This is a genomic window from Klebsiella sp. 141203, assembly GCF_032601985.1.
Taxonomy (GTDB): domain Bacteria; phylum Pseudomonadota; class Gammaproteobacteria; order Enterobacterales; family Enterobacteriaceae; genus Klebsiella; species Klebsiella aerogenes.
The window spans coordinates 284382-341916 of the sequence record NZ_JAQIRL010000003.1 but is presented as its reverse complement, the minus strand read 5'-3'; the positions used below and the strand labels follow the sequence as shown (position 1 = coordinate 341916).

The 57535-nt window shown below is 54.9% G+C and carries 53 protein-coding genes, 1 tRNA gene and 2 pseudogenes; 27 read left to right on the top strand and 29 right to left on the bottom strand.

Features of this window, described 5'->3' with window-relative positions; all coding sequences use genetic code 11:
- The first annotated feature begins 82 nt into the window (after positions 1-82).
- Both PGR29_RS14200 and ruvX read left to right on the top strand, forming a co-directional pair.
- On the top strand, positions 83-646 hold the full coding sequence (locus PGR29_RS14200; RefSeq protein WP_045392076.1) for a YqgE/AlgH family protein: 564 nt from the start codon (positions 83-85) through the stop codon (positions 644-646).
- Complete coding sequence (gene ruvX, locus PGR29_RS14195) at positions 646-1062, top strand: Holliday junction resolvase RuvX (RefSeq protein WP_015369733.1); 417 nt, start codon at positions 646-648, stop codon at positions 1060-1062. Before PGR29_RS14200 ends, ruvX begins: the two co-directional genes overlap by 1 nt.
- Before the next feature lie 247 nt (positions 1063-1309).
- Here the strand turns inward: ruvX and PGR29_RS14190 are convergent, their stop codons facing one another.
- Positions 1310-1963: a LuxR C-terminal-related transcriptional regulator gene (locus PGR29_RS14190; RefSeq protein ID WP_316424731.1), complete on the bottom strand. Its 654-nt coding sequence runs from the start codon at positions 1961-1963 to the stop codon at positions 1310-1312.
- Positions 1964-2304: 341 nt separating this feature from the next.
- Positions 2305-3294 carry a type IV pilus twitching motility protein PilT gene (locus PGR29_RS14185; RefSeq protein WP_316424730.1) on the bottom strand — a complete coding sequence of 330 codons (990 nt, stop codon included), beginning with the start codon at positions 3292-3294 and terminating at the stop codon, positions 2305-2307.
- Between the two features lie 16 nt (positions 3295-3310).
- On the opposite strand from PGR29_RS14185, the gene PGR29_RS14180 reads away from it, so the two are divergent.
- The 8 genes from PGR29_RS14180 to PGR29_RS14145 all read left to right on the top strand — a co-directional run bounded on the left by PGR29_RS14180 (position 3311) and on the right by PGR29_RS14145 (position 10084).
- Positions 3311-4015: a YggS family pyridoxal phosphate-dependent enzyme gene (locus PGR29_RS14180; protein WP_316424729.1), complete on the top strand. Its 705-nt coding sequence runs from the start codon at positions 3311-3313 to the stop codon at positions 4013-4015.
- Between the two features lie 17 nt (positions 4016-4032).
- Entirely contained in the window at positions 4033-4599 is a 567-nt protein-coding gene (locus tag PGR29_RS14175; RefSeq protein ID WP_015369729.1) for a YggT family protein, read from the top strand.
- Positions 4596-4886, top strand: coding sequence for a DUF167 family protein YggU (gene yggU, locus PGR29_RS14170; protein ID WP_087859781.1), 291 nt, complete (start codon positions 4596-4598; stop codon positions 4884-4886). The genes PGR29_RS14175 and yggU overlap by 4 nt, the downstream gene beginning before the upstream one ends.
- Positions 4887-4898: 12 nt before the next feature.
- A complete protein-coding gene (locus PGR29_RS14165) occupies positions 4899-5492 on the top strand; it encodes an XTP/dITP diphosphatase (RefSeq protein ID WP_316424728.1) in 594 nt (197 codons plus the stop codon).
- Positions 5485-6624, top strand: coding sequence for a radical SAM family heme chaperone HemW (hemW, locus tag PGR29_RS14160; protein WP_087859782.1), 1140 nt, complete (start codon positions 5485-5487; stop codon positions 6622-6624). Before PGR29_RS14165 ends, hemW begins: the two co-directional genes overlap by 8 nt.
- Positions 6625-6916: 292 nt before the next feature.
- Entirely contained in the window at positions 6917-7963 is a 1047-nt protein-coding gene (locus PGR29_RS14155) for an ABC transporter substrate-binding protein (RefSeq protein WP_113373042.1), read from the top strand.
- A 59-nt stretch (positions 7964-8022) separates the two neighbouring features.
- Positions 8023-8832, top strand: coding sequence for an ATP-binding cassette domain-containing protein (locus PGR29_RS14150; protein WP_316424727.1), 810 nt, complete (start codon positions 8023-8025; stop codon positions 8830-8832).
- 4 nt (positions 8833-8836) lie between these two features.
- A complete protein-coding gene (locus PGR29_RS14145; RefSeq protein ID WP_316424726.1) occupies positions 8837-10084 on the top strand; it encodes a sugar ABC transporter permease in 1248 nt (415 codons plus the stop codon).
- A gap of 46 nt (positions 10085-10130) precedes the next feature.
- On the opposite strand, the gene PGR29_RS14140 is transcribed toward PGR29_RS14145, so the two are convergent.
- The 3 genes from PGR29_RS14140 to trmB are packed head-to-tail and all read right to left on the bottom strand — an operon-like array spanning position 10131 to position 11946.
- On the bottom strand, positions 10131-10847 hold the full coding sequence (locus tag PGR29_RS14140; RefSeq protein WP_087859784.1) for a DUF2884 domain-containing protein: 717 nt from the start codon (positions 10845-10847) through the stop codon (positions 10131-10133).
- 53 nt (positions 10848-10900) lie between these two features.
- Complete coding sequence (locus tag PGR29_RS14135) at positions 10901-11227, bottom strand: YggL family protein (protein ID WP_015369722.1); 327 nt, start codon at positions 11225-11227, stop codon at positions 10901-10903.
- Positions 11227-11946, bottom strand: a complete 720-nt coding sequence (gene trmB, locus PGR29_RS14130; protein WP_045392086.1) for a tRNA (guanosine(46)-N7)-methyltransferase TrmB — start codon at positions 11944-11946, stop codon at positions 11227-11229. The genes PGR29_RS14135 and trmB overlap by 1 nt, the downstream gene beginning before the upstream one ends.
- A gap of 136 nt (positions 11947-12082) precedes the next feature.
- Here trmB and mutY point away from each other — a divergent pair, with 136 nt between their 5' ends.
- The 4 genes from mutY (at position 12083) to PGR29_RS14110 (ending at position 16016) form a co-directional block, all read left to right on the top strand.
- The gene (gene mutY / locus PGR29_RS14125; RefSeq protein ID WP_020077946.1) at positions 12083-13141 is read left to right on the top strand and encodes an A/G-specific adenine glycosylase; all 1059 of its coding nucleotides are present in this window, start codon (positions 12083-12085) and stop codon (positions 13139-13141) included.
- A gap of 28 nt (positions 13142-13169) precedes the next feature.
- Positions 13170-13445 (top strand): oxidative damage protection protein, encoded by a 276-nt coding sequence (locus tag PGR29_RS14120; RefSeq protein WP_316424725.1) that lies wholly within the window; start codon positions 13170-13172, stop codon positions 13443-13445.
- A gap of 48 nt (positions 13446-13493) precedes the next feature.
- Positions 13494-14576: a membrane-bound lytic murein transglycosylase MltC gene (gene mltC / locus PGR29_RS14115; protein WP_015369719.1), complete on the top strand. Its 1083-nt coding sequence runs from the start codon at positions 13494-13496 to the stop codon at positions 14574-14576.
- Positions 14577-14762: 186 nt separating this feature from the next.
- Positions 14763-16016 carry a nucleoside permease gene (locus PGR29_RS14110; protein WP_087859785.1) on the top strand — a complete coding sequence of 418 codons (1254 nt, stop codon included), beginning with the start codon at positions 14763-14765 and terminating at the stop codon, positions 16014-16016.
- Between the two features lie 223 nt (positions 16017-16239).
- On the opposite strand, the gene PGR29_RS14105 is transcribed toward PGR29_RS14110, so the two are convergent.
- On the bottom strand, positions 16240-18378 hold the full coding sequence (locus PGR29_RS14105) for an ornithine decarboxylase (protein WP_316424724.1): 2139 nt from the start codon (positions 18376-18378) through the stop codon (positions 16240-16242).
- A gap of 419 nt (positions 18379-18797) precedes the next feature.
- On the opposite strand from PGR29_RS14105, the gene PGR29_RS14100 reads away from it, so the two are divergent.
- From PGR29_RS14100 to PGR29_RS14085, 4 genes and pseudogenes are all read left to right on the top strand, one after another.
- Positions 18798-19511, top strand: a complete 714-nt coding sequence (locus PGR29_RS14100; RefSeq protein ID WP_045379610.1) for a DUF554 domain-containing protein — start codon at positions 18798-18800, stop codon at positions 19509-19511.
- A 105-nt stretch (positions 19512-19616) separates the two neighbouring features.
- A tRNA-Phe gene (locus PGR29_RS14095) sits at positions 19617-19692 on the top strand.
- A 235-nt stretch (positions 19693-19927) separates the two neighbouring features.
- Positions 19928-20266: pseudogene (locus PGR29_RS14090) on the top strand (type IV toxin-antitoxin system AbiEi family antitoxin domain-containing protein); the annotation flags it as partial.
- Positions 20253-20684, top strand: a pseudogene (locus PGR29_RS14085) (nucleotidyl transferase AbiEii/AbiGii toxin family protein); the annotation flags it as partial. The pseudogenes PGR29_RS14090 and PGR29_RS14085, both read left to right, overlap by 14 nt.
- A gap of 333 nt (positions 20685-21017) precedes the next feature.
- Here the strand turns inward: PGR29_RS14085 and PGR29_RS14080 are convergent.
- The 10 genes from PGR29_RS14080 to PGR29_RS14035 all read right to left on the bottom strand — a co-directional run bounded on the left by PGR29_RS14080 (position 21018) and on the right by PGR29_RS14035 (position 30077).
- Entirely contained in the window at positions 21018-21773 is a 756-nt protein-coding gene (locus tag PGR29_RS14080) for a DUF4225 domain-containing protein (protein ID WP_045414337.1), read from the bottom strand.
- 529 nt (positions 21774-22302) lie between these two features.
- Entirely contained in the window at positions 22303-23247 is a 945-nt protein-coding gene (locus tag PGR29_RS14075) for a transcriptional regulator (RefSeq protein WP_032709151.1), read from the bottom strand.
- Positions 23248-23267: 20 nt separating this feature from the next.
- A complete protein-coding gene (locus PGR29_RS14070; RefSeq protein WP_015369713.1) occupies positions 23268-23750 on the bottom strand; it encodes an Hcp family type VI secretion system effector in 483 nt (160 codons plus the stop codon).
- A 115-nt stretch (positions 23751-23865) separates the two neighbouring features.
- Positions 23866-24339: an N-acetylneuraminate anomerase gene (gene nanQ / locus PGR29_RS14065; protein WP_316424723.1), complete on the bottom strand. Its 474-nt coding sequence runs from the start codon at positions 24337-24339 to the stop codon at positions 23866-23868.
- A complete protein-coding gene (gene nanK / locus PGR29_RS14060) occupies positions 24336-25211 on the bottom strand; it encodes an N-acetylmannosamine kinase (protein ID WP_045359861.1) in 876 nt (291 codons plus the stop codon). Before nanK ends, nanQ begins: the two co-directional genes overlap by 4 nt.
- Positions 25208-25897: an N-acetylmannosamine-6-phosphate 2-epimerase gene (locus tag PGR29_RS14055; protein ID WP_045414335.1), complete on the bottom strand. Its 690-nt coding sequence runs from the start codon at positions 25895-25897 to the stop codon at positions 25208-25210. The genes nanK and PGR29_RS14055 overlap by 4 nt, the downstream gene beginning before the upstream one ends.
- 45 nt (positions 25898-25942) lie before the next feature.
- Positions 25943-27433: an MFS transporter gene (locus PGR29_RS14050; RefSeq protein ID WP_316424722.1), complete on the bottom strand. Its 1491-nt coding sequence runs from the start codon at positions 27431-27433 to the stop codon at positions 25943-25945.
- Positions 27434-27570: 137 nt separating this feature from the next.
- A complete protein-coding gene (gene nanA / locus PGR29_RS14045; RefSeq protein ID WP_316424721.1) occupies positions 27571-28464 on the bottom strand; it encodes an N-acetylneuraminate lyase in 894 nt (297 codons plus the stop codon).
- A gap of 134 nt (positions 28465-28598) precedes the next feature.
- On the bottom strand, positions 28599-29381 hold the full coding sequence (gene nanR, locus PGR29_RS14040; RefSeq protein ID WP_015369707.1) for a transcriptional regulator NanR: 783 nt from the start codon (positions 29379-29381) through the stop codon (positions 28599-28601).
- A 528-nt stretch (positions 29382-29909) separates the two neighbouring features.
- Positions 29910-30077, bottom strand: a complete 168-nt coding sequence (locus tag PGR29_RS14035) for a hypothetical protein (RefSeq protein WP_015369706.1) — start codon at positions 30075-30077, stop codon at positions 29910-29912.
- A 53-nt stretch (positions 30078-30130) separates the two neighbouring features.
- On the opposite strand from PGR29_RS14035, the gene iroB reads away from it, so the two are divergent.
- From iroB to PGR29_RS14015, 4 genes are all read left to right on the top strand, one after another.
- The gene (gene iroB, locus PGR29_RS14030) at positions 30131-31246 is read left to right on the top strand and encodes a salmochelin biosynthesis C-glycosyltransferase IroB (protein ID WP_113373051.1); all 1116 of its coding nucleotides are present in this window, start codon (positions 30131-30133) and stop codon (positions 31244-31246) included.
- Positions 31247-31292: 46 nt separating this feature from the next.
- On the top strand, positions 31293-34961 hold the full coding sequence (gene iroC / locus PGR29_RS14025) for a salmochelin/enterobactin export ABC transporter IroC (protein ID WP_316424720.1): 3669 nt from the start codon (positions 31293-31295) through the stop codon (positions 34959-34961).
- A gap of 103 nt (positions 34962-35064) precedes the next feature.
- A complete protein-coding gene (locus PGR29_RS14020) occupies positions 35065-36303 on the top strand; it encodes an alpha/beta hydrolase-fold protein (protein ID WP_316424719.1) in 1239 nt (412 codons plus the stop codon).
- An 83-nt stretch (positions 36304-36386) separates the two neighbouring features.
- The gene (locus PGR29_RS14015; protein ID WP_059444233.1) at positions 36387-37319 is read left to right on the top strand and encodes an alpha/beta hydrolase; all 933 of its coding nucleotides are present in this window, start codon (positions 36387-36389) and stop codon (positions 37317-37319) included.
- A 54-nt stretch (positions 37320-37373) separates the two neighbouring features.
- On the opposite strand, the gene iroN is transcribed toward PGR29_RS14015, so the two are convergent.
- Positions 37374-39548, bottom strand: a complete 2175-nt coding sequence (gene iroN, locus PGR29_RS14010; RefSeq protein ID WP_015703473.1) for a siderophore salmochelin receptor IroN — start codon at positions 39546-39548, stop codon at positions 37374-37376.
- A 532-nt stretch (positions 39549-40080) separates the two neighbouring features.
- Between iroN and PGR29_RS14005 the strand changes: the two genes are divergently transcribed.
- Entirely contained in the window at positions 40081-40575 is a 495-nt protein-coding gene (locus PGR29_RS14005) for a M15 family metallopeptidase (protein WP_316424718.1), read from the top strand.
- A 30-nt stretch (positions 40576-40605) separates the two neighbouring features.
- Positions 40606-41388 carry a hypothetical protein gene (locus tag PGR29_RS14000; protein WP_213793586.1) on the top strand — a complete coding sequence of 261 codons (783 nt, stop codon included), beginning with the start codon at positions 40606-40608 and terminating at the stop codon, positions 41386-41388.
- A gap of 107 nt (positions 41389-41495) precedes the next feature.
- Here the strand turns inward: PGR29_RS14000 and PGR29_RS13995 are convergent, their stop codons facing one another.
- The 4 genes from PGR29_RS13995 to PGR29_RS13980 are packed head-to-tail and all read right to left on the bottom strand — an operon-like array spanning position 41496 to position 46395.
- On the bottom strand, positions 41496-42053 hold the full coding sequence (locus PGR29_RS13995) for a DJ-1/PfpI family protein (RefSeq protein WP_015369700.1): 558 nt from the start codon (positions 42051-42053) through the stop codon (positions 41496-41498).
- A gap of 22 nt (positions 42054-42075) precedes the next feature.
- Positions 42076-43266, bottom strand: a complete 1191-nt coding sequence (locus PGR29_RS13990; protein WP_047058886.1) for a glycoside hydrolase family 88 protein — start codon at positions 43264-43266, stop codon at positions 42076-42078.
- A gap of 13 nt (positions 43267-43279) precedes the next feature.
- On the bottom strand, positions 43280-44560 hold the full coding sequence (locus PGR29_RS13985; protein WP_015369698.1) for an oligosaccharide MFS transporter: 1281 nt from the start codon (positions 44558-44560) through the stop codon (positions 43280-43282).
- Positions 44557-46395, bottom strand: coding sequence for a DUF2264 domain-containing protein (locus tag PGR29_RS13980; RefSeq protein ID WP_271032118.1), 1839 nt, complete (start codon positions 46393-46395; stop codon positions 44557-44559). Before PGR29_RS13980 ends, PGR29_RS13985 begins: the two co-directional genes overlap by 4 nt.
- A gap of 229 nt (positions 46396-46624) precedes the next feature.
- Between PGR29_RS13980 and PGR29_RS13975 the strand changes: the two genes are divergently transcribed.
- On the top strand, positions 46625-47479 hold the full coding sequence (locus tag PGR29_RS13975) for an AraC family transcriptional regulator (RefSeq protein ID WP_015369696.1): 855 nt from the start codon (positions 46625-46627) through the stop codon (positions 47477-47479).
- Position 47480: 1 nt separating this feature from the next.
- Here the strand turns inward: PGR29_RS13975 and PGR29_RS13970 are convergent, their stop codons facing one another.
- The 4 genes from PGR29_RS13970 to PGR29_RS13955 form a co-directional block, all read right to left on the bottom strand.
- Positions 47481-48890, bottom strand: coding sequence for a purine-cytosine permease family protein (locus PGR29_RS13970; protein WP_047055790.1), 1410 nt, complete (start codon positions 48888-48890; stop codon positions 47481-47483).
- A gap of 344 nt (positions 48891-49234) precedes the next feature.
- Entirely contained in the window at positions 49235-49660 is a 426-nt protein-coding gene (locus tag PGR29_RS13965) for a YidB family protein (RefSeq protein WP_071647658.1), read from the bottom strand.
- A 14-nt stretch (positions 49661-49674) separates the two neighbouring features.
- The gene (lysM, locus tag PGR29_RS13960; RefSeq protein WP_015369692.1) at positions 49675-50124 is read right to left on the bottom strand and encodes a peptidoglycan-binding protein LysM; all 450 of its coding nucleotides are present in this window, start codon (positions 50122-50124) and stop codon (positions 49675-49677) included.
- A 54-nt stretch (positions 50125-50178) separates the two neighbouring features.
- Complete coding sequence (locus PGR29_RS13955; RefSeq protein ID WP_316424717.1) at positions 50179-51075, bottom strand: LysR family transcriptional regulator; 897 nt, start codon at positions 51073-51075, stop codon at positions 50179-50181.
- Between the two features lie 98 nt (positions 51076-51173).
- On the opposite strand from PGR29_RS13955, the gene PGR29_RS13950 reads away from it, so the two are divergent.
- Both PGR29_RS13950 and PGR29_RS13945 read left to right on the top strand, forming a co-directional pair.
- A complete protein-coding gene (locus PGR29_RS13950; protein WP_316424716.1) occupies positions 51174-51776 on the top strand; it encodes a short chain dehydrogenase in 603 nt (200 codons plus the stop codon).
- Positions 51777-52325: 549 nt separating this feature from the next.
- On the top strand, positions 52326-53729 hold the full coding sequence (locus tag PGR29_RS13945) for a purine-cytosine permease family protein (protein ID WP_308957733.1): 1404 nt from the start codon (positions 52326-52328) through the stop codon (positions 53727-53729).
- 41 nt (positions 53730-53770) lie between these two features.
- Here the strand turns inward: PGR29_RS13945 and argE are convergent, their stop codons facing one another.
- The 4 genes from argE to PGR29_RS13925 are packed head-to-tail and all read right to left on the bottom strand — an operon-like array spanning position 53771 to position 57312.
- Positions 53771-54919: an acetylornithine deacetylase gene (gene argE / locus PGR29_RS13940; protein WP_316424715.1), complete on the bottom strand. Its 1149-nt coding sequence runs from the start codon at positions 54917-54919 to the stop codon at positions 53771-53773.
- Complete coding sequence (locus PGR29_RS13935) at positions 54912-55586, bottom strand: DUF1028 domain-containing protein (protein WP_015703481.1); 675 nt, start codon at positions 55584-55586, stop codon at positions 54912-54914. The genes argE and PGR29_RS13935 overlap by 8 nt, the downstream gene beginning before the upstream one ends.
- A gap of 9 nt (positions 55587-55595) precedes the next feature.
- Complete coding sequence (locus PGR29_RS13930; protein ID WP_015369686.1) at positions 55596-56018, bottom strand: RidA family protein; 423 nt, start codon at positions 56016-56018, stop codon at positions 55596-55598.
- Between the two features lie 28 nt (positions 56019-56046).
- On the bottom strand, positions 56047-57312 hold the full coding sequence (locus tag PGR29_RS13925) for a flavin-containing monooxygenase (protein ID WP_015703482.1): 1266 nt from the start codon (positions 57310-57312) through the stop codon (positions 56047-56049).
- Between the last annotated feature and the right edge of the window lie 223 nt (positions 57313-57535).

Here is a 57535-nt window from a genome sequence, read left to right as displayed (position 1 = left end):
TAAAACAAAGTGCATCGACACGTTTCTACTTTACCCGCATACTGGGTGTTGTTTTTTTAAACCAGGAACAGAACCTCTGACAATGAATTTACAGCATCACTTTCTGATTGCCATGCCTGCGCTACAGGACCCTCTTTTCCGTCGCTCCGTCGTCTATATTTGCGAGTACAACGACGATGGCGCCATGGGCATTATCATCAATAAGCCGCTGGAAAATTTGCAGGTGGAAGGGATCCTGGAAAAACTGAAAATCGCGCCGGTGGCGCGCAACCCGGAAATTCGCCTGGATAAACCGGTGATGGTCGGCGGCCCGCTGGCGGAGGATCGCGGTTTTATCCTGCACACGCCGCCGTCTGATTTTTCCTCCAGCATCCGTATCTCCGACAACACGGTGATCACCACCTCACGCGACGTGCTGGAAACCCTCGGTACCGATAAACAACCGAGCAACGTGTTGGTGGCGTTGGGCTACGCGTCGTGGGAAAAAGGGCAACTGGAGCAGGAAATTCTCGATAACGCCTGGCTTACCGCACCGGCCGATCAGAATATTTTGTTTAAAACGCCGATTGCCGATCGCTGGCGCGAGGCGGCCAAACTTATCGGTATCGATATCGTGACGATGCCTGCCGACGCGGGGCATGCATAATGAGCGGTACCTTTTTGAGTTTTGATTTTGGCACTAAAAGCATTGGCGTCGCCGTTGGGCAGCGCATTACCGGCACGGCGCGTCCGCTCCCGGCGCTGAAGGCGCAGGACGGCAAGCCGGACTGGAACATCATCGAAAAGCTGTTGAAAGAGTGGCAGCCGGAAGCGGTGATTGTCGGTCTGCCGCTGAACATGGACGGCACCGAACAGCCGCTAACCGCGCGCGCACGTAATTTCGCCAATAAAATTCATGGCCGCTTCGGCGTGAAAATCACCCTCCACGACGAGCGTTTAAGCACCGTCGAAGCTCGCGCCGGCCTGTTTGAACACGGTGGTTTTCGTGCGCTCAATAAAGGCAGCGTTGATTCCGCCTCTGCCGTGGTTATCCTCGAAAGCTATTTCGAACAGGGATACTGATCGGTAGCTCTGGGATGAAAGCGAAGCATAGATTCGCTTTTGCGCCGGGTGGCGGCTTCGCCTTACCCGGCCTACAAAACCCCCGCTGGAGTAACCCGTAGGCCCGCGCAAGCGTAGCGCCGCCGGGCAATCATGGCAGCGGACGCGGAGCCGCTTTTGCGCCGGGTGGCGGCTTCGCCTTACCCGGCCTACAAAACCCCCGCTGGCATAACCCGTAGGCCCGCGCAAGCGTAGCGCCGCCGGGCAATCAGTGACGCAGATGTTCATTCGCCCAGCTTACCGCCTGGGTTCGGTTCTTCACGCTCAGCTTGCGGAACACATTGTACAGATGGGTACGTACGGTGTTTTCGCTGATGAATAACGCGCGTGCGATATCCATATTTATTGCGCCGCAGCGCAGCTCGTTGAGGATCTCACATTCACGCTCGGTCAACGGTGAGTTCTCCGTCGGCGCCGTGACCTGATCTGCAGAATACAGCGCCGGGTGCATCACGCTCAATTCAGCCGTCTGTTCACCATTCAATACGGCTTTGACGCCCTCAATTAAGCGCGATTGGTCGTCGTCATGACGGAATACGCCATATAACGCAGGCCATTGCGCCATTTCGTACAACTCATACTTTTGCGCGCTATTGATAATCAACAAACGCGGATTATCTGCCTGTACGCGAATAATATCTCGCCACACGCTATTCAATTTCTTATTGGAAACAGCAATATCAAACAATATTACGGAATCTTTTGCCAGGCGTTGAGTTAGCGGTTTGTTGATATTATGCAGAGTTACGTTTACGGATAGCTTCTCAGTCAACCACGCCGCAAATGCATTACTCTGAATGGATGGATGAGTAATGAAAGTCACCTGACGCGAATGCAGTAAATTCTCCGATAAATTAATCACTTGAAACTCTCCTTAGCAGTACCCCGCCATCTTAGCGGTTAAATTAACTGAAAATTAAACGTTCAATAATGTATTTATATTTTCAAATACAGTTTGGTTATTGAAACATCATTTCATGAGAATCTTCCTATTCCCGTAAACAGCATAAATCGAACCCCGCAAAAGTGTCAAAAGGTAATCCTACTTTTTTCCTTGTGAAGCGAGGTAAATGTAAGCCTGCTGTCATAACATTCATTATTTAGGCTTAGGTCGTACCACTTATTTGTATTATAAAAACATTTATCAAAACATTAATTGAACACTGAATTAACAATTTAATGAATACCAACTTGGTTTCATCTCTACGAGGGCAATAACTCACCTGCCGCTGCACGTTGTTGAAAACTCTGCGCAAAGGTTTGCATTCCTGCCTGCTGACCGGTTTGCATCACGCCGGGTAGCTGATGCGTTTTCCCTTCGCGGATCAAATTTGCCACCGCTGGCGTGTTCACTAAAAGTTCGTATAGCGCAACCCGACTGCCGGAAGCATTTGGCAACAATTTTTGCGCCGCCACAGCGCATAAGCTCCCTGCCAGCTGGCTGCGAACCGGCTCTTTTTCTTCCGCCGGAAACACATCCACCAGCCGCTCGATGGCCTGCGCCGCGCTGCGGGTATGCAGCGTCGCCATCACCAGGTGCCCGGTTTCGGCTGCGGTCAGCGCCAGGCGGATAGTTTCGCTATCGCGCAGCTCGCCTAATAAGATGACGTCCGGGTCCTGACGCAGCGCTACGCGTAGCGCCGCCGCGAAGGAGGAGCAATGGCGGCCGATTTCGCGCTGCTGGATCAGGCAGTTCCTGCTGGCGTGAATAAACTCCACGGGATCCTCAAGGGTTAAAATATGACCATGGCGATGTTGATTGAGGTAGTCCACCATCGCCGCCAGGGTGGTCGACTTGCCGCTACCGGTAGCGCCGGTAACCAGGATCAAACCACTCTCTTCATTTAGCAATTCGCTAAGCGCGGCGGGCGCGCCCAAATCAACCAACTGTGGACATTGCTGCGGCAACAGACGCAAAGCCAGCGACAGGCCACGCGTGTGGGCAAAAGCGCTGGCGCGCAGCCGAGGCCCGTTCGGGAGAGCCAAAGCGAAGTCAACCTGACCATCGGCACGCCACTGCGCCAGCTGTGGGTCGTTAAGCCAGCGAGTGAGGATTTTCTCAACATCCGGCGCAGTAAACGGCGCAGGCTCAAGCGTTCCCATACGACGCCAGCGCGGCGGATACGAGCTGCACAGGTGTAGATCGGAGACGTTATGCTTTACACTAAGGGCCACGATTTCTTCCAGCTCCATAACTGATCCTCGGAATATGAACGATATTGCGCATAACCTGGCACAGGTCCGGGATAAAATCTCAGGCGCTGCCGCCCGCTGCGGCCGCGCTCCAGAAGAAGTTACGTTGCTTGCAGTGAGTAAAACCAAACCTGCGAGCGCTATCGAAGAAGCAATGGCCGCAGGACAGCGGGCATTCGGCGAAAACTACGTCCAGGAAGGGGTGGATAAAATCCGCTATTTCCAGCAGGCGGGCACTAGCGGTCTGCAGTGGCACTTCATCGGCCCGCTGCAGTCCAACAAAAGCCGGCTGGTGGCCGAACATTTTGACTGGTGCCACACCGTCGACCGGTTGAAAATCGCCACCCGCCTGAGCGAGCAACGTCCGGCGGATTTACCACCGCTGAACGTGCTGATTCAAATCAACATCAGCGATGAACAGAGTAAATCCGGGATCCCGCTGGCGGAGCTTGACGCTTTAGCCGCCGGTGTCGCCGCCTTACCGAACCTCCAGCTTCGCGGGTTAATGGCCATTCCGGCGCCAGAGTCAGAGTATGAAAGGCAGTTTGCCGTCGCCCAACAAATGGCGGTAGCATTCGCGCAACTGAAAACGCTCTACCCTTCGGTTGATACGCTCTCTCTGGGCATGTCGGATGACATGGAAGCCGCTATCGCGGCGGGAAGCACTATGGTGCGCATCGGGACCGCAATCTTCGGCGCGCGCGACTACAGCAAAAAATAAGGAATCTGAGGAACGCCATGAAGACGTTGACCTTCCTGCTCTCAACGGTCATTGAGCTCTACACAATGGTCATGTTGTTACGCGTCTGGATGCAGTGGGCGCGCTGCGACTTTTACAATCCGTTTTCGCAGTTCGTCGTGAAAGCGACCCAGCCTATCGTCGGGCCGCTGCGCCGGATTATCCCGGCAATGGGGCCGCTGGATAGCGCCTCCCTGCTGGTCGCCTTCGTGCTCTGCGTTATCAAGGCGATCGTACTGTTTATGGTGGTCACCTTCCAGCCGATTATCTGGATTGCCGCGGTGCTGATCCTACTGAAAACCATCGGTTCGCTGATTTTCTGGGTGCTGCTGCTGATGGCTATTATGAGCTGGGTAAGCCAGGGCCGCAGCCCGGTAGAATACGTGCTGATGCAGTTGGCCGACCCGCTGCTGCGCCCAATCCGCAACCTGCTGCCATCCATGGGCGGCATCGACTTTTCGCCGATGGTGCTGGTGCTGCTGCTGTACGTGATTAACATGGGTATCGCCGAGCTGCTGCAAGCTACCGGCAATGTCCTGCTTCCGGGGCTGTGGATGGCGCTATGAGTGCCGTTGAAGTCTGTGCTGACGGGCTGGTGCTCAGGCTGTATATTCAGCCAAAGGCCAGCCGCGACAGCCTTGTTGGTCTGCATGGCGACGAGCTCAAAGTCGCCATCACCGCCCCACCCGTCGACGGCCAGGCAAATGCCCATCTGGTAAAATATCTCGCTAAACAGTTCCGCGTCGCGAAAAGCCAGGTGCTTATCGAAAAAGGCGAACTGGGCCGTCATAAACAGATAAAAATCATTCACCCGCAGCAGATCCCGCCCGCCGTCGCGGCGCTGGCTGACTAAACAGGATTGAATATGCAAAAAGTTGTACTCGCTACCGGCAACGCCGGTAAAGTTCGCGAGCTGGCCTCGCTGCTGGAAGATTTTGGCCTCGACGTCGTCGCCCAGACTGAGCTTGGGGTCGATTCCGCTGAAGAAACCGGCCTGACCTTTATCGAAAACGCGATCCTCAAAGCGCGTCACGCCGCGCAGGTCACCGGCCTGCCGGCCATTGCCGACGATTCGGGTCTGGCGGTGGATGCGCTGGGCGGCGCGCCGGGAATTTACTCCGCTCGCTACTCGGGTGAAAACGCCAGCGACCAGCAGAATCTGGAAAAGCTGCTGGATGCTCTACAGGATGTGCCCGATGAGCAACGTCAGGCCCATTTCCACTGCGTGCTGGTGTATCTGCGTCATGCCGAAGACCCGACGCCGCTGGTATGCCATGGCAGCTGGCCGGGCGTGATTACTCGTCAGGCGGCGGGTAACGGCGGCTTTGGCTATGACCCGATTTTCTTTGTTCCGTCCGAGGGTAAAACCGCAGCGGAGCTGAGCCGTGAAGAGAAAAGCGCCATTTCCCACCGCGGGCAGGCGCTGAAACTGTTACTGGAAGCATTACGTAATGGCTAATTTGCCGCCTCTGAGTCTTTATATTCATATCCCGTGGTGCGTGCAGAAATGCCCGTACTGCGATTTCAATTCGCATGCGTTAAAGGGCGAAGTGCCGCACGACGACTACGTCCAGCACCTGCTTGCCGATCTGCGCCACGATGCGCCATACGCACAGGGACGTGAAATTAAGACTATTTTTATCGGCGGCGGTACGCCGAGCCTGCTTTCCGGCCCGGCGATGCAAACCCTGCTGGATGGCGTGCGCGCCTGCCTGCCGCTGGCGGCGGATGCGGAGATCACCATGGAAGCCAATCCGGGGACCGTGGAGGCCGATCGCTTCGTTGAGTATCAGCGTGCCGGGGTCAACCGTATCTCCATCGGCGTGCAGAGCTTTAGCGAGCCCAAATTGCAGCGTCTGGGGCGTATTCACGGTCCTGAAGAGGCAAAGCGCGCGGCGCGGCTGGCGAGCGGCCTGGGGCTGCGTAGCTTTAACCTCGATTTAATGCATGGCCTGCCGGACCAGTCGCTGGAAGAAGCGCTGGATGACTTACGCCAGGCGATCGCGCTGAATCCGCCGCATCTGTCGTGGTATCAGTTGACTATTGAGCCGAACACGCTGTTTGGTTCGCGCCCGCCGGTGTTACCGGATGACGACGCGCTGTGGGATATTTTCGAGCAGGGGCATCAATTGCTAAGCGCCGCAGGTTATCAGCAGTACGAGACCTCCGCTTACGCCAAACCAGGCTATCAGTGCCAGCACAATCTCAACTACTGGCGCTTTGGCGACTACCTCGGTATCGGCTGCGGCGCACACGGCAAAGTGACCTTCCCTGATGGCCGCATTCTGCGTACGGCAAAAACCCGTCACCCGCGCGGCTACATGGAAGGCCGTTACCTGGAGCGCCAGCACGACGTGGAGGCGGCGGATAAACCGTTCGAGTTCTTTATGAACCGCTTCCGCCTGCTGGAGGCCGCGCCGCGCGCGGAGTTCAGCTTGTATACCGGCCTTGATGAGCAGGTTATCCGTCCGCAAATCGATGCCGCCATCGCCGAAGGCTATCTGCTGGAAGATGCGCAAAACTGGCAGATTACCGAGCACGGTAAGCTGTTTTTAAATTCGCTGCTGGAGCTGTTTCTCAGCGAAGAGTAATCCCTGCGGGCGGCGCATCGTCGCCCGTATCTTCCCCCTATATTCTCTCCCGCTACGGTCAAATTGACTGGCGTTTTTTTGTTCGCTTATTTGCAGCGAATCACAAAATCAGATCGACTTTTTTCCTTTTCTTGACTCATTTTTTGCACAGTGGTAATCCTGCTTCATCGGTTGAGCAAATGTAAAACCGAAGTATCCTGCATGTGAATTATTGGTAACTCTGATTAAAAAAAGTCTCTGTAACGTCGGCGCAACCCGGCGGGCTTAAGCCTATAAAAAAGAGGGTAACACAATGAATTACCGTAATATTCTTATCACACTCGCCGCACTATCCGGCACCATCACGGCTTCAGCCTGGTCTGCAGAGTCCGCCACCGTGGCCTTTTTAATGCCCGATCAGGCCTCTACCCGCTATGAGCAGCACGACTTCCCCGGTTTTAAGGCGGAAATGAGCAAGCTTTGCGCGGATTGTAAGGTCATTTATCAGAATGCCAACGCCAACGCGTCGCTTCAGCAGCAGCAGTTCAACTCGGTTATCGCCCAGGGGGCGAAAGTGATCGTCCTGGATCCGGTTGACTCTTCCGCCGCCGCCGCGCTGGTCGAAAACGCCCAGGCTCAAGGGGTTAAGGTCATCGCCTATGACCGCCCGGTGCCAAACAAACCGGCCGATTTTTATGTTTCGTTTGATAACGAGGGCATTGGCTACGCCATCGCGAAATCTCTCACCGACCATTTGAAAGCGAGCGGCGTGCCGCAGGATGCCGGTGTGCTGCAAATTAACGGTTCGCCAACCGATGCCGCCGCAGGGCTGATCCGCGACGGTATCCATCGCGGATTGAAAGAGTCCGGTTACAAAACGCTGGCCGAATTTGACACCCCGGAGTGGGCGCCGCCGAAAGCCCAGGAGTGGACCGCCGGGCAGGTTACCCGCTTTGGCGACAAAATTAAGGGCGTGGTCGCGGCGAACGACGGTACCGGCGGCGGCGCGATTGCCGCCTTTAAGGCTGCAGGCGTCCAGCCGCTGCCGCCGGTCACCGGCAATGACGCCACTATCGCCGCGCTGCAGCTGATCATCGCCGGCGACCAGTACAACACCATCTCCAAACCATCGGAGATCGTCGCCGCGGCGGCGGCCAAAGTGGCGGTTGATTTTATTCAGGGCAAAAAACCGCAGGCCAGCACCACCCTGTACAACACCCCTTCCCAGCTATTTACCCCGGAAGTGGTGACGGCCAAAAACATCAAAGCGGAAATCTTCGATAAAAAAATCCAGACCTGGGATCAGGTGTGTAGCGGCGAGTACGCCGCCGCCTGCCAGAAGTTAGGCATCAGCAAGTAACCTGTGACCCTGCGCCCGCCGCGGCGGGCGTGATTTCGCCATTATTGAGGTCGTTTTGTATGCCGCAACAACAACACAACTCCGCCGCCGGGCGGCCAATACTGCAACTGCGCAACGTCTCTAAACATTTTGGCGCGGTGTCCGCGCTGACGGATATCGAATTAGAAGTCCACGCAGGCGAGGTGGTCGCGCTAGTCGGAGACAACGGCGCGGGCAAATCCACGCTGGTGAAGATCCTCGCCGGCGTCCACCAGCCGACCTCCGGCACCATTGAGTTTGACGGCAACCCCGTCACCCTCGATAGCCCCGGCAAAGCGCTGGAATACGGTATTGCTACGGTGTTTCAGGATCTGGCGCTGTGCGAAAACCTTGATGTAGTGGCAAACCTGTTTCTGGGCCATGAAATTTCGCCGTTCCAGCTCGATGAAGTGGTGATGGAAGTGAAGGCCTGGACGCTGCTGCAGGAGCTGGCGGCACGTATTCCGTCGGTACGCGAACCGGTGGCATCGCTTTCCGGCGGCCAGCGGCAGACCGTCGCCATCGCCCGTTCGCTGCTGCTGAACCCTAAAATCATTATGCTCGATGAACCCACCGCGGCGCTGGGGGTCGCGCAGACCGCGGAAGTGCTCAACCTGATTGAGCGCGTTCGCGAGCGCGGGCTTGGCGTCATCATCATCAGTCACAACATGGAAGACGTTCGCGCCGTCGCCGACCGTATCGTGGTGCTGCGTCTCGGGCGCAACAAAGGGATCTTCACGCCCGATGCTTCCAATCAGGATCTGGTCGCCGCGATCACCGGCGCGACGGAAAACGCCGTCTCACGCCGGGTTGAACGTAAATCACAGCCCACGACTTCCGGAGCGATGTAATTTTATGAACAGTAAGACCGCATCCCACACCGCGCTGGACCGCAGCGATGAGCGCGTTCGTCACGACGAGGGGCTGTTTGGCGCCCTGCGCGCGCAGATAACCCGCATCAAAACCGGCGACCTCGGCACCGCGCCGGTGATAGCCGGGCTGATTGTGATTTCCCTGGTCTTCACCTTTCTCAATCCGGTCTATATCGCGCCGAATAACCTGGTGAACCTGCTGTTTGACTGCGCGACGGTCGGGTTTATCTCGCTCGGCGTCGTCTGCGTGCTGATGCTTGGCGAGATAGACCTGTCGGTCGGCTCCATGAGCGGCCTGGCATCGGCTATCGTCGGCGTGCTGTGGGTGAACGCAGGATGGCCGCTGGCGGGAGCCATCGCCGTGGCGCTGGCCTGCGGCGTGACCGTCGGGCTGGTCTACGCGCTGCTGTATAACCGCGTCGGAATGCCGAGTTTCGTCGCCACTCTCGCCGGCCTGCTGGCGCTGCTGGGCATGCAGCTGTATATCCTCGGGCCGAGCGGCAGCATTAACCTGCCCTACACGTCGCCGCTGGTGCGCTTTGGCCAACTGCTGGTGATGCCCGGCTGGTTCTCACACCTGATGGCATTGCTGCCAGGGCTGGCGATTATTGTCTTTGGTCTGAAAAAACGCTCGCGGCGCCTGGCGGCCAATCTTTCCGCCGAGGGAGTCAGCTCGCTACTGGCGCGCGCGATCGCGCTGACGATTATCTTCGAGGCCGCGGTGCTTTACCTCAATCAGGGGCGCGGTATTCCGTGGATTTTCGGTCTCTTCGTCGCCTGCGTGATGATCCTCAACTACGCGCTGAAACGGACAAAATGGGGTCGCTCGATGTTCGCGGTTGGCGGCAACCGTGAAGCGGCGCGCCGTTCGGGGATTAACGTGCGGGTGATTTATGTGAGCGCTTTTGTACTGTGTACCACGCTTGCGACCTTCGGCGGCATTCTCGCGGCGTCGCGACTGGCTTCCGCCAGCCAGCAGGCCGGCACCGGCGACGTCAACCTCAACGCCATCGCCGCGGCGGTGATCGGCGGCACCAGCCTGTTCGGCGGACGCGGCAGCGCCTGGTCCGCGCTATTGGGGATCATCGTGATTCAGTCAATTTCAAATGGGCTGACGCTGTTGAACCTGCCGTCATCGCTGCGCTATATCATTACCGGCGCGGTATTGGCGATTGCGGTCATCATTGATTCTCTGGCTCGCCGTTCACGCGTGTCGCACGGCCGGGCCTGAGTGGAGAAGAGCGCGGCCCAAAGGAAAGCGGGCCGCGAAATCTTGATTATTTTAACGAGCCAACCAGCGCTTTGCGGCTCTCTTCCAGCGAGACCACCCGGCCGCAGACATCTTTGCCGAACTGCTGGAAATCCGCTTCCTGGTTTTTCCACTCATCCTGAATTGCGGTTTGCAGGCCGCCAAGACTGCCGAGAATGCCCTGCAGCGGATTGCCGCCGCCTTTGAGCACCGCTTTCGCGCCCATCTCGTTGATACTGTCCTGCAGAATGCCGCCCATCGCCTGATTCACCAGCTGTTGGCCATCGGCGCGAACCTGATCGATAGCTTTATAGTGGAAAGTCAGGCCATCGCTGCGACGTTCAATAATGCGGTTCATCTGTTCTTTCAGCTGCGCGTCCAGCTTGGTCAGGCGGCTATGCATACTGCTGCTGGCGCCGACCTGCTCGGTGATGATTTTATCCAGCGCCTTGCGGCCCTTTTCGACGCGCGAGCGCGCGCCGTCGTCAATCCACGGCAGGCTGCTGCGCAGACCGGCCTGATAATCTTGCGCCTGTTCGCGCTGGGCGGCGCTAAGGGCATAGGCTTTACCGTTAAAGGTCAGATTGCCGTCCGGCTTAATCACCAGATCGCCGTTTTCACCCTTCACCTGCACCTGCTGCGGGCTGAGGATCACATCGTCACGCGGCGTGACGCTACACTGGTAGTCCGCGTGGGCAGACAAAGCGGTGACGGAAAGCGCCACCGCCAGCAGCGTTTTGCGCATCTTTTTACTCCCTTAAGACAAATCGGGCCGGCAATTGCCGACCCTTGTCAAACTTAGTCCCACCAGACGTCAAAAAGTTCGCTGGTGCGCACATCCGCTAATTTACGATCTTCCAGCCACTTGCGAACGATGGCCTGATGCTCTTCGGTACATTTACCGATTTCCTGCATGCAGATGAGCCCTTCCCACGAGAGATAACCGCTGCCGTCAAAGGCCAGTTTGTTCGGCTCAATGACCTCTTCAATCAGATCGTTGACCGTCTGGTCGATCTGCTCTTCGCTGGTCCCTTCCGGGAAACGCCAGGCTACGGAGAAACCTAACTCCTGAAACTCGTCGATATGCATTTTTTTACGCAGACGACGGCTACGATTCTTGGCCATTATTTCACCCTCTCGAACATTAAGTCCCATACGCCGTGGCCAAGACGATGACCACGTTGTTCAAATTTGGTTACCGGGCGCGATTCCGGGCGCGGTACGTAATCGTTACTTTCCGACAGGTTACGATAGCCTTCCAGCGAAGACATCACTTCCAGCATATGCTCGGCATAGGCTTCCCAGTCGGTCGCCATATGGAAGACGCCGCCCAGCTTCAGCTTACTTTTCACCAGCTCGGCGAAAGGCGGCTGCACGATACGACGTTTATTATGACGCGCTTTATGCCACGGGTCAGGGAAAAACAGCTGCACCATATTCAGCGAGTTATCCGGGATCATAGTGTGCAGCACTTCGACCGCATCGTGACACATTACGCGCAGATTTTGTACGCCTTCTTCTTCCGCGGACGCCAGACATGCGCCGACGCCCGGCGAGTGCACTTCAATACCGAGGAAGTTTTGCTCCGGTTTAGCTTTCGCCATCGCCACCAGCGAGGCGCCCATGCCGAAACCAATTTCTAAGGTGACCGGCGCTTCGCGGCCAAACAGGGCGGCGAAATCGAGCGGCGCATCGTTGAATTCAACGCCCATCACCGGCCAAATGTTATCCAGCGCATGCTGCTGCCCTTTCGTCAGGCGGCCCTGGCGACGGACGAAGCTACGAATACGGCGCAGCGGGCGACCGTTTTCATCGAATTCCGGAGAAATGACGTCGTTTTTCATAAAAGTTAAGTCTGCTTGTGAATGTGTTCGGAAAACGGGCATTATCCAAAGTTACCCGGCGGATGCAAGGGTTTACAGCCACTCGCCCTTGTGCTGCAATCTGCCACCCTGTAATCGCGATTCCGGAGCCGTAGCTTTGACTTTTCTCGCCGCGCAATTTTCAGCCCAGGTCCTGGACTGGTACGACAAATACGGCCGTAAAACCCTGCCCTGGCAAATCGCCAAGACGCCCTACAAAGTATGGCTCTCCGAAGTGATGTTGCAACAAACCCAGGTCACCACGGTTATTCCCTATTTTGAACGCTTTATGGCGCGTTTCCCAACGGTTGTTGATTTAGCCAACGCGCCGCTGGATGAAGTGCTGCATCTGTGGACCGGCCTTGGCTACTACGCGCGGGCGCGCAATTTACATAAAGCCGCGCAGCAGGTCGCCACGCAACACGGCGGCGAGTTCCCGCAAACCTTTGAAGAGGTGGCCGCGCTTCCCGGCGTCGGGCGCTCGACGGCGGGGGCGATTTTATCCCTTTCGCTCGGTCAGCATTATCCGATTCTCGACGGCAACGTGAAGCGGGTACTCGCCCGCTGCTATGCTGTGAGCGGCTGGCCGGGGAAAAAAGAGGTGGAAAAACGGCTGTGGGAAATAAGCGAAGAGGTGACGCCGGCGCAGGGCGTAGAACGCTTCAACCAGGCGATGATGGATCTCGGCGCCATGGTTTGTACCCGCTCGAAGCCGAAGTGCGAACTGTGCCCGCTGAGTAACGGCTGCGTGGCCTACGCTAACCATTCATGGGCGGAATATCCGGGGAAAAAACCGAAGCAGACCATTCCGGAGCGCACCGGCTACTTCCTGCTGATGCAGCACGGCGACGAGGTGTTTCTTTCCCAACGTCCGCCGGTGGGTTTATGGGGCGGATTGTTCTGTTTTCCGCAGTTTGAGGATGAAGCCGGGCTGCGTGAGTGGCTGGCGCAACGTCAGATAAAGGCCGATAATCTGACGCAATTAACCGCCTTCCGCCACACTTTCAGCCATTTCCACCTGGATATTGTGCCGATGTGGCTTACAGTGCACTCATCTGGCGCATGCATGGATGAAGGTAACGCACTCTGGTATAACTTAGCGCAGCCGCCATCGGTCGGACTGGCGGCCCCCGTGGAGCGCTTGTTGCAACAGTTGAAAGCCGGAACGCCGGTCTAGTTTTTTCGGCTATAAAAGAGGATTGATTATGAGCAGAACGATTTTTTGTACTTTCTTGCAGCGTGAAGCGGATGGCCCGGATTTCCAGCTCTATCCGGGCGAGCTCGGTAAGCGCATTTACAACGAAATCTCCAAAGAGGCCTGGGCGCAGTGGCAGCATAAGCAGACCATGCTGATCAACGAGAAAAAACTCAGCATGATGAACCCGGAGCACCGCAAGCTGCTGGAACAGGAGATGGTGCAGTTCCTGTTTGAAGGGAAAGACGTTCACATCGAAGGCTACACGCCGCCGGAACAACAGTAAGGGCCTCACGGCCTTTACCAAACAAACACAACACGCACTCCCGGAATGATGAAAAAATACTTAGCGCTCGCGCTGATTGCGCCACTGCTCGTGTCCTGTTCCAGTTCCAATAAAAAAGGCGCCGAATATAACGAGGCCTGGGTCAAGGACACTAACGGATTCGATATCCTGATGGGCCAGTTTGCCCATAACATCGAGAACATTTGGGGGTATAACGAAGTTCTGCTCGCCGGGCCGAAGGACTACGTAAAATATACCGACCAGTATCAAACCCGCAGCCACATCAACTTTGATGCCGGTACGATTACCGTCGAGACCATCGCCGGAACCGATCCGCAAGGACGGTTACGCCAGGCGATTATCAAAACCCTGTTGATGGGCGATGACCCCAACTCTATCGACCTCTATTCCGATGTCGATGATATTCAGATTTCCAAAGAACCGTTCCTCTACGGCCAGGTCGTTGATAACACCGGTGAATCCATCCGCTGGGAGTGGCGCGCCGCGCGCTATGCCGATTATCTGCTGCAAACCCGCCTGAAGAGCCGCAGCAATGGCCTGCGCGTGGTCTATAGCATCACCATCAACCTGGTGCCTAACCACCTCGATAAACGTGCGCATAAATATCTCGGCATGGTGCGTCAGGCCTCGCGTAAATATGGCGTTGATGAGTCGCTGATCCTTGCGATTATGCAAACAGAATCATCGTTTAACCCCTATGCGGTGAGCCACGCGGATGCCATGGGGCTGATGCAGGTCGTCCAGCACAGCGCGGGGAAAGACGTCTTCCGCTCGCAGGGCAAATCCGGCCTGCCGAGCCGCAGCTATCTGTTTGACCCGGCGAATAACATCGATACCGGTACCGCCTATCTGGCGATGCTGAACAACGTTTATCTCGCCGGCATCGATAACCCCACCTCGCGTCGCTACGCGGTGATCACCGCCTATAACGGCGGCGCCGGCAGCGTACTGCGCGTCTTCTCCAGCGATAAAGTCCAGGCGGCGAACATCATTAACAGCATGGCCCCAGGCGACGTCTACCAGACGCTCACCACCCGCCATCCGTCGGCGGAATCGCGCCGTTATCTGTATAAAGTTAACACCGCGCAGAAAAGCTATCGCCGTAAGTAGCCCCTCTCCCGCAGGCCCGGACATCGCACCGGGCCTCTCTTTTTTACGACATACTTCGTAATATCTTTCGATTTTCTGCGGCAGTTAACAGAAGCTTGCAACCGCTGAATGATAGAATCGCATCAAAATAACGGTGGTTATGTTATTTAAAAAACATAACCAGCCCACATTCGTGAGGATAAATACATGAATCTTAAGCTGCAGTTAAAAATACTGTCGTTCCTGCAGTTCTGCCTTTGGGGGAGTTGGCTGACCACGCTCGGCTCGTACATGTTTGTTACGCTGAAGTTTGACGGCGCGGCCATCGGTGCGGTGTATAGCTCGCTCGGTATCGCCGCCGTCCTGATGCCAACGTTGCTCGGGATCGTCGCCGATAAATGGATCAGCGCCAAATGGGTGTATGCCATCTGCCACCTGGTCGGCGCATTAACGCTGTACCTCGCGGCGCAGGTCACCACGCCAGGCGAGATGTTCCTCGTGATCTTGCTTAACTCGCTGGCCTATATGCCGACGCTTGGCTTGATCAACACCATCTCCTACTACCGCCTGCAGTCGGCGGGGCTGGATATCGTCACCGATTTCCCGCCAATTCGTATCTGGGGCACCATCGGCTTTATCCTCGCCATGTGGGGCGTTAGCTTCTCGGGCTTCGAGCTTAGCCATATGCAGCTTTATATCGGCGCGACGCTGTCGGTCTTGCTGGCGCTGTTCACCCTGACGCTGCCGCATATTCCGGTCGCCAACGCCCAACGTAACCAGAGCTGGACCGAGATGCTCGGCCTGAACGCTTTTGCGCTGTTTAAAAACAAGCGTATGGCAATCTTCTTTATCTTTTCCATGATGCTCGGCGCCGAACTGCAAATCACTAATATGTTTGGCAACACCTTCCTGCACAGCTTCGATAAAGACCCGCTGTTCTCCGGTAGCTTTATCGTCGAGCACGCGTCGGTATTGATGTCGATTTCGCAGATCTCCGAAACGCTGTTTATCCTGACCATCCCGTTCTTCCTTAGCCGCTACGGCATTAAGAACGTGATGCTGATTAGTATCGTGGCGTGGATGCTGCGCTTCGGCCTGTTCGCCTTCGGCGACCCGACGCCGTTCGGTACCGTGCTGCTGGTACTGTCGATGATCGTCTACGGTTGCGCCTTCGATTTCTTCAACATCTCTGGTTCAGTGTTCGTTGAGAAAGAGGTACGTCCGGAAATCCGCGCCAGCGCCCAGGGAATGTTCCTGATGATGACCAACGGCTTCGGCTGTATCCTTGGTGGGATGGTGAGTGGCAAAGTTGTCGAGCACTTTACCGTTGAGGGGATCACTAACTGGCAAAGCGTGTGGCTGATTTTCGCCGCCTACTCGCTGGTGCTGGCCTTCGCTTTCGTGGCGCTGTTTAAGTATCAACACGTCAGACAGCCTGCCGCCGCGCGCCATCACGCCTGATCGTCATTGCCCGGTGACGGCGCGTTGCGCCTTCTCCGGGCTACCAAATCGCACAGCGCTGTAGCCCCGGTAAGCGGCAGCGCCACCGGGGGTTTTGAGGTCATTGGTACCGGCAGTTTCAGCCAGCACGATGATTAAATTAAAGGCAGGCCGCACGGACCGTAGGCCGGATAAGGCGCCAGCCGCCATCCGGCAAAATACGCGCACAATGCCTGGTCCCGGTTTACGCTTTCAACACATACCCATACAGCCGCTTAATACCATCGGTATCCGTTTCGCTATAAACCCCCTGCAGCTCCGGCGAAAAGCCTGGCAGCATATTGACTCCCTCTTCCAGCGCGAGGAAGTAGCGCTGCACCGCGCCGCCCCAGATTTCGCCCGGCACCACGCACAGCACGCCCGGCGGATACGGTAGCGCCCCTTCCGCCGCGATGCGGCCTTCGGCCTCGCTCAGGCGCACCAACTCAACGTTACCGCGGATAAATTCACGGTTGGCGTCCTGCGGGTTCATCACCACCGGCGGGAAACTCTGCTTGCGGAACATCGCCTTTTGCAGGTCTTTAACATCAAAACTGACGTACAGATCGTGCATTTCCTGACACAGCTGGCGAATGGTGTAATCGCGGTAGCGAACCGGGTATTTGTGGTAAATAGTCGGCAGTACCTCGGCGAGCGGCGAATCCGCTTCGATATGCTGTTCGAACTGGGCCAGCATCGCCACCAGCCGCGCCAGTTTTTCCGCGCTTTCCGCCGGCGTCAGCAGGAACAAAATCGAGTTGAGATCGCACTTCTCCGGCACGATGCCGTTTTCGCGCAGGTAGTGCGCCAGGATGGTCGCCGGGATGCCAAACTCGGTATAGTCTCCGCTATCGGCATCGATGCCCGGCGTGGTCAGCAGCAGCTTACATGGATCGACAAAGTATTGATTGTCAGCATAACCGCTAAAGCCGTGCCAGCTCGCGCCCGGTTCGAAGCTAAAGAAGCGACGTTCACTGGCGATAGTCGCCGTCGAATGCTCCTGCCACAGTTTCCCGCCGACCAGCGGCGGTACAAACGGCCGCAACAATTTACACTGCGCTAGTATCGCTTTACGCGCTTCGATACCCAGCTCAACGCACTCCGCCCACAGCCGCCGACCGCTCTCTCCTTCGTGGATTTTGGCATTCACATCGAGCGAGGCGAACAACGGATAAAACGGACTGGTGGAAGCATGCAACATAAAGGCGTTATTCAGCCGCTTATGCGGGCAGAAACGCGCCTGGCCGCGCAGATGGTTATCTTTCTTGTGGATTTGTGAGGTCTGCGAAAAACCGGCCTGCTGCTTATGCACCGATTGCGTCACAAAAATGCCCGGATCGTTTTCATTGAGATCCAACAGCAGCGGCGAGCAGTCAGCCATCATCGGGATAAACTGCTCGTAACCGACCCACGCCGAGTCAAACAAAATGTAATCGCAGAGATGGCCGATTTTATCGACCACCTGACGCGCGTTATACACCGTGCCGTCATAGGTGCCCAGTTGGATCACCGCCAGGCGGAACGGGCGCCGCGCGTCGGCTTTTTCCGGCGCCGCTTCGCGGATCAGCTCGCGCAGGTAGGTTTCATCAAAGCAGTGGTCGTCGATGCCGCCGATAAAGCCGAACGGGTTACGCGCGGCTTCCAGATAGACCGGCGTCGCCCCGGCCTGGATCAGCGCGCCATGGTGGTTTGATTTATGGTTGTTGCGATCGAACAGTACCAGATCGCCGCGGGTCAGCAGCGCATTGGTCACGACCTTGTTCGCCGCGGAAGTGCCGTTAAGCACGAAGTAGGTTTTATCGGCATTGAAGACTTTTGCCGCAAATTTCTGCGCGTGCTTCGCCGAACCTTCATGGATCAGCAGATCGCCGAGCTTGACGTCGGCGTTGCACATGTCAGCGCGAAAAACGTTCTCGCCGAAAAACTCGTAGAACTGGCGGCCCGCGGGATGCTTTTTAAAGAACGCGCCATGCTGATGGCCGGGACAGGCGAAAGTACTGTTGTCCATCTCAACGTACTGGCTAAGCGTATTAAAAAACGGCGGCAGCAGTTTCTCTTCATAGCCGCAGGCGGCCGCTTCCAGCTCCAGCCACTCCTGCTCTTTGCCGCTAATCACCGCGACGACCCCTTCCGGCTTATCCGTTTGCGTTTCGCTAAACAGATAGACCGGCAGATTGAATCCGCTGCGCTTGAGCAAGGCCAGGATACCGCTGCGGCTATCCGCCGCGGTGATGACGACCGCTGCCGCATCGGTAAAATCAGTGCTGTCCAGCGCCACAACCTGGCGATGGGTGGACAGACGGGAGACCAGCTCGCAGCTGGCGGCAATGTGCATAGATTTCATAAGCGCAAATGCCCGTATCGGGAGTGTAAAAATCTCAGGCAAAGGTGGAGCCTTGCCCAACGATGTGTCCGGGTCTGACGGAATTCAGCTCCGACCGCCGGACATCAGTAAAAGCAGACGCGTCCGATCTTACTGTTGTCCTACAGTGAGCATACGTGGCCTTCACCGCATGGTGAACAGGGGGAGTAAGGAATGAGGCAAACCGCGCAGCAGTACGCAGCGGCAACGGCGATGTAATGGCGATGTCGTCATCCCGGCGGCCTCAGGGTAAAGAGGTGAAAATCCGCGCAATCATGGCACCTTTCCGAAAGTGGCGCAAGATGAAATCCATATGCATTCTCCCCACGTATCCGCAAGCCTTAGCGGCGAAACAACGTCATAATAATGCGGACATCAGGAATAATTAACAGGAGTTTACTTTGGTTATAGGGCCATTTATTAACGCCAGCGCGGTGCTTGTCGGCGGCGTACTGGGCGCGCTGCTGAGCCAACGATTGCCGGAACGGATCCGCACCTCGATGACCTCGATTTTTGGGCTGGCATCACTGGGGATTGGTATTTTACTGGTCATCAAGTGCGCCAACCTGCCGGTGATGGTGCTGGCGACGCTGGTCGGCGCGCTGCTCGGCGAAGTGTGTAATATGGAGAAAGGCATCAATACCCTGGTGAGCAAACTCCAGCAACTATTGTCGCCAAAGGGCAGGAAAAAGGCCTCGGCCCACGAGTCTTATATTCAGAGCTACGTGGCGATCATCGTGCTATTTTGCGCCAGCGGTACGGGCGTTTTTGGCGCCATGCGCGAAGGAATGACCGGCGACGCCAGCATCCTTATCGCCAAAGCGTTTCTCGATTTTTTCACCGCTACTATTTTCGCCTGCACCCTGGGGCTGGCGGTGTCGGCAATCTCGGTGCCGATGCTGCTGATTCAGCTGAGTCTGGCGGCCTGCGCATCGCTTATCATGCCGCTGACCACGCCGATGATGATGGCCGACTTCAGCGCCGTCGGCGGTATGCTGCTGGTGGCGACCGGCCTGCGTATCTGCGGGATTAAGATGTTCGCGGTGGTCAATATGCTCCCCGCCCTGCTGCTGGCAATGCCGATTTCGGTCGCGTGGACGGCCTTTTTTGCCTGACGACGCGTGCTTTTACGGCAAAGTGGTGATAGATTGTGCAGTCTGCTGCGAAATTTATAAATTTCGTTGACGAGGCGCGGTGAATCAGGTTTAATGCGCCCCGTTGCCCGGATAGCTCAGTCGGTAGAGCAGGGGATTGAAAATCCCCGTGTCCTTGGTTCGATTCCGAGTCCGGGCACCACTTATTCAGAGAACCCAGCCTATGGCTGGGTTTTTGCTTTTCTGCGGCCGGACTCTTCATCTAGCTGCGTTCGATTATTCGCCGCAACGCGGCTCACCCCTTCGGGGCCAGCGCGACAAGCGCGCTGTTCAACGCCTGCGGCGTTAGTCCGAGTCCGGGCACCACTATTTAAAGAACCCGCCAAAAAGGCCAATACCGTTCAATTAAGCGGAGCGGCACGGGAGTTAACTGAATAGGTAGTGTCCCGGAACTGGCCGCGTATGAGATCGCCTACGGTGTTCCTGCATTGATCTCATTCGAACATGCCGATGCCCTGTTTCAGGGGATGAACCTTCTCAGCCCGCGTAAATTACAGACACTGCTCTGCGCCAGCCATTCGGTTAAAACCAACCGGGTAATGCTCTATCTTGCCCGGCGCAATGAGCATCCTTATTTTCGGTATCTCGATCAAAGCGGTATAGAAACAGGTACAGGGAAGCGGCAAATCGTTCCCGGCGGCTGGCTGGAGCCGGATTATCAAATAACCGTTCCCCGCGCATTTAAACCGGAAGGAGTCGAAGATGGATCTGCGTGATAGTTATGCCCGACAGGTCAGGCTATTAATGGCTACCCTGCCGCATGTGGCAAAGGAGTCCTGTTTCGCCCTGAAAGGCGGCACGGCAATCAATTTGTTTGTGCAGGATTTCCCTCGCCTGTCGGTGGATATCGATCTGGCGTACAAAACCTATGCAGATCGCGATACCGATCTGGCTGTCATCAATGACGCCTTAATGCGTATTACTGAATCGCTGAACGGCAGACCGGGGATCACAGCTATCCGGCAGGAGAACAAAGCGGATGAAAAGCGCATCATTGTTAACACCTCCGACGCGCAGATAAAGATTGAAGTTAGCCCAGTCTGGCGTGGGCTGCTGTTGCCCCCAACAGAAATGGCAGTATGTGAACAGGTGGAAATAGAATACGGATTCACCACCATAAATGTCGTCTCTCTATGCCTGTTTAACATATATATTTTTGGGGAGTGCAATTAAATATAGAAGACTGTAAGCTAAAGCCCCCCAGTATATTGAATCATATAGGTCAACATCTAAATTCAAATGCAGAAAGGCTTGAGCAAATCTTGTTCCGTAACTGAATAAAGCGAACTGTACAGAGGCACAGAAAATAACAAACAATGAATACAACACAAAGTATAAACGTTTTCTTTTTTGAGTCACCTTTACTTTTCCATAACACAATAAAATGAAAATAAGTAAAGATACTACATAATAAAATATGATAGGCCATATTGATTCGTGTAAAACAACTACGCTTGAATCCATTTTTTAGTTTCCCTTCAGTTCATATAATTGCCAGACTGTACCCACACTACTCAATCCGTCAAGAGAAAGAGGTATTCTTCCTGCCTCCTGCCACCCTCGGATGTAATCTGCTTTTACATGCCGGAACAGGCTCCATGACTTCTCCCTGGGCAACAGGGTTTGCCTGAAGGAACCATATGCAGTTAATGAAAGATCAACCGCACCGTAGGCTAAATCACCTTGTTTATTGCCATATCCTAATTTTTTTGCAGCAATACGGTAAGCGTCCCTTACACCGCCTGATTTGCTTTTACGGTATAAAAGGTAATAGCCATTTTCATAAGCATTATTTATACCATGCAGCATCATTGGTACCCCGTAGGCAGCACACGCGGCACCTAACGTTGCAGAACAAATACCAGCGCCTCCAAAAATTTGGGTGCCACCAGCAACAAAACCTACCTGAGCTAATACGAGATGAAGATTCCTGTCTTTTTGTTCTTTTTTTACAATATAATATTCGCTTACTTTCTCAAAGGTAAAAAGTGAGTCCTGTTCCTGTAAATTCTCTGTCAGATGCACAATTAATGCAGTTCCTCCCTTATAGGTGAGACAGTTACTGTTAATATCCCGTCTAATTTGCTGAACAAACCTCTGAGTTTCAAAGTAAAACTCAGACCCGCCATACAAAAAATATTTCGCTCTCAATTTAGTAATAATCTGATTGAGTTGCTGGAATTTAATTTCGAAATTGTCTTTATCCCTGTTATGTGAATACATTCGATTCTATCCCTAACATATAAAAGCAATAACCATCTGTAGAGTATAATGCTACACTACTACAGACGACAACACTTTCCCGTATATTTAAAAGACATTTTTAAAAATTTAAATGAATTTTTATTAAACGATGAATACGTCAGTCTGGAATTATTATTTTTATATAAGCACTTGTAATTCAATGCGTTACTTTGATTCCTTGTATTGGGTTGGTTAATATAACAATACCTATTCTTCTGTTACCGATAACAACACATCCCCGGGATCGTCACCGACCCTGAAGCCATTTTACTATAAAAACGTGGTCGATATTGCCTGGCAACTACAACTGACCATGGCAGGGAAATTCGCGCCGCCGACACACAGGGCGAGGTATGACCCACGAGCGGTAAAAAAGAAGCCGCTACGCGTTACGGCTACCTTTAAAAGCTTAACTGACAAGCATTAAGTCTATGGCTGGGTTTTTGCTTTTCTGCAGCCGGACTCTCCATCGAACTGCGTTCGATTATTCGCCGCCAACACAACCGCGTTAAAGCTGATGAACGACCTGCTGCAGAATACCCATGTTAGCCTGGTCCAATACCCGTTCATCCCAACCCATTTCTGAGCTCGAAACCGCAACACTCCAGGCTGAATTTGTACCCTTCGGCAGAATTTTGGCTCTGATCTCGTGGTTTACGGTAACAAAGTCCTGAGTGACCAAACGTTGAATCGGGGCCAGGTTTGCATGTACTACCTGACTTCCTGAACCGACGCCAAAACGTAACGGATGTGACTTCATTTCATTGTTGAGCGCCGTTTCTGCTTTTGTCTTATCCGAATAGACTTTGTTGTTGAGGCCCTGGAAGAAATCATTCAGTTTGTTTCTTAGCTTGGCGATAGACTTGATGGTTTCGAGGAAATCTTTATTCGTCGCTACCTGAACATCGGAAAAATTATTACGGAGCAACGCCATCGCGCCAGCGGCCAGGCCGGTCGCGCCGACAGAAGATAACGCATAACGCGCCGCGATACCCGAAAGCGACGAACCCGCCTGCGAGGCGGCGATGGCGGCGGTACCTGCGCCAAAAGAAGCGAGCCCGCCAATGCCTGCCAGTATTTTACCGGCCACATCGTAATAGCTTTTTGTCTGATCCCGGTAGACGTTGCCGCCGTAACCATACATATGCGCGGGCGTTGTTCTGAAGCGATCAAAAAACGCGGCATGATTGCTCATGGTAGCAGTACGACGACTGGCCCCCGTCAAAGATTCCAGTTCGTATTCTTCGTCGCGTTGTCTTCTGGCAGGCTCTTTACTGGCAGCAAGCAAGCGCTCATAGGTATCCATAATCGTGCGATCCGGAGCGTTCTCAAACTGACTCAAAGTTCCTTTATCCAGTTCATTGACGAATGAAATAATAATATCCAGCTGCTCTGCGTCAAACCGGGAATGATCGGAGAGAACCGCATTTATCTCGGAGGTAATATCTGGCATTGCAGGCGCTCCAGCGTCGATTAAATTTCTTTATTCTGTTTGATATCCCAACCCGATTTAGTTTCTGCGCCTTTGGTCCCTTGAGAAGACTGCTCCCAATAATGCAGATTAACTTTAGATGCCTGAAACAGGTAATTCACCATAATAGTGTCGGTATGACCCACACCGCTAAAACTGGTTTTCGTCACCAGAACATCTTCAAGAACAACACGCGAATACTCAATTTGCGAGCCGCCGGCTTTGCAAATTGATAGTTCGACTTTAGCGACATGTTTACCGCTAGCGCAAAACTTGAGAACTGCCGGCGTTGCTTTATCTATCAATGCTTGTACCGAAAGGTCCTGAAAATTAACTTTACCCGCCCCACCACCGCCGCCAACGCTCATATTCCCAGGTTGCTCAGCCGCCCAGCTAAATGACAAAACATCTATCCAATTTTTATGATTTGAGTCGTTAGATTCACCGGTTACCCCATCAACCTTCAGATACATATCAATAGCCATAACAGTCCCTATATTGCATGTTTTAAGAAAAGGAGCCCCCTAATAAGCTAGTTTAAATTTTGCAGATTTAAATGAAGAACACATTACACAAACAAAACCAGGAATAATCTCAGCATCAGTATTCGTTTTGCAAAAGGCTAACATTAACCTTAACGACTACCTTTTTAATCTCCTGCGGTAGTGTCGTAATACATCCAGGTTTATGCGGCTCACCAGGCATAAATATCACGAAATTACCAGGCCGTAGCGTAATGGCCTGCTGATTTTCAATCGCATTACACAACTGATAATCCTCTTCAACGTGTATCGCTTCGCACTGCTGTGCACAATTTACCATTCCCCACAGAATACGTTCTTCACCGCTTAGCAACAGTTGAATATCGATATATTGCGCATGCTGTTCCGATTTTTTACTTTCCGCTGTCTGGGTAGTAAATACCATGACGTTCATAAAAATATCGTCACCGCGTAGATTGAAACGTCCAGGAGATTTCTCCTGTGGACAAGCGGCTACCGCCAGCATCAACGCTTCGGCTAAAACGGGATGTATCCCGGAGGCGGTTAGCGTTCCAATATCACCTGCTATCATGAGTTATTCTCCCGAGCCAGTAACACCGCTCCCAGCAATCCCGCGTCATGTCGGTAATGCGCGGGTTGTAACATTACGTGATATACCGACGGTTCCTGCGCAAGGTAAGCTCTCACCATCTCCAGATAACCTTCCGCCAGGCCGATGCTGCCACCGACCACCACGCGCTGGCAATCCGTTGTCGCTTTTACATCAGCGATCAATCTCGCTAAGGTCTGTGCCGAACGGTGAATAAGCCCAATAGCCTGCTCATCATCCTGCCCGGCACGGATGAAAATCGTTTTCGCATCACATCCGCTGAGTTCTCCCTGAGCGGCGGCCGCCATTCCACGTCCGGAAGCAACAGCCTCTACGCAGCCGCGCCGACCACAACCGCATAGCGGTCCATTCGGGTCCGCTAACGTATGGCCCAGATGGCCGGCGAGACCGCCATTCCCGGTGATTAGCCGACCATTACTCACTACACCGCCCCCCACACCTGTGGATACCGTGATGAAAACCATGTCGCGACATTCATCCCCCAGAACATGGTATTCCGCCCATGCCGCAGCTTGCGCATCGTTAACCGCCAGTGTGGGTAGGCCGGTGATTTTTTCCAGGGTCTGCGTCAGCGGAAAATGCTGCAAACCGCCCAGATTATGGGGATTGATGGCCGACAGCACGCCGCCGCTAATTATTCCGGTAGAGGCAATTGCCACTCGCTGGGCGCGAGCAAACAACGGCACGATCAGCTCTTGCAGCGCCGAACATAGCGCTTCCGGCATTTTGCTGGCGGGTGTCGGCAACTCACGGCGTTTAAGGAGGTTCAGGTCATCATCCACCAGCGCGGCGGCGAGTTTGGTTCCGCCGATATCAATAGCAAGCGTAGTCATGACACCGCCTTTTTTAACGCCGAGTTATACCACTGGCAGATATGCTCAAGACGAGTGATGGCAGAGCCAACGGTCACGGCCCATGCCCCCTGGCGCATCGCAGTTGCCGCCTGCGCCGGGGTATTGTAGCGCCCCTCGGCAATCACCCGGCATCCGGCCTCGCTGAGTGTTTTCACCAGAGCGAAATCGGGTTCTTCCGGCGTTTTCACCGTCGTGTAGCCAGAAAGCGTCGTCCCGATAATGTCGGCCCCCTGCTGCTGGCAAGCCATCCCATCTTCAAAAGTTGAACAGTCGGCCATCGCCAGCAAAGCATGCTGATGAATTCGCGCCAGCAGTGCCGCAACGGTAACCGGACGCAGGCGATCGGTACCATCCACGGCGATAATATCCGCCCCGCCTTTCGCCAGCGCATCAACATCTTCAAGGAACGGGGTGATCCGGACTGGCGAATCGTCGAGATCGCGTTTCATAATCCCGATGATAGGAATAGAAACGACGGCGCGGGTGGCGCGTAAATTATCAATACCTTCAATACGCAGCGCGACCGCCCCTGCCTGCTCCGCCGCCAGGGCCATCGCAGCGACAATTTCAGGCTTATCCAGCGGGCTATTTGGCACAGGCTGGCAGGAAACTATCAAACCACCAGATTGCGCAATGTTTTGATTAAGCTGTTCAAGTAGAGACATCATCATATCCTTAGGCAAACATTCGTGATTGGCCGGGCGCCATGGTTAATTTTTACTTTTCGCTAATGTGCTTTTACCGCGACCAAACGGCACTGCGCCGCTGAACGGTTTGCCATCGATCGCATCATGGGTACGCATGGCTTCCGGGCGGATCCACCGCTGGACGCGAGTTGGCATATCAAGCCCGATGAGTAAGATCACCACGAATGTCAGGCTAAAGGAGAGCGAACCCAGCGCGGTGCCTAAATCCAGGCGTTGAGCAATTAACGCCCCGAGAATCGGCGCTAACGCGCCGCCCAAAGCACCGACGTTGTAAGTAAATCCCAGACCCGCAGCACGCTGATCGGTTTCGAAATAACCGCCGATCAGCTTCGGTAAGATCCCTGAAATTCCTTGACCCAGCATTTGCTGGAAGAACAGTAACAAACCGAGCACCCAGACATTGGTGCCGCCTATCGCAAATACCGGAACGATCAGCAGTTGCGAAGCCAGTAAACTGCAAACGTAAGCTTTACGGGTCCCCAGCCAGTCGCCGAGGAAACCGCCGACGCAGCAGCCGACAGCTGCACCAAAACCGCTAAAGAACAATACGTTAGCAACAGTATGTGGATCATAGGCCAGTTCAGTTTTCAGATAAGTAGGCAGCAGCGCCTGAATCGGCCAGGAGTAGAGGAAAGCGAAGAGCACCACAACCATCAGCATCACGCCGGTCGGCCAGCGTTTACCGCTGCTTTGCACCATGAAACTGATGAAGATAATGGCGCATACCAGGCCCAGCAGCGCAACCAACCCGGCAATACGCGCCTCGCCGGCAAAGCAGTACCATAACGACGCGCCTGCCACAAAGGTCATGATGATGTTTAGCACCCGATGCTGGCCGCGATAGAGAATATCGACCATCGTACGTACCGGCGCTTTACCTTCGTGCTTATCTTTCCAGTCTTCCGCTTCCGGAATGTTTTTACGCAGCCAGAGGGCAAAAACGATGGGGACAATGCCGATGAAAAAGAGCGCACGCCAGCCCCAAACGGGCACCACCAGACTATAAACCTGCGCGGCGACGACGGCGCCAACCGAGAAGCCAGAGATCAGAAATCCACTCGCCTTGTTCCGCAAGTGTTTCGGCCAACTTTCAATAACATAGGTGGCGCTGGAGCCATATTCTCCCGCCATGCCCATCCCAATAACCAGCCGGGCAATAAAGAGAGAGGTGTAGCCAGGGGCAAAACCGCAGGCCAGCGTACCCAACGAAAAAAGAACAATGCTGGTCACCATCGCCAGGCGGCGACCGTAGCGATCCCCCATTGCCCCGAGCATCAAGCCGCCAAACCAGCGAGAGATAAAAGCGGCGGAAATCAGGCTTGCCGCCTGCACCGTCGTTAAACCGAATTCCCCCTGAACCTCAGTGAGCACCAGGGCGATTAAGACAAAATCAAAACCATCAAGCAAATACCCTAACCAGGCAGCGGAAAATGCCCGCCACTGCGCCCGGTTAAGATGACGATACCACGGGATATTCTGGGTTGTTGTACTCATGGTGAGTCTCCCGCGATGGGCTGCGCCCACTCGCTTTGGTATGAATTGAATATCGTTGTTGCCGGATGACGCCCGCTTCAGATGTCTGATTGAATCTCTCATCGAAAGCGCAGTTTATGAGCGTCTCCGGCGAGAAATCAGCCGCGCTCCAGCATTAACTGCTGCGCCAGCGCTTTCAATTCGGCCTGGAATTTATCCTCTACCGGCGCAAACGGTTTACGGCAGAGTGGTACGGAGAGCACATCCATATAGTGCAGCACCGTTTTCAGTCCACGGAATACGCCCACTTTGACTAACAGATCGATGACCTTATTACACTCATGCTGCAGCTGCTGCGCCTTCGCGGTGTCGCCCTCTTTCAGCGCCTGCACGATCCCCAGATAGCGCCAGGCCATAATGTTATAGGTACTACCGATCCCGCCGTCAGCGCCCGCCAGCAAGCCGGAAGCGAAAATTTCGTCATAGCCGTTATAGAGCACCAGTTCCGGATGCGCGCGACGGATTTGCTCCATTTGATAGAGATCGCCAGACGTTTGTTTTAACGCGCCCACCCCCGGTAATGTCACCAGTTGGTTAATCTGCTCTAAGGTCAGTTTTACCCCACTCAGCGCCGGAATGTTGTAGACCACCATCGGTATCCCATCAGCAGAATCAATAATTGCGCGATAATGATCGCAGTGCTCTTCAAAGCTGAACGGGTAGTAGAACGGCGTTACCGCGGAAACCGCATCAAAACCATAGCGCTTAGCCGCCACCGCCAGCTGCTGGCTTTCCGCCGTACTGACGCAACCAACATGCGCAATTAAGGTAATTTTCCCTTTCGCCTCTTCCGCTACGATTTCAAGGACTTCTTCGCGCTCGGACAGGCTCTGAACGAAGGCCTCCCCGGTCGATCCGCCGACGTAAACCCCATCGACGCCCTGCTCAATATTGAAACGCACTAACCGACGCAGGCTCGCCCGATCGATGTTCTGCTGTGCGTCGAATGGGGTCAGAAGCGCGGGCATCACGCCACGTAAATGGCTAACCATATATACCTCGTAATGATGTTTGACTGGATTAACTGTGTACCTTTATACCTGTTATACCAGATCGTTTTTAAAGCAGTACAATAGGGAAAGCTTATTGTGCGATCGAGTTCACTAAACCGATCGCGAGGCAGGGATCATTTAGCGGATTTTTTGGATTTACCTAAGGCACGCCAGGTGGCGGAAACACTTTTGAGGTGGGTTTGCAACGCACGATCGGCTTCGTCCGGATCGCGATCGCGTATGGCGTTAAATATGGCGATATGCTCTTGAAAACTGACGTTATTGTGATGATGAAGCTCTTGCTCCGACACTTTCGGCCGCGCGGCGATTAGCCAGTCAAGCAAAGCAACATGCGTCGCCATAAAGATAGGGTTGCCGGGGATCTCCGCCAGCACGCGGTGGAAATCGACGTCTGAGCGAATAAATTGCGCGTTATCATCCAGCGACTGGCCGTTAATCTCCAGCGCCTTGCTTAACAGGGAAATCTGCTCATCCGTGGCGTTCTCAGCCGCATAGCGCACCAGGCTTGATTCGAAAAAAAGACGTAACTGCTCGAAATGCGCGATACCGCCAGGCGCGGAGAGAAAATCCTTCGCCAGCCCGGAAAGCTCGGAAATGATGGTGTCCGCCGACGGTCTCGAGACTCGCGCACGTTCGCCATTGTTGATTTGCACCAGGCCCTTACGCTTGAGCGCAGCCAGCGCTTCACGTACCGACGGGCGCCCGACGTTAAAAAACGCCATCAGCTCACGTTCGGAGGGAAGCTGTCCACCTTCGCCAAACTCGCCGCGACGAATCATCTGCTCCAACTCTTCTTCCACCATTTCAGACAACTTTTTGCGCGCCAGTGGGCGTCGGCGCAGGCTGTTGCCGATAGTTTCCTGGGTGTCATCTGACGAGTGATCGAACGCGCTCATAAGTATCGTTTAACCTGGAAAAAAGAGAAAAAGTTTCGCTTTTTCATCATATCACAAATCATACGCGGGTAATGAAGAGCGGTAAGCAGCCGCTTTCCGCAATAAAAAAATAACCGATTGGCCTTTGTTCCTGCAGAACAACATCACTTACCGGAACCCATCGCCCCTCCTGAAAAGCTCACCTGCGATTTGTCCTATAAACGTTTACCCGTTCCATTAAGTTTTTACTTATCATTGCAATTTGCAAATGATATTGGTAATTATTCTCATTAGCATTTGCATTGATGATTTCTTTGGCAAGGTATACCGAGGCCGTAAGGGAACGAGCATCGCCTGAACAACGGCGCTTTGTCCCTTACCGACCCGCGAAGGCGACGCTATCAGGATGATGCGACACGGTGTCTTCAGGAATTACGGACATCGCCCAGCGCGTTGACCGGCCTCTCACCCGGCAAATGCGGCCTCACAAGCCGCCGTGGCAGTGCGGCGGCGCGTCAGGCCGTTCATCAGGACAATGACGCGCAAGCGTTAATGGAAGTCGGGACAGGGAATTCCCGATTCGTCAGCGTGCGCTACGGATTCACCGCCTGCGATAGGGTCGCCGGCGTTGCCGTGCGTCGCGCTGGCGAAACTAAAAAATGGCGCAGCGCCAGGCACAGCCGGGTTAACGATAGTTAACGTCGCGCTGGCCGGCATATTGACTGCGTCGACTTCCTGAATTAGTTCGTCAAGCGGAGAGGGATTTTCTCATGCGCATTCTGTTTGTTGGCCCACCACTCTATGGGCTGCTATACCCGGTGCTGTCTTTGGCGCAGGCATTTCGCGTTAACGGTCACGAAGTGCTGATCGCCAGTAGCGGTAAATTCGCCCAAAAGGCGGCCGAGGCAGGGCTGGTGGTGTTTGATGCCGCGCCCGGCTTCGATTCGGAGGCCGATTATCGCCGTCGCGAGGCGCAGCGAAAGGAAAGTAACATCGGCACTAAAATGGGCAACTTCTCGTTCTTCAGCGAAGAGATGGCCGACCAACTGGTGGAGTTTGCCGGACACTGGCGGCCCGACCTTATCGTCTATCCTCCCCTCGGGGTCGTCGGGCCGCTGATCGCCGCCAAATACGATATCCCGGTAGTCATGCAAACCGTCGGCTTCGGCCACACCCCCTGGCATATCAAAGGTGTAACGCGCTCGCTCGCTGACGCCTACCGCCGCCACGGCGTCGAAGCTCCGCCGCAGGATATGGCGTGGATCGACGTGACTCCGCCGAGTATGAGTATCCTGCAAAACGATGGCGAACCGATCATTCCCATGCAATACGTGCCGTATAACGGCGGTGCGGTTTGGGAGGAATGGTGGGAACGCACGCCCGATCGCAAAAGGCTACTGGTCAGCCTGGGCACCGTCAAACCGATGGTCGATGGCCTCGATCTGATCTCCTGGGTGATGGATTCCGCCAGTGAAGTCGATGCCGAGATCATTCTGCATCTCTCAGCCAATGCGCGCTCCGATCTACGCGCGTTACCGTCAAACGTTCGCCTGGTTGACTGGATCCCGATGGGCGCCTTCCTCAACGGTGCCGATGGTTTTATCCATCACGGCGGCGCTGGCAACACCCTGACGGCGCTGCACGCGGGTATTCCACAGATCGTTTTCGGCCAGGGGGCCGATCGCCCAGTAAACGCCCGCGCGGTAGTCGATCGCGGCTGCGGGATCATCCCCGGCGACGGAGGTCTGTCGAGCAGCATGATCAATGCTTTCCTCGACGATCGCGCATTACGTACGGCCTCTGAAGAGGTGGCGGCGGAAATGGCGGCGCAGGCCTGCCCAACCGAGGTGGCGAAAGAACTGGCCGCTATGGCGCAAAAAAGGTAATGGCCGCCGTGGCGGATTTCATCTTTAAATTGACGGAGGAGGCTTAATGCCTGCGACTCACTCTCCCACACCCGCGCGGTCATGGATAATCCGCCTTGCGCGCGTGTGCTGGGAACGTAAGAAACTTAGCGCCATCGTAGTGGTGGCGTCGGTGTCGACCATTCTGCTGGCTGCGCTGACGCCGCTACTGACACGACAGGCGGTAAATGATGCGCTGGCGGGAAATCCTACCCGCCTGCCGTGGCTGGCCTGCGGGCTGCTACTGATCGCCTTTTTGGATTTCATCGGTAACTATGTACGACGCGGCTATGCTGGCGAGCTATCGCTGTGGGTGCAGCACACCCTGCGAGGACGAGCGTTCGACAGTATTCAAAAGCTCGATGGCGCAGGACAGGACGCGCTGCGTACCGGACAGGTGATTTCACGGACCAATAGCGATCTGCAGCAGATGCATACCCTATTGCAGATGGCTCCGGTACCGCTGGCGGTATTCACCTACTACATCGCCGGTATTGCCGTGATGCTGTGGATGTCGCCGGCCATGACGCTAATCGTGGTCTGCGTGCTGGCGTGTCTTGCCATTACCGCGCTGCGCGCCCGTCGTCGGGTATTCGCTCAGACGGGGCTGGCTTCAGACCGGCTGGCGAATCTGACCGAGCACATGCGCGAAGTTCTGGCGCAGATCTCGGTGGTAAAATCCTGCGTGGCGGAACTGCGCGAAACGCGCTGGCTGGATCGTCAATCGCGGCAGATGGTACGCGTGCGCATCGGCGCGGCCATCTCGCAGGCGATGCCTGGCGCTACCATGCTGGCGCTGCCGGTGCTCGGGCAAATCGTTCTACTGTGCTACGGCGGCTGGTCAGTGATGCACGGGCGAATTGACCTCGGGACCTTCGTGGCCTTTGCCGGTTTCCTCGCCATGTTAACCGGACCTACCCGTGTGCTGGCGTCGTTCCTGGTGATCGCCCAACGTACCCAGGCATCCGTAGAACGGGTATTCGCCCTGATCGACACCCGTTCGCAAATGGTTGACGGTAGCGAAGCGCTCAATGGTCGTGTTATTGGCCTGCAGCTAGAAAGAGTGAACTTCGGTTATGGCGGCAGCAGCCGTATCCTGAGCGATGTTTCCTTCTCCCTACAGGCGGGTGAAACGCTGGCGGTAGTCGGCGCGTCAGGATCCGGTAAATCGACGCTGCTAATGCTGCTGGCGCGCTTTTACGATCCCAGCGCTGGCGATATTTGGCTACACACCAGCGCCGGTCGGCAGAACCTTCGCGATCTCAAGCTTGAGGCGTTGCGCCGTCAGGTGGGGGTGGTTTTTGAAGACGCCTTTCTGTTTGCCGGGACGGTCGCGGAAAATATCGCCTACGGCCATCCGCAGGCGACGATGGAAGATATTCGCCGCGCGGCGGCGGCGGCAGGCGCCAGCGAGTTTATCAATGCCTTACCAAAAGGCTTCGATACCCGCCTAACCGAGCGCGGCACTAACCTCTCCGGTGGACAGCGGCAACGCATCGCGCTGGCGCGGGCGCTGATTACCGCACCGGAACTGTTAATTCTCGATGACACCACATCGGCGGTAGATGCCGGTACCGAAGCGGAGATCAATGCCGCGCTGGGTCGTTACGCCGATGACCAGCACATGCTGTTGGTGATTGCCCGCCGCCGGGCGACGCTGCGGTTGGCCAGTCGAATTGTGGTGTTGGATAAAGGGCAAGTGGTGGACATCGGCAGCCAGGCTGAGCTTGAGTCTCGCTGCCCGGCGTTCCGCGCGCTGATGACCGGCGACGGGGATTTCCTCGAACCTGGCGCCGGCGGCTGCCGCGCTCTGTGGCCAACAACGCCAGAGATGCAGAACGAGGAGCCGCAAGCGTTGCCGGAAGCTGACGGCAACGGTTTTGTCGCCCGCATGACCCGCGTGCCGGAACAGGCGGTTCAACAGGCGCTGGCCGGAGAGGGGCGTAGATTGACCTCGCTGCTGCGGCCGGTGGCGTGGATGTTCATCATCGCCGCCCTGCTGATCGCGCTGGATTCTGCCGCTGGCGTCGGCGTGTTAATACTGCTGCAGCGCGGTATTGACTCGGGGGTTGCCGCAGGCGATATGGCGACTATCGGCGTCTGCGCCCTGCTCGCCCTGTGCCTGGTGGTTATAAGCTGGTGTTGTTATTCACTACAGACTATCTTCGCCGCCAGAGCGGCGGAGTCGGTTCAACATACGGTACGCTTGCGCAGCTTCGGCCATATGCTGCGTCTTGCCCTCCCCTGGCATGAAAAGCACGTTGATTCACGCCTGACCCGGATGACCGTCGATGTTGACTCCCTCGCCCGCTTTCTGCAAAACGGCCTTGCCGGCGCGGCCACCAGCCTGGTCACGATGTTCGCCATCGCCGCGGCCATGTTCTGGCTCGACCCCATTATGGCGCTGACGGCCTTAAGCGCGGTGCCGGTAGTCGCGCTGGCGACTTGGGTTTATCGTCGCCTGAGCTCTCCAGCCTATGCCCAGGCGCGCCTTGAAATCGGCAAAGTGAATAGCACTCTGCAGGAGAAAGTCTCCGGCCTGCGCGTCGTGCAATCCCATGGCCAACAGGAGCAAGAGGCCGCCCGGCTGCGCGCATTATCGGATCGCTTCCGCGCCACCCGCGTACGCGCGCAGAAATATCTTGCGGTCTACTTCCCATTCCTGACCTTCTGTACCGAGGCTTCCTATGCCGCCGTGCTTCTGGTTGGCGCATCGAGGGTGGCCGAAGGCGAAATGACCGCCGGGGTGCTGGCGGCGTTCTTCCTGTTGTTGGGGCAGTTTTATGGCCCGGTACAGCAATTATCCGGGATTGTGGATTCTTTCCAGCAGGCGACGGCCAGCGGTAAACATATTGATGAACTGTTAGCGACCGAAGAGACAGAAAACGTCACCCCTTCTTCCACCCCGCCGGCCACGGGTGCATTACAGCTTGATGAAGTTACGTACCGTTATCCCGGCAGCGCTGAGCCAGCGCTGGACAAGCTCACCCTGACCATCCCCGCGGGCAGTGTCGTGGCGGTCGTTGGCCGCAGCGGCGCCGGGAAGTCGACATTGATTAAACTTATCGCCGGACTCTATTCGCCCACCAGCGGGACGATCGGCATTGGGGAACGACAGATGACGGCGACAACCCTTGCCGATTACCGCCGTCAGATCGGTCTGGTCGATCAAGATGTTGCGCTCTTTAGCGGCGATATTGCGGAGAATATACGTTATTCGCGGCCATCCAGCAGCAATGCCGAAGTGGAGATCGCTTCACGGCAGGCAGGCTTGTTTGAGCTGGTACGTCAGCTCCCGCAAGGTTTCCGCACACCAGTCAATAATGGCGGCGCGGATTTATCCGCCGGACAACGTCAGTTGATTGCGTTAGCTCGCGCCCAGTTGGCGAATGCCCACGTCCTGCTGCTCGATGAAGCCACATCGCGCCTGGATCGCCGCGCGGAAGAGCGCCTCATGTCTTCGTTAACCGAAGTCGCCCGTGCCAGAAAGCGCCTGGCGCTAATCGTGGCGCACCGCCTGACCACCGCCCAGCGCTGCGATCTGATCGCCGTTGTCGATAAAGGGCGGCTCGCAGAATACGGTACCCACGAGCAATTACTTGCGGTGAACGGCCTCTATGCCCGCTTATGGCGCGATAGCGTCGGCCCGGCAGATGCACGCAACCAACACGACATAACGGGAGAAATCGTGGGATAGTGATGGTAAGAGTTAGACCTTAATCAACACGTCTAAAGCGGCTGTTCGCAGAACAGCCGCTTTAGCTATTTTTACTGGTAGCATGATTTTTCAAAGAGATAGAATGTTCAATATCAATCCACATCCGCCGTTTTCAGCGGCTATCGCCGGCCTGCGCCGCCAGTTGGCTACCGGCAACATTACCGATCTTTCTCATTTCTGGCAGCAGGCCGCATCGCTGCCGGTACCGCTAGTAACAACGGTGGACGGCGCAGCCGATGAACGTGAAGTCACTTTTTTGTGGCGCGCCCGCCATCCGCTCAGAGGCGTTTATCTGCGATTAAACCGGGTAACCGACAAAGAAAAGGTGTCACAGGGATTGATGACGCCGGTTCCCGCAACGGATATCTGGACCCTGACGCTGCGCCTGCCGGCCAGCTATTGCGGCTCTTATTCACTGGTGGAGATCCCGCCAGGCACGCCGGAAGAGGTTGTTAATCAGCTTGGGAGCCGCTTTGCCGCACTCGCCGGACAGGCCGATCCGCTCAATAAGACGCCGGAGATCGCTATTCGCGACGGCGTGCGGGAGTCGGTGCTGGCGCTTGATAACGCCCCCGCTCAATCCGAATGGCGCGGAGGCCTCCACGCCGGCACCTTGCTGACCTCAGAACGGATCGTTGCCGGGCAATCACGGCAGGTGCGCCTGTACCTGCCTGTGGTTGATAAGTCGCAGCCGTTGGGGCTGGTGGTGCTACCCGATGGCGAAACCTGGTTCGATCATCTTGGGGTGTGCGCAGCCATCGACGCCGCGATCGATAGCCGCCGCATTGTTCCCGTGGCGCTGCTGGGCATCGACAATATCGATGAGCGCGAGCGCACCACGATACTCGGCGGGCGCAGCGAACTGATACGGGACGTCGCGGAACATCTCCTGCCGACCATTCGCCGCGAACAGCCGCGACAAAAATGGGCGGATCGCTCACGCACCGTCCTGGCCGGGCAGAGCCTCGGCGGCGTCAGCGCGCTGATGGCCGCCCGCCATGCGCCGGAAACTTTCGGTCTGGTGCTCAGCCATTCGCCTTCCATGTGGTGGACGCCAGATGGCGGCAGTCGCCCCCATTTATTTAGCGCAACCGATACTTCTTGGGTCAGCGAACATGTGTTGTCTGCGCCGCCGCGTACTGTCCGTATCCGCCTGTGTGTGGGCTCACTGGAAGGTTCGACGGTGCCTCACGTCCAGCGGCTTCATCAGCAGCTACAGGCGTCCGGCGTTGATAGTCATTGCGCCATTTACACCGGCGGGCACGACTACGCCTGGTGGCGCGGCGCCTTGCTTGATGGGCTCGGCTTACTGCAGGGTTGACTTGACCAGCAAGCGCTTTCAGGCAACTGTATGTGCTTTCTGAATAACGAAAACTTCACCTGCGGAAAAGGAATAATCATCAGATGTATGCCCGCGAGTCTCGCTCTACGCGCCCGCGCAAGGCGCTTTTTGCCGTTCTTTCTTGCCTCACCCTCAGCTATAGCGCTTCAGGCTTAGCAAAACCGGATATGCAGCCGTTGGGGCCCAATATCGCCGATAAGGGTTCAGCGTTTTACCACTTCAGCGTCAATCAGTTCGATTCCGCCGACGGCGCTCGCCACTATCGGGTATGGACGGCCATACCGAATAAAGCCGCGCCACCAACGGGCTATCCCGTGCTATATATGCTTGATGGTAATGCGGTAATGGATCGCCTGTCTGACGAACTACTCAAGCAGCTGGCGGCGCAATCGCCGCCGGTGATCGTCGCGGTCGGTTATCAGACCAACCTGCCATTCGATCTTAACGGCCGGGCCTACGACTATACGCCGGCAGTCAGAAAGAATAATGAAACATATGTTGGCCGCAAAAGCGGCGGCAGTGAAGACTTCCGTCAATTACTGGAAACGCGTATAGCCGCTAAGGCGGAGCAAGGGCTGAAAATCAACCTACAGCGCCGCGGCCTGTGGGGCCACTCATACGGCGGCCTGTTCGCGCTCGACTCCTGGCTTTCGTCCTCGTTCTTCCATTCATATTACAGCGCCAGTCCTTCGCTTGGCCGGGACAACTTTGCCCTGCTGAACCGAATCACGGCGGTCGAGCCCGCATCATATTGCGCCAAAAGCCTGGCCATTATGGAGGGGTCAGCGACGCCGGGTGATAACCGGGCAACGCACGCCGCTGAAGTGCTAACTAAAGTACATGCCACCCTCGCCACGCTGAAAGAGAAAGGGGTTAATGCCGCCTTTTGGGATTTCCCTGGCCTGGGGCACGGGCCGATGTTTAACGCCTCATTCCACAGCGCGCTGCTGGATATGAGCCGCGAAAAAGCGTCCAACCAGCATAGCTGTCCTTAACCCAGCGTTGATACTGCCCGCGCGGTTGCGGGCAGTATACTGATGACGATGCGATCAGAATGTCGCCGTCACTCCGGCATAATAGGCCCGACCGGGTTCGTTATAGGTATTCGCCCCTTCGGATGAACGATAGATCTGTTTATCGAAGATATTGCTGACCCCCACGTTCAGACGCAGATTTTTATTAATATCGTAATTAAAGTTGGTACCAACCAGCGAATAAGCCCCCAGCTCTTTACCCGACAGGCCGCCGGTATCTTCGCTGCGCGACTCCGCATGGGTACGCGGTTTTTGTCTACCATACAGCGTCCAGTTGACGCTGGCGGAAAATGCCTGGGTAATCGTCCAGTCCAGGGAGTTGTTGATGGTGTATTTCGGAATAACCGAGAGCGGGTTGCCGGTATCTTTTTGTTCCGAGGTAATCATGTAAGTGGCGTTGGTATTCCATTTCAGACGATCCTTCACCAGCGGGAACGCCATACTGGCTTCAATGCCGTCCACTAACGCTTTACCGCCGTTCTGCCACTGGAGGATATAAGCGCCGGAAGCGGTTTGCCCGATAATATCATCGCCGGCCACAATCTTATTCTGATAATCGTTACGGAAATAAGTCACGCTGGCATGATAATCGTCGAGGGCGAACTCCAGGCCGATCTCTTTATTCACGCTGATTTCCGGATCGAGATCTTTGTTACCAATCAGGTAGCAGCCGCCTGAAGTAATATCTTTAGGGCAACCGTTGCCTTTCGAATAGAGCAGATAGCCTTCGCTGGATTGATAGAGGTTTGGCGCTTTAAAGGTTCTGGCAATCCCGGCTTTAATTTTGAAGTAATCACCTAATTCCTGCGACAGGTTCAAGCTGGGGCTAAAGTTGCCGCCGGACTCATTAAGATAATCAAAACGCAGGCCGGGAATAATATTGGTTCCGGGCGTCGGTTCAATATTATCTTCAAAATAGATGGCGCTAATTTGTGAATGATTTTTACTGCTGCGATCCGCCGCTGAACCGGGAATACCGCCAATGTTATTATCATTCACCGATAAACCAGTAGAAGAGGGATCGTCAAGCTCATCGCGGTTCCACTCCGCGCCAACGGTCAGAGTCTGATCGACCCATAGATCCAGCGGAATATTGAGTTCGCCGCTGGTGCGCCAGGAGGTCAGGCGGTTAGTGGTGAATTTCTCATCCGCCGAAATACGCCCTTCGCCGCCGCCGGATAAACCTTCATCCATACGGGTGTTATTGGTTTTTTCGTAATAGACTCCAAAGCGGCTTTGCCCCCAATCCCAGACCCCATTATGGGTAATACCGTAATTCTGCCGATACAGGCGGTTAGTCTCTGCGCCAGATTTCGCCAGGCTTTCGGTCACCGCGCTGGAAGAGCTATTTTGCGTATCGCCGGCGTAGATATTACCCTGACGGCTATATCCGGCTTCAAAATCGAGAATTTGCTGCGGATTCACTTTCCAGGAAACGACGCCGTTAATATCTTTGTTGCGTACCCCTTCGTGGCCGGCGGCGTTTTTCGTCCCCGCGGAAGAGTTAATATCCCAGCTGTCGGCATCGGTTTTATTCAGGTTGCCGTACAAACGCATCGTCAACGCATCGCCGGCCAGCGGCCCGCTCAGGCTAAAGTTGGCGCGTCGGGTGGCCCCTTCATCGCTGCTTTCCGGTTGGTTGGTGTATAACGAGAGCGAGCCATGCCAGTCATTGGTTGGGCGTTTAGTAATGATATTCACCACCCCGCCCGCCGCGCCGGAGCCATAGCGCGCCGCCGCCGGGCCGCGAATGACTTCGATACGTTCAACCTGTTCCGGCGGTACCCAGTTAGTATCTCCGCGGGTATCACGCTCGCCGCGCCAGCTATAGCGTACGGAGTTACGCGAGGTCACCGGGACGCCATCAATGAGGATTAAGGTGTTTTCCGGCCCCATACCGCGAATATCGATTTGGCGGTTATTACCGCGGGTGCCTGACGCGCTGTTGCCGGTGAGGTTCACCCCCGGCATTTTGCGAATAATATCGGAGAGGTCGTTGACCGGAGGGTCCTTTTTAATATCTTCGCTGGTAATAATTGAAACGCCCGGCTGCTGCTTAAGTACTTGTTCTGCGGTGGCTTCAACGACCAGCGTTTCATCGCTATCGTCGGAAGATTTGGCGGCGGATAGCGGGCTATTCAACCCTACCACTAGCGCGGTGAGCGGCCAGAGGATCTTGTTAATTCTCATACCTATTCCCTAATTCATGCCTAACTTAAAGTGGTTGTTCGTTAAGCTCACATCCTTGCCAGGTATTAATATTGTTATTATGTTTTTATTATGAGAATGATAATTAATATCATTTAAGTGAGATTAAGGCAATCCTTGAATTGGTAAAGTGATGGGGTTTGGTACGAGCATGGTTAGTAGAAGCTGGTAGGTACACATCGACTTAAAGTCGATGTAGGGAGAGGTACCTGGTACCTCTCCCTCTCAGTACGAACCACAAATCATCTATTAAATCAGGGCATTGCTATAAAAGGCCTTTGATAGATTGTTTAACAAAAAAGATTAATCAATCAATTAAACTGGATACCTACTTACTAATAGATGAATAGACTAACATAATTAGAAAACCGAGATGAAAAAATAAAAAAACATCACTTACATTAGATTTAAAACAAATATTTCAAACACCCTACCAAATCTAGTGGATAATGAAAGGATTTACTCTATTTTAATTATATCTACCTGCTCATATCATTTGCACCTGGAGCGCGCTATGCCAATATTTACTTATCACCACCCCTTGTTTGGCAAGGTAACGTATAAAACAGCCCATGAGGAAAAAGTATTTGGCGATCGTATAATTTTCACTAAAGGATTAAACGAAAAGGATATTCAGTACGTTACTATTCCAGAATTAAAAAACATTAAAAATGTAAGCAGTACTTTTCTTTTTCATGTGAAAGGCCATGAACAGTTAAAATTAGCATTTTCAGAGATACACAGCGCAGGTCTTATTCATATTATAAAAGAGTTAGGAGCCCCATATTATGCAAGGCTTCGCAAACCAACGAGCGGCATCTATAGTAGCAAACCGTCTAATCATGCTTTTGGTATTGCGCTCGATATTAATCCTAATGATGAAGGAAATGGAATAAGTAGCTCACCGTTGTCAAACATTTTTATAAAACACGGATTTACTTGGGGTAACACTTTTACGGCAAAAGATCCTATGCACTATGAAATAAATGAATTCATTTTTCAAAATTAAACACAGCCTGCAAGGGTGGCACACATAAAAATGAAAAAAAATACTAGTCTTGTTTTGATCAATGCGATTTTGATACTTTCCGGTTGTACACAATACACACCGCAAAATCTCAATGCACATTCCGACCTTAATGAAATGCAATTTATATCAAAAAACAACAGGATAGAGGATGATCTCGGGAGGTTATATAAACAATGTAAAGGCATAGACAAAAACGGTAAAGAGTACTTAACGAACTGGAGTGCCACAAGTCTCATTTTATTTCCAACCGGTATAACTGGGGTAAATAAAATCGACACAGGACCAGTTAAAAAGGACTCTTATACTGCGATTGAAAAATCCGGAGCAAAAGCCAAAGCGGTTCTCACTGGCATATTTGATGGTGGTGTAAACTATAATAGTGCATACCGTTATAATGCTGAAGTCAACCAAGTAATATCATTACAAACATCAACATTAAAATTTAACAAGCCGGCTGGGGACTATATAACCAAACATTCAAATTGTAATTTCGCTTATCTAAACACCCTCTATAAAGGAACTGCATTTATTGAAGTGTTGAAAGAAGTCTCATCGGATACCGGAGGCGGAAATGAAGCGGCCTTTCGTATCGATGGCTCATATTATCAATCAGACTCCGCGAATAGATTTATTACTGGTTTTATTTTATTTGAGCTAGCGGATATCAGCCCTGATGAGCTGGAAATGCTTTCTTCAATGAAGCCTAGTCCGGATCTTATCGGCGCTCTAAATGCCAAAGAAGTGAGTGAATTAAAAAATATTTACCCTGAACTTAAAATTGACATCAAGTGATGTTGGCACCAAATCCAGGAAAAAGCGAACACATCGTAACTTCCTCTTTTACATTTAAAAAAATCTGCAGGCCGCCATTATTATTTTGGAAGCCTGCAGATCTTGTTCTACCACGGATAATAAATATGTTCCGCCTGTTCGCGCGCCGGCGCTTCATCGCCCTGTAACCGCGCCGCCAGGGTGAAAGCAAAATCAAATACCTTGCCCAACCCCCGGCCGCTGAGCAGATTGCCGTCTTCCACGACGTCGGCATCCACGTACACGCCATCGCTCACCTGCTGCCAAAGATCGCCGGAACAGACATAGCGACGCCCCTTCAGCAGCCCATTGCCGCCCAGCACGCGGGCGGCGGCGGAGCAAATCGGGCAGATATATTTACCCGCTTCATCGTGGCGGCGAACGAAGGCAATGACCTCCGCGCTTTTCGCCAGATTAACACTGCCTTCCGGGCCTCCCGGCAACACCACGGCATCAAAGGTTTGATCGAAGCTGGCCTTCAGGGTGCTATCCGCTATCATCGGGATAGCGTGGTAGCTCACCACTTCGCGACTCTCGCCGCAGGCAATTGTCTGCACCGCAATATTCAGACGGCGCAGGATATCGATAGTGACTATCGCTTCCCCCTCTTCAAATCCGGGGGCTAATAACACGGCTACGCTTTTCATCTCGCTCTCCATTCCTTGAGGGTTACCAGTACGGGTACCAAATCTGTCGCAGCCGCGCCAGCAGCTCAAGATAGAAATAGTCACCCCAGCTACAGCATTGATCGACGCCCTTGCCGCTGCCCATGTGATATACCGAGTGCTGCAGCAACCCTTCGGTAGGGTCATCGTCGTGGGCCAGGTAGTTGTCGGTCAGCGACAGCGCAATGCGCAGCGCCATCTCTTCGTAATACGCGCGGTTGGCGTCGAGCGTTGGCAACGCCTTGACCAGCTCCAGCAGGCCGCAGGCGGCAATCGCCGCGGCCGAACTGTCGCGCACGGCATCGGTGCCGAGCAACGCCAGATCCCAATGGCAGACATCATCTTCCGGCAGGCGGTTGAGGAAGTAATGCGCCAGGCTGCGCGACAGCTCAACCATCTGCTTATCGCCTGTGTGCTGATAGCTCAGCAGGAAACCGTAAATGCCCCACGCCTGGCCGCGCGACCAGCATGAGGTATCGCTGTAGCCCTGATGGGTGTTACCAAAGCGCGGCTCGCCGGTCTGCACATCCATATAGTAGGTGTGATAAGTCGAAGCGTCTTCACGCACGATATAATTCGCCGCCTGCCCGGCGTGGGCCGTTGCCGCCTGCGCGTAGCGCGGGTCGCCGGTCTGCTCGCTGGCCCAGTACAGCAGCGGCAGGTTCATATTGCAGTCGATGATCATTCGCCCCTGCTGCTCCGGATCGTTTAAATCGCCCCACGCCTGGATAATTTTGGCCGTCGGGTTAAAACGTTCCATCAGGCGCTCGGCAGCCAGCAGCGCCGACTGGCGAGCGGCTTCATTGCCGGTGAGCCGCCAGGCGCTGATGCAGGAGAGCGAATAAAGGAAGCCGAGGTCGTGGGTCGCGGTGTCGATACGCTGCTCAATACGCCGGGCGAACGACGGTAAATAGCGCTCGGCGGCTTCACGGTAGTGCGCTTTGCCGGTCATCTCCCACGCCAGCCACAGCTGGCCCGGCCAAAAACTGGTGGTCCACTCTACGTTATCGGTACGCGGCCAGATGCCGTTTTCACAGGCTTCGCCGGGGAACTTATCGCCGAAGGCGACGATATTTTTGTCGAGCTTGCGCGTCACGCGGTCCAGCGCGTCTTCCAGCTTCTGGCTCAACGCCAGGCGGTCAACCTGATGCAGTTCTATCGGCCGCAGCGCTTCGGTGATAACAGATTTGGTCATAACAACTCCTGAATTAATGTTTGGCCGGTTCAACCGAGGCGGTATCTAAAGCCGGAGTAAAGGGTCGTGAGGCATCGCGCTTCGACTGGCAGCGCGATAGCGTAAAAGCGGAAATCAGCGTAAACGTCAGGGCGCAGCAGCCCATCAACAGATAGGTATGCTCAAAGCCGATTTTGTCGTACAGGTAACCCGCCGGCGGCGCGACCACAATCGATCCGACATAAATCATCGCCTGGTAACCCAGCAGGTACATCGTGGCGTTAACCCGACGATGGAAGTGTTCGGCGATGTATTTGAAGACCGAAATCAGCAGCAGCGCGATCTCGACGCCGTAAAACGGTTTGATGATGGAGATGACAATCGGGTCATTGGTCAGGCCGGAGGCAATCAGCCGCGCCCCCACCACGCAGCCGCAGAACAGCAGGCCGCGCTTGGCGCCATAATGGTTCACCAGCCACGGGATAAACATCATCATCACGAATTCCATCCCCGACTGGACGGTACTCAGATAGCCGTACCAGGCGTTCCCTTGCTCTTTGGTGGCGAAGAACGAGACGAAATAGCGCGGGAACTGCTGCTCGGCGATGAACATCATCCACGCCACTCCGGCGACGTAGAGGCTGAACATCCAGAATTTGCGATTTTTCAGCAGCATCAACACATCGGCAAAGACGATCTTATTCGCGGAAATGACGTTGTTATTGCGCAGCTGTTCATCACCAATTTTGAGGCTAATCAGCACCAGCAGCATCAGTACCGAGGTGCCGCTGCTGAGCAAAAAGTTAGCCAGCGGCGTGAAGTTAAACAGCAGTCCGGAGACCGAAGCCGCCATCGCCCAGCCCAGCGAACCCCACATTCTGATACGGCCAAACTCCAGCCCGTACAGACGGCTAAAGCGGTCGGCATAAGATTCGGAAGCCGCCACCCCGGCGTACCAGCCAAGGCTCAAATACAGCGCGCCGATGATAATCCCCAGCGTCGCGTGGCTTTGCAGCAGCGGCTGGTACACCAGCGCGAAGAACGGCGCCATCAGCGCGGAAATGGCGCAGACAAAATAGAGCAGCCACTTACTCATGCCGATTTTGTCCATGATGTAGCCGTACACCGGTTTCAGGACCACCGCGAAAACGCCATTAATGGCGAACACGCTGCCGATGGTAATGCTATCGAGACCTACCTTCTGGCTCAGCCACAGCGCGTACAGGCCAAAGCTGGATGACCAGGTGAAAAAATAGAGAAAAATAAAGGTACTCATTTTGTACTGCGCGGCGCGTACGGACGATGATGTGCTCATAGCGATGCCTCCGGGGCCAGAACGAGCGTCGTTTCTTGTCGTGCCGTCACGAAGCGTACCGCGTCATCGCTAATGAAGGCCTGTGGGCAGTGTTGCGGTTCGAAGTCGGCGGCATTCCCCGCCCATACCGCGCTTACCAGGCAATGCGTCCCCGCATCAAGCTCGCCGCGCAGCACCGGCACCGCCGCGCGTTCGGCGAACAACAGATTGCTGTTCGGCGGCGTCAGTACCGTCTCGCCACGGCGGGTGTGCGGATGTAAACAGAAAATTGCCGAGATATCGCGGGCGTTGCGTAAGCAGCAGGCGCCGTCACTCTCTTGCGCCTGCGGCAGCGGACGATTCGCCAGGCTAAAGCCGCCTTCCGCGCAATCCAGCGCGCGCTGGGTAGTTATGCGATGGACGCGCAGCTGCCAGTCGCCCAGCGCCAGTAGCCAGCTATCAATCACCACGTCGCGCCACGGCAGCCAGCGGCTGTAAATGACGCCATCAGCGGTGACCACCTGCTGGCATTCGCGGCGGCCGCGCCAGTAGTTATCCTTTTCGGCCAGCAGCAGCATCGAATCGGGAGCGGCATGGTTCAACCCGTAGCGCCCCCGCTCAATGGTGAAACCAAAGCGGGTGGAGTAGGCAAATTTGCAGTATTTCGCCTCGGTATTAACGAAGTTGTTCAGCTCCAACTGGCCGGAAGTCAGCATCCACAGGTGATCGGCCTGATGTACCAGCACCTGATCCGCATGGGCTATTGTGTGCTGCGCGGGCAGCGGCGGCAGCGGCAACTCAGCCGCCTGCCAGAAGGCGTCGCCCTCGCCTAACGCCAGCACCAGCATGGTTTTCAGCCCCCAGTACGGTGAACCCGGCGCGTTGTAATCTTCCGCCATCGCCAGGTTCGGGTAGCTGTAGCCGACGCTCAGTACGCCGTCGCGATCGAACATCGGCTGTTTCAGCCACCAGCGCAGGTGGCGCAACACGATGCCTTTCATCACCCCCGGCGAAAAGACTTCCAGCCCGGCGAAGGCCGCCGCGCTCCAGAACGCCGCTTCAGCAAAGCGATAGGTCAGACTACGGCCGAACGGGATCGCCGCGCCGTCATCGGCAAAGAAATGGATGAAGTCAGCGGAGAAACGCGCGGCCCGCTGACGCAGTTCCGCACAACGTCGCGGATCGACATCGGCCATCAGCTTCGCGTAAATCAGGCCATAGAAATGGAAGCCCATCGAGATGTAATAGTCGCGCGGGCGGCCCGGACCATCCGAGTACCAGCCATCGCCGAGGTAATAACGTTCCATGGCGGCAAAATGATCTTCCCGCGCCTGCGGATTGGTCGGCATACCGCAATAATGAAAGCCAACCTGCACCAGAATCGGAAAGAAGTGCCAGTTATTATCCGGGATATCCTGGGTCTCGCACTGCTTTAACCAGCGCCATAAGTTCTCTTTTTCCGCAGCAGTGAAGTGCGCCAGTACGGTTTCGCCCGCCAGCGCCAGCAATAATCCGTAAGCCGCCATCTCGACAATGCGTTGATCGTAAGGCGCGACTTCGCCCCAGTAATCGGCATGCTGCGGATTGGTGCCGTTTTTTATCGCCTGTAAATAGAAGGAGAAATGCTGCGGCTCGCTGCCGCCAGCCAACAGCGGCGTCACGCCCCACAGCAGGCGGGAAAAGGTTTCCATGCTCGCGACCTGCTGGCCGTAGTGAGCGGTGAAGTTCGCTAAATCAATGCGGCTGGCGTCGTTTTTAAAATAAGGCGCCACCGCGTTCAGCATTTCATTGACCAGCCGTAGCACCTCTTCCCGGCTTGTCAGTGGGTTATCCAGATGAATGTTTTCAGGTTGCACAGGGTCCTCCCGTATAACACGAGGATAGAGGTAAGTTATTGTTATTAGGCTTTTATCAAGCCACGTGTGCGACGTCTGGATGAAGAGTAACCGCTTTTATTCCCGGCGCTGAGTGAGCGGACTCACAAAATTAAACCGCCATTTCATTTTTGCTGGATTTTGTCGACCGCGCGGAGGATAAATTGCAAATGATGGCGTAAAAATTTAAATCTGTTGTCCTGGAGGCAAAATGGGCGAAGCGCAACTGCTGGAACGTATTACGCTCGATCGGCAGGCCATTTCGTTTAATCGCATGTATACCACCAGCGTGCTTTACTACCACTGGCATCAATGCGTTGAATTGCTTTATATTTCCAGCGGCTACGGCATCGTGGTGGTGGATAACCAGCACTACACCGCCCGTCCTGGGCGATTATTTATCTTCCCGCCCTTCCGTTTGCACAAAGTGCAGGTCGATCATAGCGATAAAAATCCTTATCACCGCACCACCATGCACATTGAGCAGTCGGTCGTTGAGAGCGCGCTCAGCGCTTTCCCGCGCCATCAGGCCCAGTTCGCAGCGCTGGCCGCCAGCAATCTGCCGGCGCAAATTTACGACCTCAGCGAGCACGCGGCATTTATCGAAAGGATCCTTGAACAGTTTCAGCGTCTGGAGGATAACGAGCAGACCACCGCCTGCGAGGTGGCGTTTTTGATGATGCAGCTGATGACGTTTCTACCCGAGCAGCCGCAACGCTACCCGCCGCGCCAGCAGACCGTCGCCTCGCGGATTATGAACTGGATCGAAGCCCACTATGCCAGCAAGTTTTCTCTTGACCAGCTGGCTTGCGACCTCGGACTTTCGCGCAGCTACACCTCGCGGGTTTTTCGTCAGCAGACCGGCGGCAATATCCATGAATATTTGCTCACCCGGCGAATAAAACGCAGTTGCGATCTGCTACGTAATAGCGATGAGAGCATTGATGCCATCGCATTAGCGGTGGGATTTGGCGAGGTGACCTACTTCATTACCTGTTTTAAAAAGATGATGCGCCAGACGCCGCTGCAGTACCGTAAGGCCAGCCAGCGGCGCTCCGCTTTATAACTTAATCCATCGCCTGCTTGAGGCCAACCTGACGGCGACGCCAGGCGCTATCGCGGCTCGCCAGCCAATAGTACAGCGGCGAGGTTACCAGCAGGCCAACCAGCCAGGAGAGATCGGCGCCGTTAAACCACGCCGAGACCGGGCCGACGTACAGCGGGGTATTCATAAACGGGATCTGCACCAGGATGCCGATGGCGTAGGCCAGCAGCGCGTGCGGGTTGTAACGGCCATAGATACCGCCATCCACCTGAAATATCGAGTTAATATCGTAGTTGCCCTTGTGAATGGCGTAGAAATCTATCAGGTTAATCGCGGTCCACGGCACCAGCACCACCAGCAGGGCCAGGACCAGATCGATAAAGTGGCTGATAAAGTCAGCCGAGGCGAAGATCGCCGCCGCCACGCAGCAAATAAGCACGATAACCGACAGCAGCGCCCGGCTGCGGCTGCCGGGGATCCAGCGCCACAGAAAGGTTTGCACCAGGGTTATCACCGACATCACCGCGCCATACAGATTAAGCGCGTTATGGCTGATGACGCTCAGCAGGAACAGCACCAGCATCAACGGGCCTATCGCACCGGTCGCCAGCTTTACCGCATCCATGGTTTCCAGCCCCACCGGCGTTGCCAGCACCGCTACCGCGCCGAAAATAAACGACAGGCTGGAACCGAGCGTCGAGCCAAGGTAGGTGGTCCAGAACGTCGCGGCGACGGGCACATCCGCCGGCAGGTATCGCGAATAATCAGAAACATACGGGGCGAAGGCGATCTGCCACAACGCCGCCAGCGACACGGTAGCCAGCCAGCCCGAGAAGGAAAAGCCGCCGCGGGTTAAGAAATCGGCGGTATGCAGATGCGTGAAGATGTAGCCAAAGCCGACCATAATGCCGATGCCCAGCACCCAGGTGCCGATTCGGTTGAGAATGTGAATACATCGGTAGCCGATAATGCCAATCACGCAGGATCCCACCGCGCCGATCACGATCCCCACCGGCAGTGGGACGGCAGGGGCGATACCGTGCAGCGACTGCCCGGCCAGCACGATGTTCGAGGCAAAGAAACCGACGTACATCACCCCGGCGATCGCCACCACCAGCAGCGAACCAAAAGATCCAAACTGCGCGCGGCTCTGGATCATCTGCGGGATCCCCATCTGCGGCCCCTGCGCCGAGTGCAGCGCCATCAGCGCCCCGCCAACCAGATGGCCGACTAAAATCGCAGCGATCCCCCACAGCAGATTCAGATGAAAGATCTGTACCCCCAGGGCGCCTGTAACGATCGGCAGCGGCGCGATGTTGCCGCCAAACCACAGGGTAAAGAGATCGCGGGTTTTACCGTGGCGATCTTCTGGCGGAATATAGCCAATAGTGTGCTTCTCAATAAGCGGCGGCGATGATTCTTTGGTCGGCATAGCATTCTCCAAAGTCAGAAACCATTAATAATGGTTGTGATGTGCAGGTGTTTTTATGTTTTGGAGATAATGCGCATTATTTTGCGAAAGGGTAAATTACTTTGTTTATGGCTACAGAAAATAAAAAAACTAATTAGCCCGGCAGGACGCCGATAAATATCATAAAAATTTATCATAACCGTTCCGGTAAGATTAAATAATGATATTTTCAACGCAGCGGTAAGTTGTCAATTAGTAATACAGAATAAATAATCGCGAGGCGGTGAATTTACCGCGGATAATAAAATACGGGCCGTTATTCAGGCCCGTATTATGTGATAAGTTAAAACTCAAACGGCAAGCGTTTAACTAAATAACTTACCTTTCAGTAGATTAAGCCCTGCGGAGACCAGGTCGCCCTGGGCCGGCGCTTCGCCCTGCGGCGACAGGCCATCGACGATTTTTGGCAGGTATTCCGCAATCAGCGATGAGGCAGTTTGCGAATCAACGCCCAGTTTGGCGCCGAGATCCTGCAGCGCAGGCGAGCCGAACACCGAGGTAATCTGATCGCTGTTCACCGACATATTACTCTGCTGACTAAGCCAGGACTCGACGATTTCACCTAAGCCGCCGTTGCGGAATTTTTCCAGGATTCCCTGGATACCGCCCTGCTGTTCAATCCAGGTCATGATCGCCTGAAGTTGTTCAGCTTTGCCAGCCTGCCCGCCAAGCACGCCGCCGATTTGATCTAATAATCCCATTACAGTCTCCATCAAAACGTTGCTATTGATCCCTGATTCACGGCTTACTTCGCCGGGATAATCAGTACCTGCCCCGGATAGATCTTATCGGGATGCTTCAGCATCGGTTTATTGGCTTCAAAAATACGCTGATAGTCATTGGCGGAGCCATACATCGCTTTCGAGATGGCGCTGAGGGTATCACCGGATTTAACCGTATAGTAACGACTTTCCGCTCCGCTCTGCGTCACAGTAACGCTATCGTTGACCTGGCCAATCCCGGTTACGTTACCTACCGCGACCAGAATTTTTTCCTTATCTTCCTGTGAACCGACGTCGCCCGTTACCGTCGCGGTACCATCGTCCGCTACGGCAATATTGACCTTTTCGGCACCAGGCAGGTTAAGACTATCAATATGTTTTTTCAGCTTGTCAGCCTGATCTTCCTTGCTGGAGCCGGAGACGGCATCCCAGATCTTCTCGCCCGCTTCTTTCACAAAACTTAATAATCCCATCTATCCATACCTCCATTACTGTTTCACGATGAATGCTTTCATCAGACACGATAATCATAGCTTATAAATACCGTTCACTTCCTTTAACAAATGTTCGACGAAGCGGGTAAGTTTCGGTAACGGGCGCAGATCCTGGCGCCACAGCAGGTGTATCGGCCTCGGTTCCGGGGTGTAATTTTGCAAAATACGCACCAGTCGGCCATTGGCTAAGTCTTCCGCCAGCAGCACTTCCGGCTGCAATAACAGCCCGGCGCCGGCCACCGCCGCCATACGCAGCGCGTAGCCATCGTTGCAGCGCAGCACCGCGTCGCGCTTCCAGCGCACCTCTTCCGCAGCGCCCGGCAGCCGCCACTCGTTGCGCGCGGTCCACACCGTATGCGAAAGACACTGATGCCCGGCTAAATCAGCGGGGGTTTGCGGGGTGCCGTGGCGCGCCAGATAATCCGGCGCCGCGCAGATCGCCATACGATAGGGAGCGAGATATTTCGCCACCAGATCGGTACGCTGGATGTCGCCGATGCGAATCGCCAGATCGATTCCCTCATCTACCAGGTCCACCATGCGGTTCGTCAAATCAAGCTCGACGCGTACCTCCGGCCAGGCCTGCAGAAAGGAGGCGGTCAGCGGCGCGATAATGCTGGCGCCGAAAGAAACCGGCGCGCTCACCCGTAGCGTACCGGCAGGGGCCAGCCGTAACCTTTCAACCGAACGCTCGGCATTCGCCACCTGCTCTAGTGCCCGTCGGGCCTCGTCAAAATAGACTCGCCCGGCATCGGTCAGGCTTTGCCGACGGGTATTTCGCTCCAGCAGGCGGGTACCGAGCTGGCCCTCAAGTAAGGCGATATATTTGCCGACCATCACCGCCGACATCTCAAGGCGAGTCGCCGCGCCGGTGAAGCTACCGCACTCCACCACCGCGACAAATGTCTCCATTCCACGCAGTTTGTCCATATTACAAACTCCTGGTTAGTAATCATCTAACTTTTAGCCAGTTTATCCGACAATCGATTAATTAAAGAATAGAGGCTCACTTCACTGAGGAGTTTGCGATGAAAATTATCGTTATTGGCGCCAGCGGTACCGTTGGCCGCGCGGTTGCGGAAGAACTGAGCCGCCAGCATGAGGTTATCCGCGTTGGCCGGACCCACGGCGACGAGCAGGTTGATATCACCTCGCAGCACAGCGTGCAGGCGCTGTTCGAGAAAATTGGCCCGGTCGATGCCATCGTCTCAGCAACCGGTAGTTTGTACTTTGGCCCGCTAAGCACGATGACCGACCGTGATTTTGACCAAGGGCTGCAGGATAAACTGCTGGGGCAGATTCGCCTCGCCCTCACCGGCCAGCATTATCTTAACGATGGCGGTTCCATCACCCTTATCAGCGGCATCGTCGCCGATGAACCCATCGCTCAAGGGGTGAATGCCACCACCGTTAACGCCGGACTGGCCGGCTTCGTTCGCGCCGCCGCCTGTGAATTACCGCGCGGGATCCGCATTAACCTGATAAGCCCCACCGTGCTCAGTGAATCCGTCGAAGCCTATGACGGCTTTTTCCCCGGTTTCGCCAGCGTACCGGCCGCAGCGGTGGCGCAGGCCTACCGCCGCAGCGTCGAAGGGATCCAAAGCGGGCGGGTTTATAAAGTCGGTTATTAATTATTTTCGGGCAGGATGTCGCATTCCTGCCCTTATATTGATTATCTGTTGGTTATTGTGAAGCGCCTCGCATAACGCCCTTATCCACATTATCTGTGCGACTTTAGGTTACTCAATACGACAATTCTAATGTCATGATGTATCAGCTAATTATTTTATTTCCCCATTATTTTATGGGGTCAAACATCTATCTCATTAGACCGCAATAAAAACAGGGAATTGTTATTTCTCTCTACGGTTCATCATTCTAATCCCCTCGCAATATGGCAGAGTTTTATCTGCCCGATAAAAAACCATCAGCGGGTTTGCCAGTAAAAAATTAAGCACGAAGCATAAAACTCTAAAAAAAACTAAACGCACAAATGCAGCGTTTTTCCAGCGCCGGGTAAAGCATTTTTTTTATATCCAGCACCGATATTTTTTGTCATTTCGCAAATGATACGGAGTTGTAAAAATGGTGAATGAAATGTTGTGATGAGTAGATTAGCTGTACTCCTCATTGAAATATCACTCTTACGCTGATGAAGACCAAAATAATGAGAGAGCACCATGACAAAACATCAATCTGTTAATGTCGAGAATCTTGAAAGTAATACCATCAGACCTATCCCCTTAAATATGCGCCACGGCAAACCAGGCGATCTTTTTACCATTTGGTTTGGCTCCAACATTATGCTGTTAACGGTCATCACCGGCGCGATGTCGGTGACGATTTTCCACCTTTCCTTTTTATGGTCAGTGATTGCGCTATTTATCGGCAGCCTGGTCGGCGGGCTCTTTATGGCGCTGCATTCGGCGCAGGGGCCAAAACTCGGGGTGCCGCAAATGGTCCAGACCAAGGGGCAATTTGGCTCCTATGGTTCGGTACTGGTGGTCTCCATCGTCGTACTGATGTATATCGGCTTTACCGCCTCCAGTCTGGTGCTCGGCGGGCAGTCGATGCACGCGATTTATCAGCCGATGAACTCGGACATCGGGATTATCGTGGTCGGCGCGCTAAGCCTGTTCGCCACCATCTTTGGCTATAAGATCATCCACTCCTACGCGCGGATCATGTCGTGGATTTCCGGCATCGTACTGGCGGCAACCTTCGTGTGGATAGTCTTCATCCACGGCCTGCCGGGCGACTTTGTCGACCGCGGCGGCTTCAACATCGTCGGTTTCCTCGGCGCCGTCTCTATCGCCGCGCTCTGGCAGCTGGCCTATGCGCCGTATGTCTCTGACTATTCCCGCTATATGCCCTACAGCACCAACGATAAAAGCGTCTTTTACGCCAGCTATTTTGGCTGCATTCTCGGCTCCTATTTGCCGATGGTGCTCGGGGTACTGGTGGCGATTTGTATCGGTAATGACGATATTATTCAAGGGATTATGGATCTGACCGGCAGCATGGGGGCGATAGTGATTATCGTGCTGGCGCTGGGGATCGCCGCCACCAACTCGATGATGCTGTACTGCGGCGTACTCTGTACCCTGACGCTCGGCCAGACCTTTATCGACGGCTGGTCGCCGATGGCGCGGGCACGCATTATCACCGCTATTTTGACCATGCTGCTGGAGATATTCCTCGCCATCTATGGCCAGGAAAATTTCCTGTTAATCTACACTAACTTTATTACCGTGCTGCTGTATGTGCTGGTGCCGTGGACGGCAATTAATCTGGTCGATTATTATTTAGTGGCCCACGGCGAATATCACGTTGAGTCGTTCTTTAAACGCGATGGCGGTATTTACGGCTACTTTAATGCAACGGCGATATCCTGCTATATCCTCGGTATTCTGGTCGAAGTACCGTTTATGTCGACCTCAATTTATACCGGGCCAATCGCCCTCTCCTTCGGCGGCGCAGATCTCTCCTGGATTATAGGTTTATTGGTGGTCTCACCGGTCTATTATTATTTCTCGAAAGCGAAGAGTGTTAAAAGCATGGCTTTTGCTAAAGAGAAGATTTAAAGCCCACAAGAAGGCGCGCCGCCTTTGCGGCGCGCCGGCGTTTAAGCTGACATCCAGCGGCAGAGGTTTTTCAACATCTGCGCGCACTTTTCCAACTGCGCCTCGCTAACAAATTCATCCGCCTTATGCCCCTGCTCCATGCTCCCCGGACCACAAACAAGCGTGGCCACGCCGGCCTCATCAAACAATCCGCCTTCGGTGCCAAAAGCAACCGTTGAAAAATCCTCGCATTCGGCCCACTGCGCCAGCCAGCCGGCGAACGCCGACTGCGGGTCGCTCAGCAGGCCGGGATACTGGCTGAGCGGTTGAAAGGTAATAGCCGATCCCGCCGCCGTCGCGCGCATTTTTGGCAACAACTCGCCTTCGGCATACGCCTGCAGCGAGACCAGCGCATCCTCGACCGACACATCCGGTAAATGGCGAATTTCAAAATCGAACTGACAGTGCTGCGGTACAATATTCAACGCCGCGCCGCCCTTAATCACCCCCACCTGCAGGGTGCTGAAAGGCGGATCAAAACGCGAATCCTTGCGAAGCGCAAGCTGCTCGCCCAGCTCGTCCAGGCGGCCAATCAGCTTTGCCGCCCAGGCAATCGCATTCACGCCATCAGGCGCATAAGCGGAGTGGCAAGCGTGGCCGTGAACATCGCAGCGCATCGCCAGCTTCCCCTTGTGACCATAGACCGGGCGCATCTCCGTCGGCTCGCCGATAATGCACATCGCCGGTTTCTCTGTCGACGCCTGCAGATGGGCGACCAGGCTGCGTACGCCAAGACATCCCACCTCTTCATCGTAGGAAAAAGCCAAGTGCAGCGGCATGCGTAGCGGTTGGGCGAGAAAATCAGGAATGGCGGCCAGTACACAGGCGAGGAAGCCTTTCATATCGGCGCTACCGCGGCCGTAGCAGCGGCCATCGCGTTGCGTGAGGGCAAAAGGGGGAACCGTCCATGACTGGCCGTCAACCGGCACCACGTCGGTGTGGCCGGACAGCATAACGCCGCCGGGCCCCGCAGGGCCCAGTCGTGCATAGAGATTAGCTTTTCTCCCTTCCGCATCATAAAAGCGCTGCGTTTCGATTGCGAAGCCGTGGAGATAATCGGCAATATCGTCGATCATCGCCAGGTTCGATTCGCGGCTGGTGGTGTCAAACGCCAGCAGCCGCGCCAGAATATCCTGTAATCGACTATTCATCGCCGGGTACTCCGTAACTGGGAGCCTCCCGCGGATCGAGAGCGCGCGTCACGTAAGCCTGCATTTGCGGTTCATAGGCCTGCCACAACGCCGCCAGCTCGCCAATCGGGTCCGTTTCACTCCAGTCAACACGCAGATCCACCAGCGGCCAGGAGTAATCATCCACCACCTTTACCGCCGCCGAATGGACCGGCCCGGCCTCGCCGCCCTCTGCTACACCGGCCTGCAGCGCGGCAACCAGTCGCGTCGCCAGCTCGCCTTCGGTTTGCGAAAACGTTGCCGCCATCGCGGCAATCACCGCTTCAGATGCCAGCATATTACCGCCGGCGATACAGTTATCGCCCTGCACAACATGCCAGGTCCCCAGCGTTTTATCGCCGCTGAACCACGCGGTCTGGCCGCTGGCGTCGATGGCGATAATCTGCCGATAGCGGCTAAAATCATCTTCCGCCAGCGCCCGGCGCATCGCTTTCTCCGCCGTCAGCCCCTGCTCCATCTGCGCCAGAGTGAGTTGCCCCAGCGCCGGTAAAGTAATATTTTGACTCGATACCGCCCCTACCCCCGCCTGCAGCCACGGGCAGCGGGCGCCGACGGCAATGCTTGAAGAGCTGATCGCGATACCAAACTGCCCGCTTTCCGGGCAGCGCGCGGCAATCGAAAATGTCATTCTGCCTCCTTATTTCGCCGCGTCATCAGGGATGACGGCGATAACATCGATTTCCATTAGCCACTGCGGCTGCGCCAGCGCGGAAATCACCAGCCCGGTGGAGATCGGGAACACGCCTTTTAGCCATTTTCCTACCTCCTGATAGACCGGTTCGCGATAGCGCGGATCGATAATATAGGTGGTGGTTTTGACGATATGCGACAGATCGCTACCCGCCTCTTCCAGTAGCTGTTTGACGTTTTTCATCGCCTGTTCCGCCTGCGCTCTAGGGTCGCCAAGGCCCACCAGATTGCCGGCAAAATCCGTCCCTACCTGGCCGCGAACGTAGACGGTATTACCGGCGCGCACCGCCTGACATAAATCATTGTCCAGCGTCTGATTAGGGTAAGTCTCTTTGGTATTGAACATCCGAATACGAGTATGGGTCGGCATAATGGTTATCCTGTTCAGTAAGTCATGATTAACGCTGGCTGGCGTCTTTGTACTGGCTATATTTACGGCGGGTAGCGATATGGTCGGCGATATGCTTCGCGTCGTGCCAGACGCCCCAGATAAAGGTTGATCCCCGGCGCGATAACCACGGCAGGCCGAGGAAGTAGACTCCCGGTTCGCTGGAGACGCCGCGCTGATGCTGAGGACGGCCCTGTTCGTTGAAAGCGTTGACGTTGAGCCAACTGTAGTCCACCGCATAGCCGGTGGCCCAGATAATGGTGTTAATCCCCGCCTGCGCCAGATCGAGCGACAGGATCGGCGACGTCATGCAGTCCGGGTCCGCTAAGAATTGCCGTGCGGCGGGCTCTTCCGGTAAATCCAGGCCATTGGCGGCGATGTAAGCATCGGCGGCATCCAGCAGCGCCAGGTAGTTTTCATCGCCGAGGCGAATGTTTTCGACGAGATTATTTTTAAAGGAGACGGTGCCCCCGGCGAAGGATTCGGTGAGACCAACCAGCGTGATACCGCGATGCGCCAGCTCACGGAAATCAACCGTGTGGCCGCCGTGCGCGCCGCTAACCGCGATGGTAACGTGCTCTTTACCGGGTTCGCTGGCCGGCGCATCCCACAGGCCTAATACCCCCAGCCACCAGCAGAAATCCCGGTTACGATAGGCGCGCGGCGGGCGGTCATGGGCGCCGACCGACAGATAAACCTTGCGACCCGCGCGCTGCAGTTCATCGGCGATTTGCACGCCGGACGAGCCCGCGCCCACCACCAGCACCGCGCCTTCCGGCAGTTGTTGCGGGTTGTAATATTTCGCCGAATGAATTTGATGGATGGCGCTGTCGCGCGGGGCGATCGGCGGAATAACCGGCTTCTGAAACGGCCCGGTCGCCGCGACAATATTCAGCGCTTCAATCACGCCGTCGGTGGTTTCAATGGTAAACCCCGGACGACCGTGGTTACGCACCGCACTTTTGACTTCCACGCCGGTGCGCACCGGGAGATTAAACTCGCGCACATAATCGACAAAGTATTGCGCAACATCATCCTTGGCAATAAAGGCATCGGGGTCGCCGCCTTTAAACTCCATGCCCGGAAAACGGTCATGCCACGCCGGGCCGTTCGCCACCAGCGAATCCCAGCGGCCGGTACGCCAGGCTTCGGCAATGCGATTCTTTTCCACGACCAGATGCGAAATACCCTGTTTGCTCAGGTGCTCGCTCATAGCGATACCGGCCTGCCCCCCGCCAACAACCAGCGTCTCGATTTGTATTTTTTCTACGGTCATAAATATGTCCTTCGGTGATGTTCTGCTCATGACCGAGGTTAATAAACCGTTATGCACAGGTAAATTATTATAAATTTAGTACCTGAGAATAAAATAATGATGCAGCGGATTCGCCCCGCCGCCAGGCCATTTCCGCCACGCGAATACGCAGTATTTATTTTTCAGGCACGAGATTTTGAAAGGAAAAATAACCATGACTTTCGAGGCTCATGAAAATATCGTC

Bases quoted from the DNA above. Each gene is read 5' to 3' on its own strand.
- PGR29_RS14200 (WP_045392076.1), top strand. From the start codon at position 83: ATGAATTTACAGCATCACTTTCTGATTGCCATGCCTGCGCTACAGGAC.
- ruvX (WP_015369733.1), top strand. From the start codon at position 646: ATGAGCGGTACCTTTTTGAGTTTTGATTTTGGCACTAAAAGCATTGGC.
- PGR29_RS14185 (WP_316424730.1), bottom strand. From the start codon at position 3,294: ATGGAGCTGGAAGAAATCGTGGCCCTTAGTGTAAAGCATAACGTCTCC.
- PGR29_RS14180 (WP_316424729.1), top strand. From the start codon at position 3,311: ATGAACGATATTGCGCATAACCTGGCACAGGTCCGGGATAAAATCTCA.
- PGR29_RS14175 (WP_015369729.1), top strand. From the start codon at position 4,033: ATGAAGACGTTGACCTTCCTGCTCTCAACGGTCATTGAGCTCTACACA.
- yggU (WP_087859781.1), top strand. From the start codon at position 4,596: ATGAGTGCCGTTGAAGTCTGTGCTGACGGGCTGGTGCTCAGGCTGTAT.
- PGR29_RS14165 (WP_316424728.1), top strand. From the start codon at position 4,899: ATGCAAAAAGTTGTACTCGCTACCGGCAACGCCGGTAAAGTTCGCGAG.
- hemW (WP_087859782.1), top strand. From the start codon at position 5,485: ATGGCTAATTTGCCGCCTCTGAGTCTTTATATTCATATCCCGTGGTGC.
- PGR29_RS14155 (WP_113373042.1), top strand. From the start codon at position 6,917: ATGAATTACCGTAATATTCTTATCACACTCGCCGCACTATCCGGCACC.
- PGR29_RS14150 (WP_316424727.1), top strand. From the start codon at position 8,023: ATGCCGCAACAACAACACAACTCCGCCGCCGGGCGGCCAATACTGCAA.
- PGR29_RS14145 (WP_316424726.1), top strand. From the start codon at position 8,837: ATGAACAGTAAGACCGCATCCCACACCGCGCTGGACCGCAGCGATGAG.
- PGR29_RS14140 (WP_087859784.1), bottom strand. From the start codon at position 10,847: ATGCGCAAAACGCTGCTGGCGGTGGCGCTTTCCGTCACCGCTTTGTCT.
- PGR29_RS14135 (WP_015369722.1), bottom strand. From the start codon at position 11,227: ATGGCCAAGAATCGTAGCCGTCGTCTGCGTAAAAAAATGCATATCGAC.
- trmB (WP_045392086.1), bottom strand. From the start codon at position 11,946: ATGAAAAACGACGTCATTTCTCCGGAATTCGATGAAAACGGTCGCCCG.
- PGR29_RS14120 (WP_316424725.1), top strand. From the start codon at position 13,170: ATGAGCAGAACGATTTTTTGTACTTTCTTGCAGCGTGAAGCGGATGGC.
- mltC (WP_015369719.1), top strand. From the start codon at position 13,494: ATGAAAAAATACTTAGCGCTCGCGCTGATTGCGCCACTGCTCGTGTCC.
- PGR29_RS14110 (WP_087859785.1), top strand. From the start codon at position 14,763: ATGAATCTTAAGCTGCAGTTAAAAATACTGTCGTTCCTGCAGTTCTGC.
- PGR29_RS14105 (WP_316424724.1), bottom strand. From the start codon at position 18,378: ATGAAATCTATGCACATTGCCGCCAGCTGCGAGCTGGTCTCCCGTCTG.
- PGR29_RS14080 (WP_045414337.1), bottom strand. From the start codon at position 21,773: ATGTATTCACATAACAGGGATAAAGACAATTTCGAAATTAAATTCCAG.
- PGR29_RS14075 (WP_032709151.1), bottom strand. From the start codon at position 23,247: ATGCCAGATATTACCTCCGAGATAAATGCGGTTCTCTCCGATCATTCC.
- PGR29_RS14070 (WP_015369713.1), bottom strand. From the start codon at position 23,750: ATGGCTATTGATATGTATCTGAAGGTTGATGGGGTAACCGGTGAATCT.
- nanQ (WP_316424723.1), bottom strand. From the start codon at position 24,339: ATGATAGCAGGTGATATTGGAACGCTAACCGCCTCCGGGATACATCCC.
- nanK (WP_045359861.1), bottom strand. From the start codon at position 25,211: ATGACTACGCTTGCTATTGATATCGGCGGAACCAAACTCGCCGCCGCG.
- PGR29_RS14055 (WP_045414335.1), bottom strand. From the start codon at position 25,897: ATGTCTCTACTTGAACAGCTTAATCAAAACATTGCGCAATCTGGTGGT.
- PGR29_RS14050 (WP_316424722.1), bottom strand. From the start codon at position 27,433: ATGAGTACAACAACCCAGAATATCCCGTGGTATCGTCATCTTAACCGG.
- nanA (WP_316424721.1), bottom strand. From the start codon at position 28,464: ATGGTTAGCCATTTACGTGGCGTGATGCCCGCGCTTCTGACCCCATTC.
- nanR (WP_015369707.1), bottom strand. From the start codon at position 29,381: ATGAGCGCGTTCGATCACTCGTCAGATGACACCCAGGAAACTATCGGC.
- PGR29_RS14035 (WP_015369706.1), bottom strand. From the start codon at position 30,077: ATGCCGGCCAGCGCGACGTTAACTATCGTTAACCCGGCTGTGCCTGGC.
- iroB (WP_113373051.1), top strand. From the start codon at position 30,131: ATGCGCATTCTGTTTGTTGGCCCACCACTCTATGGGCTGCTATACCCG.
- iroC (WP_316424720.1), top strand. From the start codon at position 31,293: ATGCCTGCGACTCACTCTCCCACACCCGCGCGGTCATGGATAATCCGC.
- PGR29_RS14020 (WP_316424719.1), top strand. From the start codon at position 35,065: ATGTTCAATATCAATCCACATCCGCCGTTTTCAGCGGCTATCGCCGGC.
- PGR29_RS14015 (WP_059444233.1), top strand. From the start codon at position 36,387: ATGTATGCCCGCGAGTCTCGCTCTACGCGCCCGCGCAAGGCGCTTTTT.
- iroN (WP_015703473.1), bottom strand. From the start codon at position 39,548: ATGAGAATTAACAAGATCCTCTGGCCGCTCACCGCGCTAGTGGTAGGG.
- PGR29_RS14005 (WP_316424718.1), top strand. From the start codon at position 40,081: ATGCCAATATTTACTTATCACCACCCCTTGTTTGGCAAGGTAACGTAT.
- PGR29_RS14000 (WP_213793586.1), top strand. From the start codon at position 40,606: ATGAAAAAAAATACTAGTCTTGTTTTGATCAATGCGATTTTGATACTT.
- PGR29_RS13995 (WP_015369700.1), bottom strand. From the start codon at position 42,053: ATGAAAAGCGTAGCCGTGTTATTAGCCCCCGGATTTGAAGAGGGGGAA.
- PGR29_RS13990 (WP_047058886.1), bottom strand. From the start codon at position 43,266: ATGACCAAATCTGTTATCACCGAAGCGCTGCGGCCGATAGAACTGCAT.
- PGR29_RS13985 (WP_015369698.1), bottom strand. From the start codon at position 44,560: ATGAGCACATCATCGTCCGTACGCGCCGCGCAGTACAAAATGAGTACC.
- PGR29_RS13975 (WP_015369696.1), top strand. From the start codon at position 46,625: ATGGGCGAAGCGCAACTGCTGGAACGTATTACGCTCGATCGGCAGGCC.
- PGR29_RS13970 (WP_047055790.1), bottom strand. From the start codon at position 48,890: ATGCCGACCAAAGAATCATCGCCGCCGCTTATTGAGAAGCACACTATT.
- lysM (WP_015369692.1), bottom strand. From the start codon at position 50,124: ATGGGATTATTAAGTTTTGTGAAAGAAGCGGGCGAGAAGATCTGGGAT.
- PGR29_RS13955 (WP_316424717.1), bottom strand. From the start codon at position 51,075: ATGGACAAACTGCGTGGAATGGAGACATTTGTCGCGGTGGTGGAGTGC.
- PGR29_RS13950 (WP_316424716.1), top strand. From the start codon at position 51,174: ATGAAAATTATCGTTATTGGCGCCAGCGGTACCGTTGGCCGCGCGGTT.
- PGR29_RS13945 (WP_308957733.1), top strand. From the start codon at position 52,326: ATGACAAAACATCAATCTGTTAATGTCGAGAATCTTGAAAGTAATACC.
- argE (WP_316424715.1), bottom strand. From the start codon at position 54,919: ATGAATAGTCGATTACAGGATATTCTGGCGCGGCTGCTGGCGTTTGAC.
- PGR29_RS13935 (WP_015703481.1), bottom strand. From the start codon at position 55,586: ATGACATTTTCGATTGCCGCGCGCTGCCCGGAAAGCGGGCAGTTTGGT.
- PGR29_RS13930 (WP_015369686.1), bottom strand. From the start codon at position 56,018: ATGCCGACCCATACTCGTATTCGGATGTTCAATACCAAAGAGACTTAC.
- PGR29_RS13925 (WP_015703482.1), bottom strand. From the start codon at position 57,312: ATGACCGTAGAAAAAATACAAATCGAGACGCTGGTTGTTGGCGGGGGG.